Genomic DNA, 55,465 nt, shown 5'->3' with positions numbered 1-55,465 from the left:
CGCCATCCTGCTGGCCGTCCTGATGCTTGTATTGGGTTCGAAAAAAGCCACCCGCGAGGAGGCGCTGCATGCCACCGGCGCGGGCATCCTGATGCATGGCGTCTATCTCGGCGCTGTGTTCTGGGCCATCCACAGGGGCATGCCGGCCGGCTTTTCGGCCCTCATCGTCGGCCTGCAGCCGCTGATCACGGCGGTGCTGGCCGGCAAATTCCTCGGCGAGGCGATCCTGCCGCGTCACTGGCTTGGCCTTGGCATCGGCCTCATCGGTATCGTCATCGTGCTGTGGCCGAAGCTCGGCGCGCTCGGCGGCGGCGTGACCGCGGCGACATTGACCGCCTCGCTGGTTTCGGTGCTCGGCATGAGCGCCGGCACCATCTGGCAGAAGCGCTTTGCCTCCGGCGGCGACCTCGTCGCGGCGACCATGTGGCAATATGTCGGCGGTGGCTCGCTGATGCTCGTCGCCTCCCTCGCCTTCGAAACCCACACGGTCGTCATCAATGGCGAACTGATCTTCGCCATGGCCTGGCTGGTGCTGGTGCTGTCGCTCGGCGCCATCTTCCTGCTGATGGTGATGATCCGCGACGGCGAGATGTCGAAGGTGGCCTCGCTGTTCTACCTGGTGCCGGCGGTGACGGCGATCATCGCCTGGGCCCTGTTCGACGAGCAGCTCAACGCACTTCAGATTTCCGGCATGGCGATCACGACATTCGGCGTCGGCCTGGCAACGGCGCGGCAGGCCAAGGGAAGAACTGTGGAATTGAGGAATTGAGGAATTGAGGAATTGAGGAATTGAGGAATTGAGGAAGAAGCACAGACAGCGCCGGATATGGCCCCCTTTTTCTCCAATTCTTCAATTCCTCAATTCGACCTGTCATCCCACCCGCGCACGCGCCTCCAGGTAGCGGCTGATCGCGGCATTGAGCTCGCCGCCGAGGATGAAGATCGCAGACACCATGTAGAGGAAGACCACGGCGATCATGATCGAGGCCAGGCCGGCATAGGTCGTCACATAGGACGAGAAGTGGTCGAGATAGGTGGCGAAGATGGTCGAACCGATAAGCCATGCCGCCAGCGTGAAGACGATGCCCGGCACCAGCGACACGAAGCGGCGCTTGCCCGCCGGCAGCCAGAAATGGACGGCAAACAATCCGCCGACAATGACCGCCGAAGCGATGACGTAACGCCATAGCGTAATGGTGCCCATATAGGGCTTGATCCAGTCGATATGGGCTTCCGCGAGCCGCGCCAGCAGCGGCGCGAACACCAGGAGCACGCTGATCGCCAGGAAACCGGCCGTGGCGATGAGAACGAAGATGATGCTCTGCACCCGGCGGTAGATGATGCCGCGCGTTTCCGAGACGCGGTAGGCGCGGTTGAGCGACGTGCGCAGCGCCTCGATGCCGTTCGAGGCAAAATAGGCCGCAAGCACCACACCATAGGTCAAAAGGTCGGTGCGCCTGACGGTCAGCACATTGAGCACTTCGCGCGCGATCGGCTTGGCGATCTGTTCGGGCCAGGTGTCGAAGACCAGATGCACGGCCGTGTCGGAGAACGCCTGCGCGCCGAGGAAGCTCGCCAGCGTCGTCGCGAAGATCAGGAACGGGAACAGCGCCATCAGCGAGGTGATCGCCAGATGGCTGGCCATCGCCCAGCCGTCATCGGTGTTGAAATGGCCAAGTGCGTCGTAGAGGACCCGCTTGAGGGCTACGATCTTCCGCAACAAGAACCGCGCCCTCCAATTGTCTCCACGCCGGGAATATGGGAAGGGATTGCGGCAAATGGCAACCCTTGGCGAAACCACGAACAGTCCGGCGCAGAAGTTGCGCTCGATTATCATCACCGGTGCGTCTTCGGGAATAGGCGCGTACTGCGCCCGCGCGTTGAAGGCGGAGGGCTGGCGGGTGTTCGCAACGGCGCGCAAGCCGCAGGACATCGCCGCGCTCGAAGCCGATGGCATCGAGGCCTTCTATCTCGATTATTGCGAGCCGGACTCCATCGCCGCGCTGGTGACGGCGGTGCTCGACCGCACCGGCGGCCGGCTCGACGCCCTGTTCAACAACGGCGCGTATGCGCAGCCGGGCGCCGTCGAGGATCTGCCCGTTGCCGCGCTCAAGCAGCAATTCGAGGCGAATTTCTTCGGCTGGCATGATTTGACCCGCCGGCTGGTGCCGGTGATGCGCCGCCAGGGTCAGGGCCGCATCGTCCACTGTTCGTCGATCCTTGGCCTCGTGCCGGTGCGCTTTCGCGGCGCCTATTCGGCGTCGAAGCACGCACTGGAGGCCTTGATGCTCTGCCAGCGCCAGGAACTGGCGGGCAGCGGCGTCCACGTCTCGCTGATCGAGCCGGGGCCGGTGAAGTCGAAGATCGCCAGCAATGGCCTCATTTGGTTTCTCAGCAACATCGACCACGAGAATTCCGTGCACCGCGTGGACTATGCGGCGCAACTCGAACGACTGCGGGCCGGCGGCAGCCAATCGGCCTTGAAGCCAGGGCCGGAAGTGGTTCATGCGGCGCTGCGCCATGCACTTCTGTCGCGGCGCCCACGCCCGCACTATGTGGTAACAGTGCCCGCCAGGATCGGCGCGGTGCTCAGACGCATCCTGCCGGCATCGATGCTTTACCGCCTGATGGCCAAACGCGCCTGAACGCCAACCAACTGGAACGAAGCAATGGCAACCGTCTTCAACATTCTCGCCATTCTGGTCATGGTCGCCGTTGCGGTCGTGCTTGTTCGCGGCCTCATCAACATGATGCGCGGCGGCTCCGGCGTCACCTCGAACAAGCTGATGCAGGCACGAGTCATGCTGCAGGCCGTGGCGCTGGTGCTGATCCTGCTGGCGGTGTATTTCACCCGCAAGTGAGGATGCCGGCGGCCGGGGAGGCGAAATGGTCAAGCTCAACAAGATCTACACCCGCACCGGCGATGATGGCACCACAGGTCTCGGCACCGGCGAGAGGCGGCTGAAATCCGATCTGCGGGTAGAGGCCTACGGCACGGTCGACGAGGCCAATGCCTGCATCGGCATCGCCAGGGTCCACACGGCCGCGGCCCATCCCGCGATCGACGCCATGCTGTCCCGCATCCAGAACGATCTGTTCGATCTCGGCGCCGATCTCGCCGTACCCGACGACGGCAAGCCGCTCGGCTATGAGCCGCTTCGCATCGTCGCCGTGCAGACCGACCGGGTCGAAAAGGACATCGACCTTCTCAACAAGGAGCTTCAGCCGCTCAAATCCTTCGTGCTCAATGGCGGCACAGCGGCGGCGGCGGCACTTCACCTTGCCCGCACCGTGGCAAGGCGAGCCGAAAGGCTGATGGTCGCCCTGGCCCAGGACCCGAACGAGCACGTCAACCGTGACGGTCTGAAATACATCAACCGCGTCTCGGATTTCCTGTTTGTCGCCGCCCGGGCGGTCAATGACAACGGAAACGCCGACGTGCTATGGGTTCCCGGCAAGAACCGCTGATTGTCGAAAGCGGAAGAGGGCCTGGGGCATGTTCATCCCGCTTTACGACACCAACAGGCTGCGCCACATCCGCCTGCAATATGTGACCATCGGGCTGATCGTGGCCAACGCCCTGGTCTACCTCGTCACCGCGCTCGGCGGCGAGAGTTTCTCCAATGCCGCCGTGCTTGGTCTCGGCTTCATCCCGTCGGTCGTCCATGACACCGCAGAGCTCGATCCCCGTTTTATCGTCATCCCCGAAAGCCTGAGCTACCTCACCTATTCCTTCCTGCATGCCGACATCTTCCACCTCGGCGGCAACATGCTGTTCCTGTGGGTGTTCGGCGACAATGTCGAGGACGCGCTCGGTCACATCCGCTACCTCATCTTCTACCTGTTGTGCGCGATCGCCGGCGCCGCCTTCCAGGGCCTCGTCGCCTGGGACTCGCAGGTGCCGCTGATCGGTGCCTCGGGCGCCATCGCCGGCGTGGTCGTCGCCTATCTGATCCTTTATCCCAGGGTGAAGGTCTGGGTGTTGGCCTTCGCCCGCATCCCGCTGCGCATTCCGGCCTTCATCCCGCTCATCCTGTGGGTCCTTTTCCAGGTGGTGATGTTTGCCGCCGGCGGCGAGGATCAGATCTCCTGGGCCTGCCATATCGGCGGCATCATCGCCGGCGCCGTTCTGGTGCTTGTCTTGCGTAGCCGCGGCGTGCCGCTGTTTGCCGGCGCCGACGACGACGTCGCGCCCGCCGCTCCCGACCAGCCGCCGGTTGCCACGGAACCGCTGATCCCCGATCAACCCGCCGCGACACCGCGCTGGGGACGCGGAAACGCTTCCAGTTCGGACTGAACCGATTTGAGCCACTTGCAGCGTATTGACGTGCAGGGTTGCCGCAACTACGGAAACGTCTCCGCCGCAACCTAAGGCGGGCAAAGACCAGAATTTCCATCCGGCCAGAATTTCCACCTGGAATGTCGGCTTTCGACAACTCAGAACGGGCGCAGGCTGTTATAGCGCGCCCAATTAGCGTGAAGAGGTGACAGGCAAATGAAGATCCTTGTGCCCGTGAAGCGGGTTGTGGATGCGAACGTCAAGGTTCGCGTGAAGGCTGATGGTTCGGCGGTGGAGCTCGCCAACGTCAAGATGGCGATGAACCCGTTCGACGAGATCGCGGTTGAAGAAGCGATCCGGCTGAAGGAAGCTGGCAAGGCGGAAGAAATCATCGTCGTCTCGATCGGCCCGCAGCAGGCGCAGGAAACCCTGCGCACGGCGCTCGCCATGGGCGCCGACCGCGCCATCCTGGTCAAGACCGACGAACAGACCGAGCCGCTCGGCGTCGCCAAGGTGCTGAAGGGCGTCGTCGACGCCGAGCAGCCCGGCCTCGTCATCCTCGGCAAGCAGGCGATCGACGACGATTCCAACCAGACCGGCCAGATGCTGGCGGCACTGTTGGGCTGGGCGCAGGGCACCTTCGCCTCCAAGATCGTGCTCGACGGCGACAAGGCCAAGGTGACGCGCGAAGTCGATGGCGGCCTGCAGACGGTGGAACTGAAGATGCCGGTGATCGTTACCGCCGACCTTCGCCTCAACCAGCCGCGCTATGCCTCGCTGCCCAACATCATGAAGGCCAAGAAGAAGCAGCTCGACGAGAAGAGCCCGGCCGACTACGGCGCCGACGTCAAGCCGCGGCTGAAGGTCATCAAGACCGAAGAGCCGAGCGGCCGCAAGGCAGGCGTCAAGGTCAAGAGCGTCGCTGAGCTGGTCGACAAGCTGAAGAACGAAGCCGGCGTGCTGTAAGGAAATCCGATGAGGCCGGCCTGCAAACGGCTGGCTTCTCCGCTTCCGGTGCTCACGTACAGAAGTACGCTCCGCTCCGGTTCTCGAAACCAACCGTTTTCGATTCGGCCTGACCGGATTTCAGGGAGCCGCGAAGACGAAAGTCAGGAATATCATCAATGGCTATTCTTCTGATTGCAGAACACGACAACGCAACCCTTTCCGACCAGACCGCCAAGGCGCTGTCGGCCGCGCTGCAGATCGGCTCGGACGTGCATGTGCTGGTTGCCGGCAAGGGCGCCAAGCCGGCAGCCGACGCTGCCGCCAAGCTGAAGGGCGTGAGCAAGGTGCTGTTGGCCGAGGCCGACGAGCTTGCCGAGCGCCTGGCCGAACCGACGGCAGCGCTCATTGTGTCGCTGGCGGGCGCCTACGACACCATCATCGCGCCGGCGACCTCGTCGGGCAAGAATGTCGCGCCGCGCGTGGCTGCGCTCCTCGATGTCGCGCAGGTGTCCGAGATCATCGAAGTCGTATCGCCCGACACCTTCAAGCGGCCGATCTATGCCGGCAACGCCATCCAGACGGTGCAGTCGAGCGACGCCAAGAAGGTGATCACCGTGCGCACCGCCTCCTTCCAGGCAGCCCCCGAGGGCGGCTCGGCAGCCGTCGAGACCGTCAAGGCCGCGGCCAATCCGGGCCTCTCCACCTTCATCGAGAACAAGCTTTCCGAGACCGACCGTCCGGAGCTGACCTCGGCCAAGATCATCATCTCGGGCGGCCGCGCGCTGGGCTCCTCGGAGAAATTCCAGGAGGTCATCCTGCCGGTTGCCGACAAGCTCGGCGCCGCGGTCGGCGCTTCCCGCGCCGCCGTCGATGCCGGCTATGCGCCGAACGACTGGCAGGTCGGCCAGACCGGCAAGGTGGTTGCCCCCGATCTCTACATCGCGGTCGGCATCTCCGGCGCCATCCAGCACCTTGCCGGCATGAAGGATTCCAAGGTCATCGTCGCCATCAACAAGGACGAGGAGGCGCCGATTTTCCAGGTTGCCGACTACGGCCTTGTCGGCGACCTGTTCGTCATCCTGCCGGAACTGCAAAAGGCGCTTTGACGCTTTCTGCCAAAGCGTATTAAATGGTGAGGGTGGGGTAGACGAAGTCGCCCCGCCCTTTTAGTTTGCACCGCACAAAAAGCAGGCCGCAAAGGCTGAAAGCAATCCAGCAAAGTGCGCAGCGGTTTTGCGTCCGGGATTGCGGTAAAATAAAAGGTGGAGCGCTTTCGCAGTTCAAGCGGAAGGGTTCAGGACGGGATCGGTGTAATGAGCAAGATCGAGACGATCGGCATCATCGGCGCGGGCCAGATGGGTGGCGGCATCGCCCATGTCTCCGCGCTTTCAGGCTACAAGGTATTGATCTACGATATCTCGCCCGACCGCATCGAGAAGGGCATCGCCACGATCAGCGGCAACATGGCCCGCCAGGTGGGGTCCGGCAAGCTCGACGAGAAGGTGCGCAACGACGCGATGGGCCGCATTTCGGCCGCCCCCGCGATGGCCGATCTTGCGGGTGCTGACCTGGTGATCGAGGCGGCGACCGAGGACGAGACGGTCAAGCGCAAGATCTACGCCCAGCTTTGTCCGCAGCTCAATCCCGAAGCCATCCTGGCGACCAACACCTCGTCGATCTCGATCACGCGGCTTGCCGCGCAGACCGACCGGCCCGAGCGGTTCATCGGCATACATTTTATGAACCCGGTGCCGCTGATGAAGCTGGTCGAACTGGTGCGCGGCATCGCCACCGAGGACCAGACCTTCGAGGCAGCCAAGACCTATGTGAAGCAGCTCGACAAGACGATCACGGTCTCGGAGGATTTTCCTGCCTTCATCGTCAACCGCATCCTGCTGCCGATGATCAACGAGGCGATCTACACGCTCTATGAGGGTGTCGGCTCGGTCGACGCCATCGACACGGCCATGCGGCTCGGCGCCAACCATCCGATGGGGCCGCTGCAGCTGGCTGACTTCATCGGGCTCGATACCTGCCTGTCGATCATGCAGGTGCTGCATGACGGCCTGTCGGACTCCAAGTACCGCCCTTGCCCGCTACTGGTGAAATATGTCGAGGCCGGCTGGCTCGGCCGCAAGACCGGGCGCGGCTTCTACGACTATCGCGGCGAGCATCCCGTCCCGACGCGCTGAGCGGATCGTCGGCGCAAATCAGGGACAAGCCTTTCGGTTCAACGGCGACGGGTCTATCAGGAGGCCACCGCCAGTGGCTCTGTCCGGCCATCCACGATCTGTGCGTCGGGCGCCACGGAGACACAGCCACGGCCCGCCGCCTTGGCGGCATAGCAAGCCGCATCGGCCCTGGCGATGATCTCGTCGACCTCGCCACAATTGGCATTGATCGCAGCCAACCCGATGCTGGCGCCGATCACGTGAGGACGGCCGTCCCAGGTGAAGTCTAGCCCGCCGATCGCATCGATGATGGAGCGCGCCGCGATCTTGGCGCCGGCTGCCGAACCCGATTTCAAAATGACCGCGAATTCGTCGCCGCCGAGGCGAGCGACGATGTCGTCTGGACCAAGCACGCCGCGAATAGCCACGGCAACCCGCTTCAGCAGCGCGTCTCCCGCCGCGTGGCCACCCGTGTCGTTGACCAGTTTGAAGTGGTCGAGGTCGATGAACATGAACTGATGTCCGGCGCCTCCGACCGACCTTGTCGTGTCGCCGACCGACCTTGTCGTGTCGCCGACCGACCTTGTCGTGTCGGCGGTGCCGTCCTTGCGCGCCTGGCCGACGAGGTCCTCCATGGCGCGGATGAAGCTGGAGCGGTTGGCAAGGCCGGTCAGCGCATCGTGTGCCGCGGCGTGGGCGAGCTGGCGCTGCAGCGCGCGCGCATCGGTAAAGTCCTGGAAGACGATGACGAGCCCGCAGAATTCGTGGCGGTCGTTGACGATCGGCGACACCACCTGGCGGATGCTGCAGCGCGTGTCGTCGCGCCGGATGAGGACGGCGCGGCTGTTCTGGTCGGCGGGCGCATGAACGCCAACCGCGGGCCGGGTCACGCCGATCCTGTGCCCCGTCTCCTCGTCGACCGCCCAGTAGACATGGCCAAGCATCTTGCCGAGAGCCTCGCCGCCGGCAATCCCGGTCAGCTTTTCGGCGACCGGGTTCATGAAGGTGATCCGGTTTGCGGCATCGGTGCAGATCACGGCATCGCCGATCGATTGCAGCGTCACCCTCAGCCGCTCCTTTTCATCGGCAAGCATTGCCGCCGACACGGTGAGGCGCTCTTCGGCCTCCTTGCGGCGGGTGATGTCGGTCAAGCTGCCGATGGCCCTGATCAGCCGTCCATCCTCATCACGTTCGATGGCCTTGCCGCGGTCGAGGATCCACACCCAGTGGCCATCCTTGTGGCGCATCCTGAACTCGGCCTCAAAGAACGGTGTCTTGCCCTCGAGATGAGCGCGATCCGCTTCGGCGACAGTCTCGCGATCATCAGGATGGATCATCGTCAGCCAGCGGTCGGTGTCGCCATCGAGCTCGCCATCCGCATAGCCCAGCATCTTGACCCAGGTCGAGGAATAGGTCGTGCCGCCCTTGCGCATGTCGAGGTCCCAGACGCCCTGGCCGGCGCCGGCGAGCGCGAAATTCCAACGCGTTTCCGCTTCGGCAATGCGCGCCTCGGCCTGCTTGCGAGCGTCGATGTTCTCGATTTGCGAGACGAGATAGAGCGGGCGGCCGCTGGTCTCATCGCGAATGACCGAACCGGCAAGATGGGCCCAGACGGGCGTTCCGTCCTTGCGGAGATAGCGCTTCTCGAAATGGAAGGAATTGACCGTGCCCGCCTTCAGATCGTCCATCGTCTCCCGCCCGATCTGCTGGTCGTCGGGATGCGTGATCTGGAAGAAAGTCTGCGTCTCGATCTCTTCGCTTGTGTAGCCAAGCATGGCCGCGAAGGCCGGATTGGTCTGGCGGATGCGCCCATCGAGACCGACAACGACGATACCGATCGCTGAATCCTCCATGGCGCGGCGGAAGCGCAGCTCGCTCTCGGCGATCTGTTGGCGATCCATGCTGATCCTGCGGGTGGACAGGGCAGCGAGGAACAGCGCGCCCGCCGCCACTGCCATCGCGATCTGCAGGCAGAGTTTCAAGGCTTCGGTGCCCAGGTCCAGGTGCGACAGCAGGATCGAGGCCGCCAGCACGCCCAGGCCGGCGACGAGCAACGCCAGCCCTGCACGCCCAAGAGATTCTCGGCTGGTCAATCCTCGCCACATCACGATACGTGCCACCCCCGTGCGCAAACGCATGTTCTCGCCTCAACCTTGGCGGATCGATTTTAAGGAAAGGTTGCGTCAGGCATTCCGGTGCCATCGCTAACCGGCAAACAATTGCCGGCATGATTAAGGATCGGTATGCGCGAGCGGGCGAGCGTGGCGCAACGCTACCAGCGCACGAAAAACCGTCCGCCGAGCGCGCCAAGCAATGCGAGCGCTGCAATGGCTATCGTGTACCAGGTGGCGACGAAAAGCGGCGAATCGTCGAAGCAGTGGGCGGCATAGAAGGTTGCCGCCAGCCCGCCGGCGAGCAGGCCTGCCACCGCACCGGCAAGCACCGGCCGTGTCGGCGCCCCGTAGCGCAGCATCCACAGGAAGATGGCAAGCGGACCGAGGCCGATCAGCGGGATGAAAGCCATGCAGATCATCATGTTGGAGCCGACCATTTTGGTTCCCCACAGCGCCTCCGGCACCATGAAAAGCTCCAGAACCACCGCCACGGCTACCAGCACTGGCGCCGCAGCCATCCCAGCCATTGCCCGGCCCGTCGACGCACCCGGCGTCGACAAGGCACGGATCAGGGCGAAGGCGCCGACGGCAAGCACGATGGTGAAAACAAATTTGGAAAGGAAGCGCATCGTGTGCGCGGCCGCCATGAAATCCGGGCGTGGGCCGATGGTCAGCAGGAAAACGACGGCCGCGATCACCGCTGCCGCACCGGCGGCCAGCCACCAGGCCGATTGCAGCGGCATCGCCTTGCTGGTTGCATCGGCGTCCAGCGCCTTGATGAGATCGTCCGTTCTCATGTCATTCCCGCCCGAACCGCCCCTGCCCGAATCGCTTGGCTATCGCGGCAAGTCCGCGATGCAGCGACACCCGCACCGCCGTCTCACTGATGCCGAACTTTGCCGCCGTCTCGCCGATGGACCGCCCTTCCACCGACACGGCCGAGACCACGGAGCGCTGAGCCGGCGACAGACCGTCCAATGCACGGTTGATGTCGCGCTCGCTGACGGTCTCGGTTTCCGGCTCGGCGAACGTCTCGGCGATATCGTCGACGTCGATCTCGATGCGCCGTCCGCGCCGCCTGAACGCATCGATCAGCTTGAAGCGGGCAATCGCATAGACCCACGGCAACACCGGCGCATCCTGACGCCAGGTATGCCGTTTCACATGAATGGCCAGCAAGGTTTCCTGCACGACATCCTCGGGATCGACCCCGCCCTGCACGATCTTGCGCCTGGCAAAACCGCGAACCAGCGCGGCAATCCGGTGCAGAAAGTCGGCGTAAGCCCTTTCATCTCCCGCGATCGCGGCCCGCATCAGCCGGGAAAGTTCGGCCTCGTCCTTGCCGCTCACAAGAGTTCACTCCCCGATTTTCGCGTCTCGGCGCTGATTTGTTACGTGGCCGGCGAAATAATGTCCAAGCCAAACTGTCGGCAAATCACGAAAGTTTGCGGCACCGCCGAACCGTGAGCATCACGCGGAATTGTCCGTTCGGCACCCACCTTTGCACGTCAGCGACCGATTGAAGCACACCAACAATGTTGACTATAGCTGTCATGTATCGATAGGTGCAGCCGTGACAGACCTAGGACCCCCGAAATCGAGGACAATGCCATGAAATACGCTCTTTCCACCCTCGCCGGCGCCGCTGCGCTGGCAATCAGCCTCATCGCCGGTCCGGCAAAGGCGGAAGAGGATGGCATCATTGTCTACAACGCCCAGCACGAAAGCCTGACCAAGGCGTGGGCCGAAGGCTTCACCAAGGAAACAGGCATCAAGGTCACCGTGCGCAATGGCGGCGACAGCGATTTCTCCAACCAGATCGTCGCCGAGGGCGCTGCTTCGCCCGCAGACGTCTTCCTGACCGAAAACTCACCGGCCATGGCGCTGGTCGAAAGCGCCGGCCTGTTCGCGCCGGTCGACGCGGACACGCTGGCGCAGGTTCCCCAGGACTATCAGCCGGCCAGCGGCAAATGGGTCGGCGTTGCCGCGCGCAGCACGGTCTTTGCCTATAACAAGACCAAGCTGACTGCCGACCAGTTGCCCAAGTCGATGCTGGACCTCGCCGATCCGAGCTGGAAAGGCCGTTGGGCCGCCTCCCCCTCGGGCGCCGATTTCCAGGCCATCGTCAGCGCCCTGCTCCAGCTCAAAGGTGAAGCCGCTACCGCCGACTGGCTGAAGGCGATGAAAACCAATTTCACGGCCTACAAGGGCAACAGCACGGTGATGAAGGCGGTTAATGCCGGCGAGATCGAAGGCGGCGTGATCTACCACTATTACTATTTCGGCGATCAGGCCAAGACCGGCGAAAACAGCAAGAATGTCGCGCTGCACTATTTCAAGAACCAGGATCCGGGCGCCTTCGTCTCGATCTCCGGCGGCGGTGTGCTGGCTTCGAGCAAGCATCCGAAGGAAGCCCAGGCGTTCCTGAAATGGCTGACAGGCAAAGGCGGTCAGGACGTGCTGAAAACCGGCGATTCCTTCGAGTACGCGGTCGGCAAGGGTGCGGACTCCAACCCGAAGCTGGTGCCGCTCGCCGATCTGCAGGCGCCGAAGGTCGATGCCACGACGCTGAACTCCAAGAAGGTCACCGATCTGATGACGGCAGCCGGCTTGCTTTAGTTGCCATTCGTCCTAAAAGGACACCCGACCACGCTCCCGCGGGAATTCGCCTTCCGCGGGAGTGATTTTGTTTTTCGAGATGGCATTCGTCGATGACGACACGCTGTGTTCCCGACCGCGATCGCGGTCTTTCAATTGCTGCCGCTGGACGGCAACGGCACGGCGTCTGACCTGATGCAGTCCGCGGTCGATCTCGCGCATTCGGGCCTGCCTTCGGGCACAGGCCGAAGGGCTCGGCGACGCGCACCGCTTTGGCTGGTCCTCGCCGCCATCTTCGTTGCGCTGCTGGCGCTGGTGCCGCTTGCCTTCATCATCTGGATCGCGGTGCAGACCGGCTGGGAAACAGTCTCGGCACTGGTCTTCCGGCCGCGTGTCGGCGAGCTTCTGGTCAACACTGTCCTGCTGGTCGCGCTCTCGGTGCCGATCACCATCGTGCTGTCGGTTTCGCTGGCCTGGTTGACCGAGCGCAGCGACCTGCCGGGCGCCCGGCTCTGGGCCTGGTTGTGCGTGGCGCCGCTCGCCATCCCGGCTTTTGTGCACAGCTATGCCTGGGTCACCATCGTGCCGGGACTGCACGGCCTGTGGGCCGGCGTGCTGGTTTCCGTGATCGCCTATTTCCCGTTCCTGTATCTGCCGGTGTCGGCGGCGTTGCGCCGTCTCGATCCCGCCCTGGAAGACGCCGCCGCCGCACTCGGCCTTGGGCCCCGGCGCGTGTTCTGGCGGGTCGTGCTGCCGCAATTGCGGCTCGCCATCTGCGGCGGCTCGCTGCTGGTCGGCCTGCATCTGCTGGCCGAGTACGGCCTCTATGTCTTCATCCGCTTCGACACCTTCACCACGGCGATCGTCGACCAGTTCCAGTCGACCTTCAATGGACCGGCCGCCAACATGCTGGCCGGCGTGCTGGTCAGCTGCTGCTTCGTGCTGCTCGGCCTCGAAGTGCTGGTGCGCGGCGAGGAGCGCTATGCCCGTGTCGGCTCCGGCGCGGCGCGCCATCAGCAACGCACAAGCCTCGGACGCGCCACCCTGCCTAGCCTGCTCTTGCTAGTCGTCATCACGCTTTTGGCGCTCGGCGTGCCGTTCGTCACCATTGGCGGCTGGCTTGCCGCCGGCGGCTCCGCTGTCTGGCGCTTGGACGAGATCGGCCTGGCGCTTGGCCAGACGCTGTTCCTGGCGCTCGCCGGCGCGTTGCTCGCCACCGTCGCCGCCATGCCGATGGCCTGGATCTCGATCCGCGCGCCGGGGCCATTGCAGCGTCTTCTGGAGGGCTGCAACTACATCGTCGGCTCGCTGCCCGGGGTCGTCATCGCACTGGCGCTGGTCACTATCACCGTACGCATCGCGCTGCCGCTCTACCAGACCTTGTTCACCATCCTGGTTGCCTATGCGCTGATGTTCCTGCCGCGCGCGCTGGTCAGCCTGCGGGCATCGATCGCGCAGGCGCCGGTCGAGCTCGAACGCGCCGCTTCCAGCCTCGGCCGGCCGCCGCTGCAGGCGCTGTGGTCGACGACGATCCGCCTGTCGGCGCCGGGTGCCGCGGCCGGCATGGCCCTGGTGGCGCTCGGCATCATGAACGAACTGACCGCCACCCAGATGCTGGCACCGAACGGCACCCGCACGCTGGCGATGGCTTTCTGGTCCTACAGTGGCGAGATTGATTATGCCTCGGCGGCACCCTACGCCTTCATCATGGTGGCGATGTCGCTGCCCTTGACCTGGCTGCTCTATGTCCAGTCGAAACGGATGGCCGGACGATGAGCTTTCTCGAAATCAGCGGCCTGCACAAGCAATACGGTCCCGTGGCGGCCCTTGCCGGCGTCGACCTCAGCGTCGCCAGCGGCAGCCGCACGGCGATCGTCGGTCCTTCCGGTTGCGGCAAGACGACCCTGCTGCGGCTGATTGCCGGCTTCGAGGCTCCGGACCAGGGCCACATCACGCTCGACGGTGCCATATTGGCCAACGGCGGCGCTGCGGTGCCGGCATATCGCCGAGGCATCGGTGTGGTGGCGCAGGATGGTGCCCTGTTTCCGCATCTGACCATTGGCGACAATATCGGTTTCGGCATGGGCCGCGGCGAGGACAAGCGCGCTGAGCGCATCGTCGAGCTCGCCTATATCGTCGGGCTCGACAAGGCGATCCTCAAACGCCGCCCGCACGAGCTTTCCGGCGGCCAGCAGCAGCGTGTGGCGCTGGCCCGGGCCATGGCGATGAAGCCCAGGCTGATGCTTCTCGACGAGCCGTTCTCGGCGCTCGATACCGGCCTGCGCGCCTCGATGCGCAAGGCGGTGGCCGAACTTCTGGAGGCCGCCGGCATCACCACCATCCTGGTGACGCACGACCAGGCCGAAGCGCTGTCCTTCGCCAGCCAGGTCGCGGTGATGCGCGACGGCAAGTTCTCGCAAATCGGCACGCCGCGCGAGCTCTATCTCAAGCCGAAGGACAGGATGATCGCCGAATTCCTCGGCGACGCCATCATCCTGCCGGCCAAGATATCAAATGGCTTCGCCAACTCGCCGCTCGGCCGCATCGCGGTCGACACCCATGACAGCCGCGATATCGCCCGCATCATGCTTCGCCCGGAGCAGATCGCGCTGAAGAGAACGTCGCGCGAGGGTATGTCCGGCACCTCGGACATGCTGTTCGGCGAGGTGACGGAATCCGAATTCGCCGGCTCGATGTGCACGGTCGCGGTGCGGCTCTTGAACAATGCCGATCCGCCCGATGCGGCAGCGATCGGCAACACGCCGCTGGTCCTGCGCAAACCGGGCATGGACGCGCCGGCGGTCGGCGAGATCGTCCGGCTGACTGTATCGGGAAAGGCGCATGTCTTCGCCTGAACGCCGCGTGGGTGGAGCGTAGGCCTATCTTTCTGATTAGCCGACGCGCTTTCCGGCCTGATCGAACCAGTGCAGCTTTTCTGCCTTGGCAACCACGCGCAATTGGTTGCCAACCGTGGCGGTGGCGCGACCCGCGACCCGCACGACGATCCTGCTGCCACCTGCAGCACAGTGAAGGAAACTTTCGGCGCCTACCGGTTCGACTGCCTCGACCAGCGCCGGCAGAATGAGCGCGCCGGACGGTGCCTCGGCCCCGAAGGTGACGTCGGCATCCTCGGGGCGGAAGCCGAGCGTGACGGCGTTCGCAGGCGCAAATTCAATCGTCTTGCCATCAGCCAGCGCCGGACCAGCCGGGCCTTGCGAAAGGGGCAGGAGATTCATCGGCGGCGCGCCAATGAAGGAAGCGACGAAGGTCGAGGCCGGCCTTTCGTAGACGTCGAGCGGCGCCCCCATTTGCTCGACCAGTCCGGCATTCATGACGACGAGGATGTCGGCCAACGTCATCGCCTCGAGCTGGTCATGTGTGACATAGACCGACGTGACGCCAAGCGAGCGCTGCAGGTTCTTTATCTCGACGCGCATCTGGCCACGCAATTTGGCATCGAGATTGGAGAGCGGTTCGTCGAAAAGGAAAACCCTCGGATTGCGCACAATGGCACGACCCATGGCGACACGCTGGCGCTGGCCGCCGGAAAGCTCGCGCGGGCGGCGGTCGAGCAGCGCCGAAAGTTCCAGTATTTTCGCCGTCGCGCGGACCCGGCTGTCGATCTCATCTTTCGGCGTGCCGCGGTTGCGCAGCCCATAGGCCATGTTGTCGTAGACTTTCATATGCGGATAGAGCGCGTAGTTCTGGAACACCATGGCGATGTCACGCTCGGTCGGACCGGTTGAGTTTACGATCTTGCCGTCGATCGCAACTGTTCCCGAGGAGATGGTTTCAAGCCCGGCGATCATTCTGAGCAGCGTGGACTTACCGCAACCCGACGGGCCGACCAGCACGCAAAGCTCCTTGTCGGGAACTGCGATTGAAACGCCCTTCACGGCCTCGAAACCGCTGGGGTAGACCTTCTTCACATCCTTCAGATCGACGGTCGCCATTCAGCTTCTCACTTTTCGGAATCGACCAGGCCGCGAACGAACCAGCGTTGCATCAGCACCACGACCAGGATCGGCGGCACGATGGCCAGCATCGCTGTAACCATGACCAGGTGCCATTGCGTATCGGCATCGGCGAAGGAGACCATCTTTCTGAGCGCGATGACGATCGTGTTCATGTTGCTGCTGTTGGTGACGAGCAACGGCCACAGATACTGTGTCCAGCCATAAATGAAGAGGATGACGAACAGCGCCGCGATATTTGTCCGCGACAGCGGCAACAGGATATCGAAGAAGAAGCGCCACGGCCCCGCACCGTCGACCCGCGCCGCCTCAACCAATTCGCCAGGAATTGTCATGAAGAACTGGCGGAACAGCAGCGTGGCGGTGGCCGAGGCGATCAGCGGGATGATCAGGCCCGCATAAGTGTCGATCATGCCGAGATCGACCATCACCTTGTAGGTTGGCAGGATGCGCACCTCGACGGGGAGCATCAGGGTGATGAAGATCAGCCAGAAGAAGGTCATGCGCAGCGGAAAGCGGAAGAACACGATCGCATAGGCAGACAGGATCGAGATGAATATCTTTCCCACCGCGATGCCGAGCGCCATGATCGTCGTGTTGAGCAGCAGCCTGCCGACGCTGACGCCGCCGATGCGGCCGACACCGCCGAACAATGCCTCGCTGTAATTGTTCCAGAACTGATCGCCGGGCAGGAGCGGCAATGGCGGCCTGAGGATCGTTTGCAGCGTCTGCGTCGAGGCAACGAACGTGTAGTAGATCGGGAAGGCGACGATCAATATGCCGAGGATCAGCATGGCGTGGGCGATGACGGTGCGGAGCGGTGACTGGCCGATCATCGCTCGCCCTCAGCCGTAATGGACTTTGCGTTCCACATAGCGGAACTGGATGGCGGTGAGCGAGATGACGATGATCATCAGGATGACCGACTGCGCCGCCGAGTCACCGAGGATCAGATTGACGAAGCCGTCATTGTAGACCTTGTAGACCAGCGTCTCAGTCGTCTTGCCCGGACCGCCCCCGGTGACGGCATGGACGATGCCGAACGTGTCGAACAGGGCATAGACGGTGTTGACGACCAGCAGGAAGAAGGTCGTCGGCGCAAGCAGCGGGAAGACGATGGTCCAGAATCGCTTGGTCTCGCCGGCGCCGTCCATGGCCGCGGCCTCGATCAAGGCTTTCGGCACCGCCTGCAGGCCGGCGACGAAGAACAGGAAATTGTAGCTGATCTGCTTCCAGGCAGCGGCGGACACCAGCAGGATCATGGCGTGGGTGCCATTGAGCAGTGGATCCCAGGCGATGCCGAAACTCCTCAGCATGTAGGCCAGCGACCCGATCGAAGGGTTGAAGAGGAACAGCCACAGCATACCGGCAATCGCCGGCGCCACCGCGTAGGGCCAGATCAAGAGCGTGCGGTAGAGACCTTTGCCGCGCACCACCTTCTCTGCCATGACCGCCAGCAGGAGCGCCACGCACATGGCGACGATAGCGGTCGCAAGGGAAAACACCACCGTGACCTTGATCGAGTTCAGGTAGGCCGGATCGGCAAGCACTTTCCTGAAATTGGCGAACCAGACGAACTTGGTCCTCAGCCCGAACGGATCCTGCCTGAGCATGGATTGGTAGAACGCCTGACCGGCCGGCCAGTAGAAAAAAACGAGCGTGATGGCCAGTTGCGGCGCCACAAGCAGGTAGGGAAGGACCTTGTTGGGGAACACGACGCGAGGGGTCACGGAGCCACTCCGAGGTGATGAGGCGGGGGGCACCATGCGGCACCCCTCTCCGCCAAGATGGCTTTGATGAGCGTTTCGGACTGGGCATCATCGACCATTGGCGAAATCGCAAGGCACGGCAAAACTCCCCTCACCGAGGGGAGATGCCCGGCGGGACAGGTAGGTGCGCCGTAGAGCAAGGACCTGCGCTCGCTCTAATTCCCCAGCGCTTCCTTGATCGCGGCATTGCCACGCGTAACCGCATTGTCGAGCGCCTGCTGCGCGGTCTGCTGGCCGGCGAGCATCTTCTCGAACTCCTCGTTCTGGATATCGCGCACCTGCGGCAGATTCGGCAGACGTACGCCCTTGGAATTGTCGGTCGGCGTCTTACCCGTCATCTGCAGGATCGGGGTCTCGCGGCCGACATTCTTGTCATAGAAACCGGACTTCTTGGTCGCTTCATAAGCCGCCAGCGTTACCGGCAGATAACCCGACTTCTGGTGCAGGTATTCTTGCACCTCGGTCTTCGACAGGTAGGCGAAGAAGGCCGCGACGCCCTTGTATTCCTCATCGGATTTGTCCGCGAAAACCCACAAGCTGGCGCCACCCGGCGTCGTGTTCTGCGGCGCACCCTTGGCGTCGCTGTCATACGGCAATTGGCCAATGCCGTAATTCATGCCGGACTTGACGATATCGCCAAGCCCGCCGGACGATTCGGTCATGATCCCGCATTCGCCCGCAAGGAAGATCTGCTTGGCTTCGGAGGTGCGGCCGCCATATTTGAAGGTGCCGTCCTTGGCGAGGTCCGCCAGCGCCTGGAAATGGTTGACGAAAATCGGCGCGTTGATCTTGAGCTCGACATCGCCGCCGGCCAGACCGTTCTGCTGGGTGGCCCATGACACGTCATTCCAGGCCGCGAAATTCTCCAGATGTATCCAGGTCAGCCAGGTCGAGGTGTAGCCGCAGGCGGCCGCGCCGCTCGCCTTGATCTTCTTGGCGTCTTCCCACACTTCATTCCAGGTCTTGGGTGGGCTATCGACGTCGAGACCAGCCTTCTTGAAGATATCCTTGTTGTAATAAAGGATCGGCGAGGAGGAGTTGTAGGGGAAGGAGAGCATGGTGCCGTCCGGCTTCGAATAATAGCCGACTATGCCTGGCAGATACTGGCTCTTGTCGAAGGTCATTCCAGCGCTGGTCAACACATCGGCTGCGGGCTTGATGGCACCTTCGGCCGCCATCATCACGCCGGTGCCGACGTCGAACACCTGGATGATGTCTGGCGCCTGGCCCGCGCGGTAGGCGGCAATGCCGGCATTCAGCGTCTCGGGATACGTGCCTTTGAACACCGGAACGAGCTCATAGTCGCTCTGGCTGGCATTGAAATCTTTGGAGATCTTGTCGACGACTTCGGCATTGGCGCCAGTCATGGCGTGCCACCAACTGATCTGCGTGACGGCAAAAGCGGAGGTTGAGGAAAGCATCATAAAGGTAGCGGCAACACCGGCCGCGAAGCCGAAGGACTTCATGTTTCATCTCCCGTTTGTCATTGGCGAAAGGGGGCACTCCCGCGAAGGCAATATGTGTCGCTCATGACAATCAGACAACGGTTTTGTTGCAGATCGACGAACTTCACCCTTTACCTGACGCAACGCTCGCCTCCGCTTGGAGGCATGGAGAGCGATACGGTTAGCCGGCTTAGCGCGACGACAAGCGCGCCAGGAAGCACCGTCGGGACTGTCAAGCTGGCTTTCGGCGTGTCAGCCCTGATTGCAGCCGCAGCAACCCGAAGAGACACGCCAAGGTTGCAGCCGACTTTATCGATCCCTCAACGGCAACGCGCTACTCGATACTGCTGCCCTGTTTATTTCCAAAGCTCAGGTGAAATAAATGCTGACGGTCTACAATTGTATCGTCAACGAACACGATCTGAGACTGGTCGCACTCGCCGCGCTGATCTGCGGAATTTCCTGCTTCTCTGCTGTCAACCTGCTTCAGCACATAAGCCGTTCCACAGATCGGAACCGGCTTGCCTGGCTGATGATCGCGGCCACTTCGACCGGCTTTGGCATCTGGGCAACGCACTTCATCGCCATGCTCGCATTCACACCGGGCATACCCAGTGCTTATGATCCGGCACTCTCCGTGCTTTCGCTCGCTGCTTCGGTCACTTTGACGGCAGCCGGCATGTGGATCGCCACCTTGCGGGATGAGTTCGACTATCATCTCGTCGGCGGCGCCGTGCTGGGCGGCGGTATCGCAGCCATGCACTACATCGGCATGGCGGCGTTCGAGGTTCAGGGCCGTATCGAGTGGAACCTGTTGCTTGTCGCCGTTTCCCTGCTGGCCGGCGTAACGCTCGCGGCGCTGGCGCTGCGTGTCGTGCAGCGCCGCCCCTCCTTGAAGGCGACATCCGGCGGCGCGGTGCTGCTGACGCTGGCGATCTGCACTCTGCATTTCATCGGTATGGGTGCCGTCTCCATCTTCCCCGATCCCTCGATCGTCATATCCGAATACACGATCGAGCCGACCTCGCAGGCTTTCGCCGCCGCCGCCGCCACACTGGTGATCCTGGTTCTGTCGGCATCGGCGCTGTGGATCGATTTGCGCTTCCGTCGCCAGAAGCTCGAGGTCGACCGCATGCACGGCCTGGCCAATGCCGCCGTGGAGGGGCTGATCGTCTGCGACGGCAACCGCATCATCAGTGCCAATGACAGCATTGCGGCACTGACGGGCATCGCAACAGCGACGCTGAACGGAATGCAGCTTGGCGATCTCTTCGGATCCGATATGTCGGGCTTCGGCGAACAGCCGCAGGAGGCCGAATTGAGCGGTCGCGATGGCACGAGCATTCCTGTCGAGCTGATCGCCAGGAGCATCGACTACTGTGGCAAACCGCACAACGTGGTCGCGGTCCGCGATATTCGCGAGCGCAAGAAGGCGGAACAGGAGATCCTGCGGCTTGCCCATTTCGATCCCTTGACCGGACTGGCCAATCGCCGCAGCTTTTCCGGCCGGCTGGAGACGGAAATCGCTGCGATGGGCCGGACCAGGAAAGGCGGCCAGCTTGCGCTTCTGCTGCTTGATCTCGACCGGTTCAAGGAGGTCAACGACCTGTATGGGCACGGCGCGGGCGACGCCATGCTGCAGAAGGTTGCGCAGTGCGCGACCGGTATCCTTCGTCCAGGGCAGATGGTGGCGCGGCTGGGCGGCGATGAGTTCGCCATCATCGCGCCGAACCTGGCCGACCCGTTGGAGGCGGGCCGTATCGCCAACGCGGTGCTGACCGCCATGCGCGAGGAAAACCGGCTCTCGGTCGGCGGCGGCCTTGTGTCGGCAAGCATCGGCATTGCGGTGTATCCGTCGGATGCCGAAAACCAGGCCAGCCTGATAAGCCACGCCGATACGGCACTCTACCGGGCCAAGACCGAAGGCAAGGACACTTACCGTTATTTCGAAGCATCGATGGGGGCCGAGGCCCGCGACAAGCGCGTCATGGAGCACGAACTGCGCCAGGCGGTCGCACGCCAGGAGTTCTATCTCGTCTACCAGCCGCAGAAAGAGATCAGCAGCGGAAAGATGGTCGGCTTCGAAGCGTTGGTCCGCTGGCGGCATCCGACGCGCGGCGACGTGTCGCCGGCCATATTCATCCCGGTGGCCGAAGACAGCGGCGCCATTGGCCAGATTGGCGAATGGGTGCTGACGGCTGCCTGCGAGGAAGCCGCCCGCTGGGAAAATCCGCTGACAGTGGCCGTCAACGTTTCGGCGGTGCAGCTCCACAACACGAATTTCAGCCGCAAGGTCCACGAAACATTGCTGAATTCCGGCCTGGCGCCCGGCAGGCTCGAGCTTGAGATCACCGAGACGGCGCTTGTCAAGGACATGCCGCGGGCGCTGGCCACCTTGCGGCAGGTCAAGGCGCTGGGCGTGCGCGTGGCCATGGACGATTTTGGAACCGGCTATTCCTCGCTCTCCAACCTCCGCGCCTTCCCCTTCGACAAGATCAAGATCGATGGCTCCTTCATCAAGTCGGTCGACAAGAACGGCCAGGTCGCGGCGATCGTGCGCGCCGTCCTGGGACTTGGACGCGGTCTCGGCCTGCCGGTTCTGGCGGAGGGGGTCGAGACGCTCGGCGAACTGAAATTCCTGGACGCCGAAGCCTGCGAGATCGGCCAGGGCTATTATATCGGCAGGCCAGCTCTCATCGAAGAATTCGGCGATCTGACCAATGTCGTCGCACCCGCTGTCGGCAGCAAACCCGCTACCTTGCGCGACAGAAGCGTTCTGGCCTTCGCACCGGCACCTGCGCTAGCCACACGCTAGACTAGAGGCTCTCGGGCTTGAGTGCCGTCTCGACCAGCCGCCTGGCGTCCGGCCCCGACCATTCGGCCGGGCCGTTCATATGGGCGATCAGGCAGCCCTCGCCGTCGACCAGCATGGTGACAGGAAGGCCTAGCGCCAGGCCGCGCTTCTTGAGGTCGTTGAACAGCGCCATCGTCGAATCCCGGTAATAGCCAAGCGTCGCGACGCCGGTATCGCTGAGGAACTTCTTCGGCTTCACATCGTCGCCGGCATCGACATTGACGGCGATCACTTGAAAGGCGTCGCTGCCCTTTTCCTTCTGCAGCGCATCAAGCGCCGGCATTTCGGCACGGCACGGCGCGCACCATGTCGCCCACAGATTGAGCAGCACCGTCTTGCCGGCATGATCGGCAATCGTCATCGGCTTGCCGTCCGGACCGTTGAAGGCAAGGCTCTTCAGGGATTGTGGCGGATCGGCCGGCAAAAGTGCCGCGACCTCACCGGTGGCCGAAGCCGCGACCTTCTTGGCGCGGTCGCTCTTGGCCGCGCAGGCCACGTCGTCCTTGCTCTCACCCACGGCAGCTTGTGCCGGTGCATTGTTGCCAGACCGGCTCTCGCTGACATATACCGCGACCGCGCCCGCCAGCGCGCCCGCCACCAAGGCGGCGAGGATCAGGCGCGGGGCCGGGAAGAATCTACTACCGTCTGCCATTTTCTCAAAACTGCTCCGAAGCACGGGTTATAGCCATGAGCGACAAGAAAACCAGCAACCAGATGTGGGGCGGACGTTTTGCCTCGGGTCCGGCCGCCATCATGGAAGCGATCAACGCGTCTATCTCCTTCGACCGCAAACTCTATGCGCAGGACATCAAAGGCTCGATCGCCCATAGCGAGATGCTGGCGCAAACGGGCATTATTTCGGCGGCCGATCAAGAAAAAATCGCTGACGGGCTGAACACGATCCTGAGAGAGATCGAGGCGGGCAGCTTCGAGTTCTCGACGCGGCTCGAAGACATCCACATGAACATCGAGGCGCGCCTTGCCGATCTGATCGGTCCGGCGGCCGGCCGCCTGCACACCGCCCGCTCGCGCAACGATCAGGTCGCGGTCGATTTGCGGCTCTGGGTCAAGGAGGAGTGCTTTCGCGTCGCCGAGGCGTTGAAGGGGTTGATTGAGGCGTTGCTGGAGCGGGCCGAGGAGCATGCGGCGACCGTGATGCCGGGCTTCACCCATATGCAGGCGGCCCAGCCGGTGACCTTCGGCCATCACTGCATGGCCTATGTCGAGATGTTTTCGCGCGACCTGTCGCGCGTGCGCGATGCCATCGAACGGATGGATGAAAGCCCGCTCGGTGCCGCCGCACTTGCCGGCACAAGCTTCCCGATCGACCGCCACCGGACCGCCAAGGGGCTCGGCTTCCGCGAGCCGATGCGCAATTCGCTCGACAGCGTCTCGGATCGCGATTTCGCGCTCGAGTTCCTCGCTCTTGCCGCGATCTGCGCCACGCATCTGTCGCGGCTGGCCGAAGAGATCATCATCTGGTCGACGCCGCAATTCGGCTTCGTCAGGCTGTCGGACTCGTTTTCCACCGGCTCGTCGATCATGCCGCAGAAGAAGAATCCCGATGCCGCCGAACTGGTGCGCGGCAAGACCGGCCGCGTCACCGGCCATCTGGTCGGCCTGCTGACGGTGATGAAGGGCATGCCTTTGACCTATGGCAAGGACATGCAGGAAGACAAGGAATCGGTATTCGACGCCGCCGAGACGCTCGACCTGATGCTGGCGGCGATGACCGGCATGGTCTCGGACATGACGGTCAACGCAGCCGCGATGAAGAAGGCCGCCGGCTCCGGCCACGCGACAGCAACCGACCTTGCCGACTGGCTGGTGCGCACGCTCGGCCTGCCGTTCCGAGAGGCGCATCATGTCACCGGCCGGGCGGTGGCGCTGGCCGAAGACAAGAAGGTGGGGCTGGAGAAGCTTTCGCTGGAGGATCTGCAGTCGATCGATCCCGGCATCACGGCCGACATATTCTCAGTGCTGGCGGTGCAGAACTCGGTCAAGAGCCGCACCAGTTTCGGCGGCACCGCGCCGTCGGAAGTGAGGAAGCAGATCCGCGCCTGGAAAAAGCGACTGGCGAAAGCGTAATGCCGGATGTTGCGCCAGCAATATCCCGGACATGCGACCAGCAATATCCGGACGTTGCGCCAGATATTGCGACGAGCAATATCTCGGGGTGCAATGCGCCGAGAACTCGGCTAAAAGCGGCGGCTGACAAACGTTTCGGACGGATGGATCGATGACCGGAAGCAGGATTTTGGTGACGCTGACGCTGCTGGTGGCGATCGCGGCCGTTTCGGCCTGCGGCAGGAGGGGCGCTCTCGACACGCCCTATGAGGCGGCCGTGCAGGCGCGCAAGGATGCCTCGAAGGCCCACCAGCCCGTGCCGCCGGAGCCGGAAAAACCGGTCAAGGACAAGAAATTCATCCTCGACCCGCTGATCTAGAGCCGACGAGAGCCGGGCCTCCAAACCGATCTCATCGCGCCCCAACTTTCCGGAACCACTCCCGTGAACCATTTCGACTACCGCGATGGCGTGCTCCATGCCGAGGACGTGGCGATACCAGATATCGCCGCACAGGTCGGCACGCCATTCTACTGCTATTCGACGGCCACCCTGACCAGGCACTACCGGGTGTTTGCCCAGTCTTTCACCGGGCTCGACACGCTGGTCTGCTACGCCATGAAGGCCAATTCCAACCAGGCCGTCCTGCGGACGCTGGCGAAGCTCGGCGCCGGCGCCGACGTGGTTTCGGAAGGTGAATTGCGCCGGGCGCTGGCCGCCGGCATTCCGGCCGGCAAGATCCTGTTTTCGGGCGTCGGCAAGACCGCGCGCGAAATGGACTTTGCCCTTGCCGCCGGCATCCTCTGCTTCAACGTCGAGTCCGAGCCTGAACTCGAGCTGTTGTCGGCGCGAGCCGTTGCCCTCGGCAAGGTGGCGTCGATCTCGCTGCGCATCAATCCCGATGTCGACGCCAGGACCCACAAGAAGATCTCCACTGGCAAGGCCGAGAACAAGTTCGGCATCCCGTGGCAGCGGGCGCGGCAGGTCTATGCCCGCGCGGCAAAGCTTCCCGGCATCAGGATCACCGGCATCGACACCCATATCGGCAGCCAGATCACCGAGCTGCAGCCCTTCGACGACGCCTTCGCCCTGCTTGTCGATCTGGTCGGCGCGCTGCGGGCGGACGGCCATGCCATCGAGCATATCGACCTCGGCGGCGGCCTCGGCATCCCCTATCGCGTCGACAACAACCCGCCGCCGCTGCCCGATGCCTATGCCCAGATCGTCAGGAAGCATGTCACCAAGCTCGGGCTGAAGGTAATGTTCGAGCCGGGCCGGCTGATCGTAGGCAATGCCGGTATCCTCGTCTCGGAAGTGATCTTCGTAAAAGAAGGCGACGCCAAGAACTTCCTCGTCGTCGACGCCGCCATGAACGATCTCATCCGGCCGACGCTCTACGATGCCTTCCACGATATCCGTCCAGTCGTGCAGCCGCCGGCGGACACGCCGCGCATGATGGTCGACGTCGTCGGCCCGGTCTGCGAGACCGGCGATTATATCGGCCTGGACCGCGATCTGCCCAGGCTGAAGGCCGGCGACCTGATTGCCGTCTCCACCGCGGGCGCCTATGGCGCGGTGCAGGCCGGTACCTACAACACCCGCTTGCTGGTTCCGGAAGTGCTGGTCGACGGCGACCGGTTCCACGTCGTGCGCCCACGCCTGACCTATGACGACCTGATCAGGCTGGATTCCGTGCCCGACTGGCTTGCATAGAAGCGCCGGAAACACACCGACCCGTCAAAGGGAGCAATCATGACGAACGGCATCACCGTCACACGCGAGCGCATTGCCGCGATGGAACCGCGCATCCGCCCCTATATCAGGCACACGCCGGTGCTGCGCGTCGACATGGCCGACTTCGATCGGCCGCCGCTGGCCGTCGACCTGAAGCTCGAATGCCTGCAGCATTCCGGCTCGTTCAAGGCGCGCGGCGCCTTCACCAACCTGCTGGAGCGTGCGGTCCCAAAGGCCGGTGTCGTCGCAGCATCGGGCGGCAACCATGGCGCGGCCGTCGCCTATGCCGCCATGCGGCTTGGCCACAAGGCGACCATCTTCGTTCCCGAAGTGAGCCCGGCAGCCAAGCTGGAACGGATCCGCTCCTATGGCGCCGAGCTGATCGTCGGCGGCGCCCGCTATGCCGAAGCGCTGGCCGCCAGCGAACGGTTCGCCGAGGAGACCGGCGCCTTGCAGATCCATGCCTTCAACCAGGAGGAAACGCTCGTCGGCCAAGGCACGCTCGGGCTCGAAATCGAGGCCGATTTGCCTCGGATCGACACGCTGCTGGTCGCTGTCGGCGGCGGCGGTCTGATCGGCGGCATCGCTGCCTGGTTCGCGGGCCGCATCCGCATCATCGCCGTCGAGCCGGAAGGAGCGCCGACGCTGCATCGCGCCTTCGAGGCCGGACACCCCGTCGATGCGCCGGCCGAGGGCATCGCCGCCGATTCACTGGCGCCAAAGCGCGTCGGCGAAATGATGTTCCCGATCGCCGAGGCCTATGTCGAACGCTCGATCCTGGTCGGCGACGACGACATCGTCGCCGCGCAGAAGGCGCTGTGGAACCGAACCCGCATCATCTCCGAGCCGGGAGGTGCGGCCGCCTTTGCCGCGATCCTGTCGGGCCGCTATGCGCCGGCACAGGGCGAACGGGTCGCCGTGCTGGTCTGCGGGGCGAATGCGGATCCCACTACCTTCTAAAGGGCCTGCTGCCTTCTAAAGCGATGCAGGATGGAACTATAACGGTCCACTTCACGTTTTTTCGAACCGCCTCGCCTTTGCCGTGTTTGCTGGTATTCTTTGAGTCGTGAGGCGTCGGGCTATCTGCCCGCTCCACAGCATGATCCCGAAACATGGAATCCCTTTCGGAACAGATCATGCTCAAAGGGATAGGGCCGCATCCCGGTTTCGGGATGCCATAGGCTCAAGGAAGGGCCGATGACGCAACGACCCACCTTCAGCAGCGATCGCGGCCTCGCCGGGCGGCTGGCTTTGAGCAGGCTGGCCACGCGGGTCTCGATGGTGGTCGAGCGCGGCTGGCCGTTGCTGCTTCCCCTCGTCATCGTTGCCAGCCTGTTCCTCAGCATCTCCTGGCTCGGGCTATTCTCCCGGCTGCCGGATATGGCGCGCATCGGCCTGGTCGCTGCCTTTGCCGTAGCAGCACTGGCCGCGCTTTATCCCCTGCGTTTCTTCCGCCTGCCGGGCGCCGGCGAAATCGACCGCCGCATCGAGGCAGCCAATCAACTGTTGCACAGCCCGGTGCTGGTGCAGACCGACCGGCCAAGCGGCCGGGAAAGCAGCTTCTCGCAGGCGCTATGGCGCGAACACCAGAAGCGCATGGCCGGAAAGCTCGACAACCTCGGCGCCGACCTGCCGCGCACGCGCGTGCCGGAGCGCGACCCTTGGGCCCTGCGCGCGGTAGCGGCCCTTTTGCTCGTTACCGCCTTCGCCTTCTCCTTCGGGCCGACGGGCGGCAGGATCAGCGACGGGTTCAATGCCCATGGCGCGCGCGATATCGTGCCGCCGCGCATCGACGCCTGGGTGACGCCGCCGTCCTACACCGGCAAGCCGCCGATCTTCCTGACCGCCGACGCCAACCAGGCCATCCCGACCTTTACGGTTCCCGAAGGCAGTGACGTTTCGCTGCGCGTGACGGGCGGCTCAGGCGAGGAAACGCTCGGCTACGCCGACAAGAATGGCAATTCCCGCGCCATCGACCCGGCTGCACCGCAGGCCGCCGCCAAGCCGGCTGCAAGCCCGGCGACGCCGTCCAAGGTGCGCCAGTTCACCAGCAAGCTGACCGGCGACGGCACGCTGACGCTGACGTCGGGCGAGGACCAGCTCGGCCGCTGGGCCTTCGCGGTCGTACCGGACAAGCCGCCGCAGATCCGCTTCGTCGGCGAGCCCAAGCGCGCCGCCAACGGCGCCTTCGAGCTCAACTACCAGATCGACGACGACTATGGCGCCGCCACCGCCAAGGCGGTGTTCGCGCTTGCCGATCCGCAGGCGCCGAATGCGCGTCCACTGTACGGTGCACCTGAAATGCCGCTGACGCTGCCGCGTCGCGGCGGCAAGTCGAACGCCGCCAGGACCTCCAAGGACCTGACCGAGCATGTCTGGGCCGGCAGCAGCATCAAGCTGACGCTGGTCGCTACCGACGATGCCGGGCACACCGCATCGAGCGAAACCAAGACGCTGCTGATGCCGGAGCGGCCTTTCGCCAATCCGCTGGCACGCGCCGTGATCGAACAGCGCCGCCTGCTGGCGCTCGACGCCAACGCCAAGCCGCGCGTGCTCGACCTGATGGACGCCATCACGCTGCGGCCGGAAGACACCTTCGACAACATGTCCCACTACCTCGCCATCATGAGCGCCCGCACCCGGCTGAAGATGGCCGACAGCGACGATCAATTGCGCAGCGAGGTCTCCTATCTCTGGGAAATCGCGCTCGGCATCGAGGAAGGCAATCTTTCGGCCGCCGAAAAGCGGCTGCGCCAGGCGCAACAGGCGCTGCAGGACGCCATCAAGAATGGCGCCAGCGACGCTGAAATCGAAAAGGCGATGAAGGAACTGCGCGAGGCGATGAACCAGTTCCTGCAGGAATTCGCGGAGCGCGCCAAGCAAAATCCCAACGCCCCGCAGATGCAGCAGAATGGCCAGGAACTGCGCCAGAGCGACATCGATCGCATGATGGACCAGATCGAGAACCTGGCGAAGTCCGGTGATCGCGACAAGGCCCAGCAATTGCTGTCGCAACTGCAGGACATGATGAACAATCTGCAGGCCGGCCGGCAGCAGCAAGGCGGCCAGCAGGACAGCGAGATGCGCCAGCAGATGGACAAGCTGGGCGAGATCCTGCGCCGTCAGCAGGAGATGATGAACGACACCTTCCGCATGGATCAGATGCAGCGCGGCGAGCGCCAGCGCGGGCAGAACCGTGACGAGCAGCTCGGCGAAGGCGGCCAGGATGAGGACAGACCCGGCGTCGGCGAAGACCGCGATCCGCTCGCCCGGCAAAAGCCGATGACGCCCCAGGAATTCGCCGATGCGCTGAAACAGCTGCAGCAGGGCCAGGGCCAGTTGCAGAGCGACCTCGAACAGCTGAAGAAGGGCCTCGAAGGCATGGGTATGGAGCCCAATGAAGGATTTGGCGAGGCCGGCAAGTCCATGGGCAATGCCGAACAGGCACTCGGCGAGGGCGAAGGCGATGCGGCCGTCGGCCATCAGGGCCGGGCGCTGGAAGCGCTGCGCAAGGGCGCCAAGGACATGATGAAGCAGATGCAGGCCATGCAGGGCGACCAGGGTGGCGGCGAGGAAGGCGGCCGCCAGCAGAACGCCGATCGCGATCCGCTCGGCCGGCCGCGCGCCAGCCAGGGTCCCGATTTCGGCGATTCGGTGAAGGTGCCCGACGAGATCGACGTCCAGCGCGCCCGCCAGATTCTGGAAGCGATCCGCAAGCGGCTCGGCAATGCGCTCAGCCCTGACATCGAACGCAGCTATCTGGAACGGCTGCTCGAGCTGAAATAGAGCAATTCCAGGAAATGTGTGAAGCGGTTTTCCGTCCGGAATTGCGAAAAAACAAGGGGATTGCCGCCCCCGTCCATCCCACCTGAAAACCCTCTCGCACGGTTGCACCACCATGCCCAGACTTGGCGCCGTCACACCCATCCTGCGCATCTTCGACATTGCCAAGGCGCGTGAATTCTATGTCGGCTTCCTCGACTTCAAGGTGCAGTGGGAACATCGCTTCGCCGACGACGCGCCGCTCTACATGGCGATCGGCCGCGACGGCTGCGTCCTGCATCTCAGCGAACATCATGGCGACGGTGCACCCGGCATCGCCCTGCGCATCGAGGTCGAGGACATCACGGCTCTTCATGGCGAGCTGACCGGCAAAAACTACCGCTTCGCCAGGCCAGGCGTGGAAGAGACGCCTTGGAAGACCCGCGAGGTATCGGTCGCCGATCCGTTCGGCAACAGGCTGCATTTCTACGAGGATGCCGCCGGCTGACTGAGCCTGTTGACGAAGGCTTCGCGGATCGCATCCTGCATGCCGTCGATCGCCTCGCCTGACGCGTTCGGGTTGCGGTGCATCACCACGTTCGAGGAATCGATGGCGCCGAATCCGTCCGCCGTGGTCAGTTCACGACAGCCGTCCGGAATGTTGCTGCGCGAGATCGGCGCGATCGCCAGTCCGGAGGTGACGGCGAGCTTGAGGCCGCCGGTGGTGTCGCTGGTATAGGCGACACGATAGGCAAGATCGCGCTGCTCCAACGATTTGATGGCGAAGTCCTTGCACCAGCCGGCCCGGTTGTAGAGCGCGATCGGCACCGGCTGTTCCTCATGCATGTGATGCAGGGACGATGTCACCCACACGGTCGGGTCGTGCATCAGCACTTCGCCGCCGGCGGGATCCTGCCATTCGAACACCACGCACAGATCGAGCTCGCCGGCAGCGAGCGCCGCCATCTGTGCCCCGGAATGGGCATAGCGCACGGTGACCTCGACCTGCGTATGACGCTTCGAGAAAGCGCCGAGCGCGCGCGACAGGATGGCGTGGCCATATTCCTCCGGAATGCCGATGCGCACCGGCCCGCCAAGCGGCGCTGCCGCCATCGATGCCGACGTCTCGTCGAGCAGCGAGACGATGCGGCGGGCGTTGACGATGAGTTCGCCGCCGCGCCGCGTCAACGCGACGCCGCGCGAACCGCGCTCGAACAGGCTGGCGCCGATCAGATCTTCGAGCTTCTTCATCTGCATCGACACCGCGGATTGGGTGCGGCCGGCCTGCTCCGCCGCCTTGGTGAAATTGCCGGTCTCGGCAATCGCCACGAAGGTGCGCAGGAGGTCGCTGTCGAGGGTCGGCCGCATGAAATCCGCCATAAGAGAATTTGATTGCTGGCATCATTCCAATTCGTTTGCAACATGTCAAACGGCGGATGATAGTCGCCTCACCCATTGGATATGCGGCTGCGAAATCAGCCGCGGACCAATCAAGAGTCCTCACTCGTGCCCGCTGCCCGAAACGGTGGCGGGTTCTTTTTACCCCGCAGGCGGCAGCTTCGGATCGTACGCGCAGGAGCCTGGATGCAGATGCAAAATCGGATGGTGGGCGGCATCCTGAGCCTGTGCCTCGGCGTGCTGGTCTTTTCGCTGCAGGATCCGCTCGTCAAAGCCGTGTCGAGCGGTTATCCAGTGACCGAGGTGATGGCGATCCGCTCGATCGTCGCTCTGCCAATCCTGATCGTTCTGGTGCATGCCGACGTCGGCTTGCGGGCGATCCTGTCGAAGCGATTCGGCATGCTGACGGTGCGCGCCTTCATCCAGTTCACCTCCTATACGATGTACTACCTGGCCATCGCCGCCTTGCCGCTTGCCGATGCGGTGGCGCTTTATTTCATGGCGCCGCTGTTCATCATGGTGCTGGCCGGGCCCTACCTTGGCGAGCGCGTCTCCTGGCAGACACTGGCAACCGTGCTGATCGGCTTGTTCGGCGTCCTCGTGATGCTGCGCCCCGGCGCAGGGCTGTTCGACTGGGCAGCGCTGCTGTCGCTGGGCTCGGCGGCGCTCTATGGTTTTTCGCAGCTGATGGCCCGCAAGATCGGCGACACCGAATCGTCCACCGTGATGGCCTTCTATCAGAACGGCGCCTATCTGGTTGGCGCCGCCGTGGTTGCCGGCGCGTTTCACCTTGCCGGCATAACCCACGCCGTCCACCCCAGCCTCGAATTCCTGGTAAGGCCATGGCTTTGGCCGACGCTGCCGGATTTTCTCAAGATGGCCGCCTGCGGCTTCGTCGCCTCCGCCGGCATGATCCTGCTGTCGCAGGCTTACCGGATGGCGCCGGCCAACCGCGTTGCCACTTTCGAATATACCGGCATCCTGTGGTCGCCGCTGTGGGGTTTCCTGTTCTTCGCCGAGGTGCCGCGGTCGACGACCGTGATCGGTGCCGCCTTGATCATCGGCGCCGGCCTGCTGGCGCTCAACACCGAACGGCGCAAGAATGTTCCACCCGTGCTCGCTGCCGCCGACCCAGCCTGATCAGGCGAAGCAGATCAGCGCCCGTTCGACACGCGAGCGGATTTCAGCCAGCGTGAAGGGCTTCTGCACGACATCGAGGATGATGCCGTTCAATTCCTCGGCGCGCTCGCGCTGGTCGGCATAGCCGGTCATCAGCACGATCTTGATGGCGGGAAACAATGCTGCCGCCGCTATCGCCATCTCGATGCCGTCCATCTCCGGCATGCGGATATCGGAGACGACGAGATCATAGCCGCCACGCGCGGCCTGGATCAGCGCAAGCCCCTGCGCGCCATCCGCAGCGATATCGATTGTGTGCCCGGCGCGTTCAAGCGCGCGGGCGGCCAGGGTGCGGACGGACTCATCGTCCTCGACGATCAGAAGCTTTGCCATGGCCGGCATATTTGGCCGCCAAAAGTTGACTTTTCCTGAAAGCGCTGAGGATCAGCAAACCTTTTTGCTGCCGCTCAGGCATCCCCTTTGACGACACCGACAAAGGGCAACTCGCGAAAGGCATGGGCTACATCCATGCCGTAGCCGACGACGAAATAGTCGGGGCAGTCGAAGCCGACATAATCGGCATTGAGTTCGGTCTGGCGGCGCATGCGCTTGTCGAGCAGCACGGCGATCGAACAGCTCTTGGCGCCCCGCGACAGCATCAGCTCCCGGGTGAAGCTCAGCGTCTTGCCCGATTCGAGAATGTCGTCGATCAGCAGCACGTCGCGGCCAGCGACCTCATTGTCGATGTCGCGCAGCACCCTCACCTCGCCGCTGCTGGTGCCGGCGCCATAGCTGGAGATGAAGATGAATTCGACCTCCGGCGACAGGCCGACATCGTGCATGGCGCGGATGAGATCTGCGGCGAAGATGAACGACCCCTTCAGCACCGAGATCACCAGGAGGTCATGGTAGTCGTGTCCGGCAATCTCCTTGGCGAGTTCGAGATTGCGCCGCGCGATCGCCGATGCAGAAAACAGGACTTCGATGTTCTTGCCGCGTACAATTGGCATTTTTCGCCCCGCTGATTTTCTTGCCTAAACGCGTTCACGCCCAGCATGTGTTGAGATTCAGGTCAGGCTGAGTCGAAAACGGTGGTTTCCGAGAACCGGAGCGGAGCGTACTGAAGTACGTGAGCACCGGAAGCGCACGAAACCGCCGTTTGCGGCCAGTCTCACCTGAATATCAGCACACGCTATTCGGCGAAGGTGACCGATACAGTTCTTACACCGTTTCTAGGCACGTCGAGCCGGCTGGCAAAGCCGAATCTTTCGCCAGAGGCCAGCGAACGGCCGGATGTCCCCAACGTATAGCGGGTGATGTGCCCGTCATTGCCGGTCACCCGGATTTCAAGCGGCGGCAGCTGCGCCGGTTTGGCGCCGTCATTGGCGGCCTCGCCATCGACGAACAGCGCAGGGTTCGGTCCGGAAGCATCGACGCGTGACGTGACGCCCGAAATGCTGAGCGCCGACGCTTGCGCGCTGGACAGGAACGGCACCTGGCGCACCAGCGCGTGCCCGCCGGAAACCCAGAAGGCGGCCAAGGCAGCGCCGATGCCGGCGATCCAGAAGATCGGCCCGCCGCGCGAGGCTGGTAGCCGCTCCGGCGGGGCTTCGGGCTTGCGCAGCATGTCCATGCCTTCGATGGGTGGCATGACGATCGCACGCGGCAGCGGCGAAACGCTTTCCACGGCAGGTGCAAGGCGCGGCATCACCACGTAATCGGCATCGACGATGTCGGCGGCCGAACCGCGCATGAACCGGTCCGTCGCGGCAATTGCCGCCGGATCGGTCATGATTTCGCCGGAAACCGGGCGCGCGGTTCGATCGTCAGCCATCATGGCCCCAGCATTGCAGCACGTGTTCGCTTTTCGTTTCTTTTGCGTAAACACAAATGGTTAACGCTTCCCCACCGGAGCCCTCGTGACGAGTCGAAAGAGCCTAGGAATTAACCGCCGGTTAACCATGCCGGCCGATGGTCTTTACCCAGAACAGGCCGGCTCACTGCCGTGCCGAATTTCAGGTCGTCGAAATTGATTCGCTTCGAAAATGTCGGCCTCCGCTATGGCATGGGTCCGGAAATCCTCCGCGACATCTCCCTGCACATTCCGGAGCGCTCCTTCCAGTTCCTCAGCGGGCCTTCGGGCGCCGGCAAGACGACCTTGCTGCGCCTGCTGTTCATGTCGCTGAAGCCGACGCGCGGGCTGATCACCATCTTCGGCAAGGATCGCTCCCGCATTTCCCGCACCGAGCTGCCGCATCTCAGACGCCGGATCGGCGTGGTGTTCCAGGATTTTCGGCTGCTCGACCACATGACCACCTATGAGAACGTCGCGCTGCCGCTGCGCGTGCGCGGGCGCGAGGAGGCGAGCTACCGCACCGATGTCACCGAGCTGTTGAAGTGGGTCGGGCTGGGCGAACGCATGCATGTGCTGCCGCCGGTTCTGTCCGGTGGCGAGAAGCAGCGCGCCGCGATCGCGCGGGCGCTGATCGAGCAGCCGGAAATCCTGCTCGCCGACGAACCGACCGGCAATGTCGATCCGCCGCTGGCGCGACGCCTGCTGCGGCTGTTCATCGAACTCAACCGTCTCGGCACCGCCGTGGTGATCGCCACCCACGACCTCGGCTTGATGGAGCAGGTCGACGCGCGCCGCATGATCCTGGCCGGGGGAAGGCTGGACATCTATGACTGAACTGTCCGCCGAACATTTTGTGGAAAGGGAGCAGGACGCCGAGGCGACCGAAGCAAAGCCGCGCGCCCAGCGCAGGATGGCGCCGATCGTGCCGGCGCAGAACATCGCCGGCCGGGCGCTGGTGCTGGTCATCGCCATCATGACCTTCCTGTCCTGCCTGACTTTCGGCGCGGTGACGCTGGTGCGCGACACAGCGTCCGTCTGGGAGAACCAGATTTCACGTGAGGCAACGATCCAGATCAAGCCGGTCGACGGCCTCGACATGGAAGCAGCCCTTACCCAGGCCTCGCAGATCGCCGGCGAATTCCCCGGCGTCAAGGCGACCCGGATCATCGACCGCGAGGCGACCGCGCGGCTCCTTGAGCCCTGGCTGGGCTCGGGCCTCAACATCGACGAATTGCCGGTGCCGCGACTGATCATCGTCACCATCGACGAGAACAGCCCGCCCGATTTCGCCGCCATACGCGCCGCGATCACCCCGAAACTGCCGAGCGCATCGCTCGACGATCACCGCACCTGGGTCGACCGGCTGGTGGCGATGGCCCGCACCACGGTGACCATCGGCATCGCCGTGCTGGCGCTGATGCTGTCGGCGACGGTGCTGACGGTGGTGTTCGCGACGCGCGGCGCCATGGCCGGCAACGGTCACATCATCGAGGTGCTGCATTTCGTCGGCGCCGAGGCACGCTTTATCGCGCGCGAATTCCGCCGGCATTTCCTGGTCACCGGCATGAAGGGAGCGGCGGCCGGCGGTGCTGCGGCAGTGCTCGTGTTCATCGTCTTTTCCTGGTGGTCGTCGCGCAATATGGCGACGCCGCAGGCCGACCAGGCGACCGCCCTGTTCGGCAATTTCGCCATCGGTTCGGCAGGCTATCTCGGTGTCGTCTTGATGGTGCTGGTGATCGGCGGACTGACGGCGGCAACCTCGCACGCCACCGTCGTTGCCTATCTCAGCGACATCGATGTCCGCCAACCGGATGCAGGCTAATTCATGTCCCCCAAAAGTGGGAACGGGTTTTGGGATAACGACATGGATAAAACACGGTGATCACGAATAGAGAATTCGCGTAACGCAAAGTGCGTCTTTTACCTACCCAAGGCCGCATTTCAGGATTAACCATATGGCGATGGACGCGCGGGATTCGACCGGTACGGCTGGGCAGATGCCAGTGGTGGTTGCACGTTCGCATGACCGCCGCGCTGTGAGCCGTCTAAGAGCCACGCTGCGCCTGTCCGCCCTCTCCGTCCTCATCCTTGCAACTTTGTTTGCCGGCGGTTTCGGTTGGTTCGCCAACAAGGTCAGTCACCTGACGACGCCCGCCAATCCGGCCAGGGCAGACGCGATCATCGTCTTGACCGGCGGCCAGTCCCGCCTCGATGCCGCGATGGATCTGCTGGCGTCCGGCAAGGGCGAACGGCTGCTGATCAGCGGCGTGCATCCTTCGGCCAGCCGTCGCCAGCTGCAGGCGGCAACCGGCGGCGACAAGAATCTGTTCTCCTGTTGCGTCGACATCGACCGCGCCGCGCTCGACACGATCGGCAATGCCGAGGAAAGCGCCAAATGGGTCGAGAGCCACGCCTATGGCACGGTGATCCTCGTCACCAACAATTATCATATGCCGCGCAGCCTGCTGGAAATGGGCAGGCTGCTGCATGGCGCCAAGCTCGAGCCCTATCCGGTGGTCAATTCCAACCTCGACAATGGCGGCTGGCTGACCAAGCCGCGGGCATTGCGCGTGCTGTTCACCGAATACAACAAATATCTGCTTGCGCTGGCGCGCGGCATCGTGCCTGTCAAGCCGACGCCCAACGGCATCGCGCTGGCCGAAACCGCGGCCGGCGGCTGATTATTCCCCTGCGGCCGCGCCCGAATTTCCCCTGAGCCGTGCGATCTCCTGCTCAAGGCGTTCGATACGCTTGTCCCGCTCGCCGAGTGCCGCCGCGACGTCGGCTGCCTCGAACCGTTGCGGGATGTGCTGCGGGCAGTTGGCATCCCAGGCCGAGACCGTGAACAGGACGACCTGCTCGGGGCGCGCTCCGTAGCCTTGCGGCATCAGCTTCGCCATCAGTTCGGCATCGTTCTCGACGACGCGCGCGGTGCCCCAGAGCTTGATGCGCTGGCGGTGCATATAGTCGATCAGGAACAGGAACGCCCTTGGATTGTCGGCCAGATTGCCCTGCGTGATGAACTGCCGGTTGCCGGAAAAATCCGCGAAGCCGATCGTATGTTCATCCAGCACCTTGAGGAAGCCGGCCGGCCCGCCGCGATGCTGGACATAGGGCTGCCCCTCGCGGTTGGCGGTCGACAGGAAGACGCTGGTCTGCATTTCGATGAAGGCGGCAAGATCCGGGGTGATGCCGGCCTGCCAGCCGCCACGCTCCTCGACGCGGGCATAGGACTGACGTGAGCCCTTGCGGGCCTGGATCGCCTTGACGGTCGGCGTGAAGGCGACGTCGCAGGTGACAGCATGCGCGTTCATGGAAAGCTTCCTTGCGGCAAGATGCTAAAGTCCGAGCTCCGACAGTGTCGGGTGGTCGTCCGGCCGCCGGCCGAGCGGCCAGTGATACTTACGATCGGCCTCGCCGATCGGCAGGTCGTTGATGCTGGCGATGCGCAGACGCATCAGCCCGTGTTCGTCGAATTCCCAGTTCTCGTTGCCGTAGCTGCGGAACCATGAACCGCTGTCGTCGCGCCATTCGTAGGCGAAACGCACGGCGATGCGGTTGCCGTGGAAGGCCCAGACCTCCTTGATCAGCCGGTAGTCGAGCTCGCGGCTCCATTTGCGCGTCAGGAAGGCCTGGATGGCGTCGCGGCCTTGCAGGAATTCGGCGCGGTTGCGCCAGCGGCTGTCCTTTGTATAGGCGAGCGCGACCCGCGCTGGATCGCGTGAATTCCAGGCATCCTCGGCCATGCGCGCCTTCTGCGCTGCGGTCTCGGCGGTAAACGGCGGCAGCGGCGGGCGGGCTTCGGACATGGCAACTCCTGTGCGAGGCCATGCTGCAGGCAGGGCCGACAGACTGGAATATAAGCCTTCCATCATTCAAAGGCAGATGGCATATTCGTAACTTGTCCTTCCATTTTTCGGAAGAACCTATGGATCGTCTCGAGGCCATGTCGCTCTTTGTCGCCGCGGTGGAGGCCGGCAGCCTTTCCGCGGCCAGCCGCCGTTTCGGCATTCCGCTGGCGACGGTCAGCCGCAAGATTTCCGATCTCGAGCGCCATCTGAACACACGCCTCCTGAATCGTTCGACGCGACGGCTGACACCGACCGATGCCGGCCAGGCCTATCTTGCCGCCTGCCGCCGCATCCTGGACGACGTCGGCGAGGCCGAACGCACGGCCGCCGGCGAATACAGTGTTCCGACCGGCGAACTGGCCATCACCGCGCCGGTCGTCTTTGGCCGCCTGCACGTGCTGCCGGTCGTCACCGGCTTTCTCGCCGCCTATCCCGACGTGGACATCCGCCTGACATTGGCCGATCGCATAACCCAGCTGGTCGAGGACCATTTCGATCTCGCCATCCGCATCGGCCGATTGCCCGATTCGAGCCTGGTCGCCATCGGCGTCGGCGCGATCCGCCGCGTCGTCTGCGCCAGCCCGGCCTATCTGGCCGAACACGGCACGCCAACGACCCCGGAGGATCTGGAAACACACGATTGCATCACCTTCGAGGGGCTCGCCTCCGCCGCCAGTTGGAGCTTCATCAAGGGCAAGGCCGAAATCCCGGTTCGGGTCCGCTCGCGGCTTCAGGTCAACACCGCCGAAGCGGCCATCGATGCCGCGATTGCCGGCGTCGGGCTGACGCGTGTGCTTTCCTACCAGATCGAAGCCGCGCTGCGGTCCGGCGCGCTGCGCGTCCTGCTGCAGGAATTCGAGCCGGCGCCATGGCCGGTAAGCCTGGTGCATGCGGGCCACGGCCTGCTGCCGGTCAAGCTGCGCGCCTTCCTCGATTTTGCCGCTCCGCGCCTGAAGGCGCGGCTGGCGCGGCTGATGTAGCGGAACCAGGCCAACCCATCGGTGGCCGTTCTTCGTCGCCACCCAAAGCGCCCTGCGGCCATTTCCTTTTTTCCCGCGCTTGGTGTAACCAACGCTCACCTCCTCACCGGGCTCCCCCAATGCTCTACATCAGATCGCTGACGTTCAATTTCGTCTTTTACGTCAACCTGATCGTCCAGATGATCCTCTGGACCCCCTACTATTTCCTGTCGCCCCGGCACCGCGCCTGGTTCGTGCCGAAATTCTGGTCGCGCACCTCGATGTGGCTTTACGAGAAGATCGCCGGAACGAAGAACGAGATCACCGGCCGGGAAAACCTGCCCGAAGGCTCCTTCATCCTGGCACCAAAGCACCAGTCGTTCTGGGACGCGATCGCCTTCTTCCCCTTCCTTCAGGACCCGCTCTACATCCTCAAGCGCGAGCTGACCTGGATCCCGTTCTTCGGCTGGTACATCATGAAGATGCGCATGATCCCGGTTCATCGCGGCAGCCGTTCGAAAGCACTGAAGGCCGTGGTCGCCGCGACCAAGGAAGAGATGGCGCGCAACCCTCGCCAGCTCATCATCTACCCCGAAGGGACAAGACGCGCGCCGGGCGACGAACCGGCCTACAAATACGGCATCGTCGAAATCTACACGCAGCTTGGTGTTCCGGTGGTGCCGGTTGCCCATGTCGCCGGCCTCTATTGGCCGCGCCGCAAATTCCTGCGCTATCCCGGCACCATCAAGGCGCGTTTCCTGCCGCCGATTCCACCGGGACTGAGCAAGGACGAATTCATGGCCCGGCTGATCGGCGAGACCGAAGCTGCCTGCGACCAGTTCCTGATTGATGCGGCGCGCGGCCCGAACCCGCCTGCCTTGCCGCCGACAGCGGCGAAAAGGCTGCAAGAGCTGGACAACGCCGCAAGAACCAAAGTCTGAACCGGAAGTCTCCGGCCGGCAGTTCTCAGCCGAACACCGCCAGCGCGGTGGTCAACACCAGCGTCACGGCAAAGATCAGGTTGATGATCCGCGAGGCCGCCGGCCGGCGCAGGAAGCGCGCGAACCCAGCCCCCGCGACAAGCCACAGAGCGTGGATGGCAACGATCATCGGGGCGAGAACCGCCAGCTTCAGCCATAGACCAGGCTCAGTGGCGCCCTGTTTGGACGAAGCACCGGCGAACACGGCGGCGATCGCCACATAGGCCTTTGGATTGGCGACCGCGAGAAGAAATCCAGCCAGCCATGTGGGACGCGAAGTCTCGGCGGCGCGGGCGGCCAGCGGCGGCGCCGTAGCGATCTTGAAGGCGAGATAGAGGATGTAGGCCGCGGAGGCCAAAGCCAGCAACGGCGCCAGCTTCGGCATCGAGGTGAGCACTGCCATGACCCCGGTCGCGACAACCAAAAGCACGGCGATCGTGCCCAGGATGATTCCCCAGGCATAGCCCAGGGAATGGCGCAAACCGAAGGCGGCACCAACGGCGGTGACGCTTATCGTTGCCGGCCCCGGGCTGCCCATGACGACGGCGGAGGCAAGCACGAGCGCGCACAACTGGCGCCAAAGATCCGGCTGCAAAAGAAGCGGCTCAGTCATCTCACCCTCTGTCTTGCCCCGTGCGAAGGAGGCTATGGCAAGACAAGAGGGTCGTCTTGGACGTTCGTGCGAGGAGCGGCCGCCGAAACTTCAGTCGCTCGCTTTGTCGAGTTCGGCCATGTCGGCGGCGCTCAGCTTCAGCGACGCCGCCTTGATCAGGCTGTCCATCTGCTCGGGCTTGGTGGCGCTGGCGATCGGCGCGGTGACGCCCGGCCGAGCGATCACCCAGGCAAGCGCGACTTCCGCCTGCTTGGCCGAATGCCTTGATGACACCGCGTCGAGTGCCGCAAGGATGCGCATGCCGCGCCCATTGAGATAGTCCTTCACGCCGCCGCCACGCGGGCTTTGGCCGAGATCGGCCTCGCTGCGGTATTTGCCGCTGAGGAAACCTTTGGCCAGGCTGAAATAGGTGATGACGCCGATGTCCTCGGCCACGCACAGATCGCGCAACGGCCCGTCAAAGGATGAGCGATCGTAGAGATTGTATTCCGGCTGCAGCACCTCGTAGCGCGGCAGACTGCGCAGGCTCGCCACATCGAGTGCCGCACGCAACTGGCCGGCGTCGAGGTTAGAGCACCCGGCATAGCGAATCTTGCCCTTGGCGAGCAGCTTCTCGTAGGCGCCAAGCGTTTCCTCATAGGGCGTCGCAGGATCCGGCCAATGCGACAGATAGAGATCGATGAATTCGGTCTGCAGCCGCTTCAACGATGCGTCGACGGCCTTTTCGATGTAGGCGGCGGACAGGTCCTTGTGCCCCTGTCCCATATCCGAACCGACCTTGGTGATCACCACGACCTTGTCGCGATTGCCACGGTCTTTCATCCATTTACCGATGATGGTTTCCGATTCGCCGCCCTTGTGGCCTGGAACCCAGCGCGAATAGGCGTCCGCCGTATCGATGGCGTTGAGGCCGGCGCCGACGAAGCGGTCGAGCAGGTCGAACGAGGTTTTCTCGTCGGCAGTCCAGCCGAAGACGTTGCCGCCCAGAACCAGCGGCGCGATGGACAAGTCGGTGCGACCGAGACGACGTTTCTGCAAGGCGTATCTCCGGGATGATTGGGCGGGCAAATGGCGCCCGCGGGCTGAGGGTTGGAGCCTAACCTAGGTCTTGCCTGAACGAGGTCAAAGGCCTGGTGGCCTTTTTCCGCAGAGCCAGCTTCACAAAGGCGCGACCTGCCGCGCCACCTCTTCCAGCCAATGGTCGCGAATGCCCAGCGCCTCGAGATGCTCCAGGGTGCTCAGCACATAGTCCTCGTTGTTGCCGGACTGGCCGACCGCACCGCGCACCACGGCCGCCGCATCTGCAGCGTCGAGCGCTCCGGCATATTGCTCGTGCTGGCGGTCGACAATGTAAACCACCGCGTCGACCGTACCGCCGCCGTCGAGGCGAACCTTGAGCAGACGCTCCAGATAGACATTGGTGACCAGCTCGCGCTCGCGCAGATAGGCCATAACCTCGTCGCGCAAGTCGCCGGGGACGCGGAATGCGAGGCCGACGCAGGACCCGCCACGATCGAGGCCGAGCACCAGCCCCGGCCGCTCGCGCGTGCCGCGATGCACGAAGGAATAGACGCATAGCGAGCGCCGGTAGCCATGCAGGCGGGCACGCTGTGTTTCGACATGCGCGAATCCCGGCCGCCAGATCAGCGAGCCATAGCCAAACACCCAAAAATCGCCCATATCGCCGCGCCTGATTGCAAAAGATGCCAACACCGCACCCGGACCGGTGTTTTTTCCGCCCGTCCCGTCTAACTATTCGTCTGTCCACCTGGCGGAATCGACTACCCGTCCGCAATACCCATGCGTTAACGAGAGCCAAAGCATGACGTCAAGTGACGAACGCCAGCCGAACAAACGTCGCCGCCTGATCTGGCTTGCAGCATTCATCGTCGTGCTGTTCGCCCTCTACAGCGGCGGCTGGTTCTATCTGGCTGACCGCGTCAGGAGCGAGGCCGACAAGGCGGTTGCCACGCTCAACAAGAATGGCGTCGAGGCCGGCTGCGCCAATCTCCAGGTCAGCGGCTATCCCTTGAGCTTTACCGTCTCCTGCGACAACCTCGCCTATGAGGACGATGCCAAGAACATTGCGGCCTCGGCCGGCAGTTTCAACGCAGCCGCCCAGATCATCCAGCCTCTGTCGCCGGTTGCCAATCTGCGCGGCCCGCTCAGGACCTCCGTTCCCGACATGGTGCCGCTGTGGATCGACTGGGACAATCTGCAGGCCAATTTCAAATTGTGGTGGCCGCTGCCGCGGCGGATTTCGCTGGAGGCAGAGGGCCTTTCCGGCCAGACCGATCCGGCCGACGATACCGATCCGGTGCAACTGTTCAGTGCCGGCAAGGCATCAGGTCAGTTGCAGCCCAACGGCGAGGATATCGACTATCTCGGCAGTTTCGGCGATCTCGAGGTCGACCCCGACGCAATTGGAGGGCGCGTGCTTCCGGCGCTCGATGCCAGCGGCGACGTGACATTGAAGAACGGCGTCGCACTGATCGGCACGCAGGTGAAGAGCCTTCGTGGCCAGGCGATCGAAATCCGCAACCTTGACCTGTCGTCGGGGACGGCGCGCATCACCGTTTCGGGACCGCTCTCGGTCGATGCCGAGGGCCTGGTCAACGCCGACCTGATGATCAGGTTGAAGGACCCGAAGGCGGTGGCGGCCATCCTCGGCACCGCCATACCCGAGCAGAAAAGCCAGATCGAGCAGGGTTTTTCTGCCCTGGCGGTGCTCGGCAACGAACCGTCCATGCCGCTGAAGGTGGTCAGGGGCAAGGCCTCGCTCGGCTTCATTCCGCTGGGCAAGATCAAGCCGGTCGAATAGCTCAGCCATGGCAAAACCGGTGAAGCTGCTGAGCGTTGGCGCATTGACGCTGGACACCATCCTGCGCGTCGAGACGCTGCCCATACATCAGGGCAAGTTCATGGCCTCCGACGGCGTCCAGATCGCCTCGGGCATGGCCACCAGCGCCGCCTGCGCTGCCCATCGCCTGGGCGCCGAAGTATCGCTGTGGGCGAGTGCCGGCGACGATGCCGTCGCCGACCAGCTCATCGCCGGCATAGAGGCCGAAGGCGTCGATTGCACCTTCGTGCGGCGCGTCAGAGGTGCCCGCTCGGCGCTGGCCTCGATCCTGGTCGACGCGCATGGCGAGCGCATCATCGTGCCGTTCTATGACAGGCTTGCCCAGGCCGATCCCGATGTCCTGCCGGTCGCCGACCTCATGGCATTCGATGCCGTTCTGGTAGATGTCCGCTGGCCGGGTGCGGCGGCACTCGCCCTGAAGGCGGCGCGCGCCATCAGCCGTCCGGCGATCCTCGATGCCGACACCGCGCCGCTGGAGGTCCTTGAGCAGTTGTTGCCGCTCGCTACGCACATCATCGCTTCGGAGCCGGCAGCGCGCATCGTCTGCGGCCAGGCGCTCGATCCGGAAACGGCTTGCGCCGATCTCGCCAGCCGCACCGACGCTTTTGTCGCAGTGACAGGCGGCGCGGCGGGCAGTTGGTGGCACGACCGTCGCGCTGGCTGCGTGCGCCATGTCGCGGCGCCGAAAATCAAGGCGGTCGACACGCTCGCCGCCGGCGATGTCTTTCACGGCGCCTTCGCCGTCGGGCTGGCGGAAGCCATGCCGGTCGAGCAGGCTTTGCGGTTTGCCAGTGCGGCCGCGGCGCTCAAATGCCTGCGCTTCGGCGGCAGGCTTGGGGCGCCGAACCGAGCCGAGACGCTGGCCATGGTTGCGCAGACCTGGCCTGCCTGAGACAGACCTAGCCCTTCGCGGGGTGCTCGACCGCCTGACGGCCGAAATCGGGAACGTCGATGTCCTGGCCGGCTTCGATGATCGAGCGGCGCACGGCGCGGGTGCGGGTGAACAGGTCGAAGAGTTTTTCGCCGTCGCCCCAGCGGATTGCGCGCTGCAGCGACGCCAGATCTTCCGAGAACCGCGCCAGCATTTCGAGGATGGCGTCCTTGTTGTGCAGACAGACATCCCGCCACATGGTCGGGTCGGAGGCGGCAAGGCGGGTGAAGTCGCGGAAGCCGGAAGCCGAATATTTGATCACTTCGGATTTGGTCACTGACTGCAGATCATCGGCGGTGCCGACGATGTTGTAGGCGATGATGTGCGGCAGATGCGAGACGATGGCCAGCGTCATATCGTGATGCTGGGGATCCATCGTGTCGATGTTGGCGCCGCAGCGCCGCCAGAACTCCGACAGCCTCTCCAACGCGTCCGGGTCGGTGTCGGGCAGCGGCGTGAAGATGCACCAGCGATTGTCGAACAGGTCGGCGAAACCGGCGTCGGGGCCGGATTTTTCTGTGCCCGCCAGCGGGTGGCCGGGAATGAAATGGACACCTTCAGGCACATAAGGCTGCACTTGCGCAATGACAGACGCCTTGGTCGAGCCGACATCGGTGAGGATCGCGCCCGGCTTCAGCGCCGGCGCGATTTCCTCGGCAACCGCGCCGGACGATCCAACCGGCACCGAAATGATGACCAGGTCGGCATCGCGGACAGCTTCTCTCGCATCGGTGCTATAGCTATCGCCCAGCCCAAGCTCCTCGGCCCGTGCCAGCGTCGCCGCACTGCGGGTCGAGATGGATACGTGGCGGGCGAGGCCCTCGCGGCGGATGACGCGGGCCAGCGACGAGCCGATCAGGCCGATGCCGACCAGCGCGATCTTTTCAAACATCGGTGATGTCATGGTTTCTAGCTTTTCAGGAATGTCGTGAGAGCGGCGACAACGCCGCGATTGGCCTCTTCGGTGCCGACGGTCATGCGCAGCGCATTGGGAAAGCCATAGCCCGAAACGCGCCGCAATATATAGCCGCGCGCCGTCAGATAGTCGTCCGCCGCCGCCGCCGAATGTTTCTGGTCCTCGGGAAAATGAATGAGGATGAAATTGCCGACGCTGGGCGTCACCCGCAACCCAAGCTTTGTGAATTCCTCACTCAGCCAGGCCAGCCAGGTCTCGTTGTGCGCCACGCTGCGCTCGACATGGGCGCGATCGCGAATGGCGGCGATGCCGGCCTCGATCGCCGTCGCATTGACGTTGAAGGGGCCGCGCACGCGGTTGATGGCGTCGACGATGTGCATCGGCGCATACATCCAGCCGATCCGCGCCCCGCCAAGGCCGATCTTGGAGAAGGTCCGGGTCATCACCACGTTCTCTGCGCTGCCGACCAGTTCGATGCCGGCCTCATAGTCGTTGCGGCGAACATATTCGGCATAGGCCGCGTCGAGCACCAGAAGCACGTTCTTCGGCAGTGCGGCATGCAGACGCCGCACCTCCTGGAATGGCACATAGGTGCCGGTCGGATTGTTGGGATTGGCGAGGAACACGATCTTGGTGAGCGGCGTGACGGCGGCCAGGATGGCGTCGATATCGGCGCGCTCGTCTGTTTCCTTGATCGTCACCGGAACGGCGCCCGCCGACTGGATGTAGATCTTGTAGACCATGAAGGCGTGCTCGGTGATGACGGCCTCGTCGCCGGGCGCCAGATAGGTCTGCGCCAGCAGGCCGAGGATTTCGTCGGAGCCGTTGGAGCAGATGATGTTCTGCGGGTTGAGGCCATGCACCTCGGCGATCGCTTCGCGCAGCCGCCTGGCGGTGCCATCTGGATAGACGTCAAGCTTTCCGGCAATCTCGCGCGCGGCTTCGATCGCCTTCGGCGAGGGCCCGAGCGGGTTCTCGTTGGAGGACAGCTTGTGGACCTTGGCGACGCCGGCAGGCGCCGTGCTCTTGCCCGGCACATAGGCGTCTATGTCCATGATGCCCGCGCGCGGGGTTGGACGTGCCTGGTCCGGTGTCTGGCTCATGTCGCAAAATCCGTCGAGAACGCTTCCTGAGGGAAGCCGCAGCGGAAATACAAGCCGTGGCCTGCAATGTCGAGAGGCGACAGCCTCCCGCCCAAGGCAGGCCGTTGACGCCGGCGCGCCACAGCCCTAGAAGGGGAGCGAACTTCCGTGGTGATTTGGCCGGTCGGCTTGCAGCCACGTTAAACAACTTGCTAAAGGGCCGTTTGCATCCTGTAACCGGCTTTGCGACCGCAATGCCGGTTTTTTGTTGTCCGCGCCGGCCGGACACCCGTATCGGCATCGACTTTCGACGAGTGCGATGCGTGGGCTCAAAGTGTGAGATGGATGTCATGGCCGTTCTGCGTGCCCGCAAAACCAACAACGAGGTCGACCAACCGTCGAGCCCGGTTTTGCGTTTTGGATCCGACAAGCCGCTCAAGCTGGACGCCGGTACGCTGCTGTCACCGTTCCAGATCGCCTACCAGACCTACGGCACGCTGAACGATGCCCGCTCCAACGCCATCCTCGTCTGCCATGCGCTGACCGGAGACCAGCACGTCGCCAGCACCAATCCGGTGACCGGCAAGCCAGGCTGGTGGGAAGTGCTGATCGGGCCCGGCAAGATCATCGACACCAATCGTTTCTTCGTCATCTGCTCCAACGTCATCGGCGGTTGCCTTGGGTCCACCGGCCCGGCCTCGACCAATCCCGCCACCGGCAAGCCCTATGGGCTTGACCTGCCGATCATCACCATCCGCGACATGGTGCGGGCGCAGCAGATGCTGATCGACCATTTCGGCATCGAGAAACTGTTTTGCGTGCTCGGCGGCTCGATGGGCGGCATGCAGGTGCTGGAATGGGCGTCGAGCTATCCGGAGCGCGTCTTCTCGGCACTGCCGATCGCCACCGGCGCGCGCCATTCCTCGCAGAACATCGCCTTTCATGAGGTTGGCCGGCAGGCTGTCATGGCCGATCCGGACTGGCATGGCGGCAAATATTTCGAGCACGGCAAACGCCCGGAAAAGGGCCTGGCGGTAGCGCGCATGGCCGCCCACATCACTTACCTGTCGGAAGCCGCCCTGCACCGCAAGTTCGGCCGCAATCTGCAGGATCGCGAAGCGCTGACCTTCGGCTTCGACGCCGACTTCCAGATCGAAAGCTATCTTCGGCACCAGGGCATGACCTTCGTCGATCGCTTCGACGCCAATTCCTACCTCTACATGACGCGGTCGATGGACTATTTCGACCTCGCCGCAGACCATGGCGGCCGGTTGGCCGATGCCTTCGCCGGCACGAAAACCCGCTTCTGCTTGGTGTCGTTCACCTCGGATTGGCTGTTCCCGACCGAGGAGAGCCGCTCGATCGTGCATGCGCTCAACGCCGCCGGCGCATCGGTATCCTTCGTCGAGATCGAGACCGACCGTGGCCACGACGCATTCCTGCTCGACGAGCCGGAACTGTTTGCCGCCATTAACGGCTTCATCGGCTCGGCCGCCCGGGCGAGAGGGCTCAGCGCATGACCCGGAAAAATTGCAGGCTTTTCGGATCGGGATCATGCGCCAGGCGGGAGGCGAAGCCATGAGCGTCAACCGCGACCAGCGCGTCGACCTCGAAGTCGTCGCCAACCTCATCCCGCCACAGTCGCGCGTGCTCGATGTCGGCTCGGGCGACGGCTCGCTGCTCGAACTGCTGCAGGACACCAAGCAGGTCGACGGCCGCGGACTCGAGCTGTCGCAGCGCGGCGTCAACGAATGTGTGGCGCGCGGCCTCTCGGTCATCCAGGGCGATGCCGACAAGGATCTCGAATTCTATCCCGACAAGGGCTTTGACTTCGTCGTCCTGTCGCAGACGCTGCAGGCCACCCGCAACCCCAAGCTGGTGCTCGACGAACTGCTCAGGATCGGCAACCGCGCCATCGTCTCCTTCCCCAATTTCGGCCATTGGCGTGTGCGCCTGTCGCTGTTCCTCAACGGCCGCATGCCGGTGACCAAGGACCTGCCCTATTCCTGGTACGACACGCCCAACATCCACTTCTGCACCATCCGCGATTTCGTCAATCTGTGCGACGAACTCGGCGCGACAGTCGAGAAGGCAACCGCCCTCGACGCCGCCGGCCAGAAGATCGGCCTGTCGATGCCGTGGTGGTTCTGGAATTTCTTCGGCCAGCAGGCAGTGTTCTTGCTGAAACGGTAATTTCCGCACCGATCAAAGACCCGACTCGCCAAGCAACAGTGTGTTTGCCGCCGAGCAAAGTCGCCCTGTATGACGATCGCGAACCAGTGTAAATGGCGTCGACTGTTTGACAGCGGGCTAGTGCGGCTATAGCCACACTGACGGCTCGGGGGGGCAAAAATGGTCGAAGAACGCGCAACTTATTCACTCGTCGTCGAAATGGAGAATGCAAAGTCGATCGACTGGGACGAGATCGGCGTTGGGATGAAGGCCTTGGCTCGGGAAATCTCATCGGTTTCAGCAACCGGTTCAGCGCATACCTTTCATACGACGACTTCTTTTCAAGAACCTTTGCGTTGATCTGGTTTTTCCCGATGGCCCGTGGAGACGGTCGATTTGCCTCGAAGCGAGCGATCAACGCCAACAATGTAGCGTTTCGACGCGAGTGGATCCTCAGCCACCCTTTTCCAAAACATAACGGCTTCAAGGTTTCCTGCACTTTGCTGATGCGCGAACTGCTGCGGGAAGGCCACAAAATTCATAATGTCAACGCACGCGTTTATCACTATTCGCCGCGGGGCTGGCGGTTCTTTTACTGGCGCGCCCTGGTTACAGGTCGCGACGCCGACCGGAAGTTCGTTGCGCTCAATTCGCCGAGCCGCACGCGACGGATAGTCAAGTCCTTCAGCCGGTGGCTCACCATGTCATGGCGCACGACACGACGGATCGTAGGCCATGCCCGGGAAACCGGGATGCCGCTTTGGCAGGTTCCCTTTTCTCTGATTGTCGGTCAGGCATTTTATGGTTTGGCGTTTTGGGGCCAGTTCAGTTTCGCAACTGGCATGGTTCGCGACAAAATCGAAACGGTGCCAGACTATGTTGGGCATAGCTAGACGCTGTACCGCCATTCCTTGAACCGCAGTTCAGCGTCCAATTGATCCTTGATCCGGCGATTGCTCCAGAACATCCGTGGCCTTGTGCGGATGTTCGACGCCGTCGACGAACACCACATCGGCCTCCGAATTGTCCGTGCGCAGCGCCAGTATCGCTTGGTAGGCCGGCGAATTGTACCAGCCATGCACATGCTGCCTGTCGGGAAATTCTATGATGATCAGATGGCCAGGCCAGTCGTTCTCGATCACCTCCACATCGCCGCCATGGACCAGAAAACGGCCGCCGAAAGGTTCCAGCGTGGCATCTATCCTATGCAGATATTCGACGATCTGCGGACCCATTGTGGCTTGGCGCATATGGGCGACGGCGTAAGCGGCCATGACTGAACTCCCTTGTCATCGAAGCCGAGTTGCCGGCCTCTGCATGGGCAATCTGACCAAAGGCCGAGCGCTAAGCGATTACGTCTGAGGTAATGGGATGTATGCTATCTGTCATGATGGGTTGCTTCCACGGTGATTCGTAATGCTATGTGCGGCGGTGCTGTTGCAATTGGAACGCTAAGAGCGGGGATTCGTTGTCTCGCCTGGATTGAGTACCGGCACGGTGGGTGACAGGGGCAGTCGTTTTTTATAGCGTCGCGCCGACTGTGATGTGGTGTAGAGAAAGGGAAGTCCAATCCATTCGACCGTTCTGAAAATCGAAAAGTCCTGGACAGACGCGCAACCCTGCGCAGGAAACAGCTGACAGACATGGCCGGGATCGATCCAGTACCTCTCATCACGGTCATTACGCCGACCCACAACCGACGCGAAACAGTGTTGCGCGCCGTGGAAAGCGTATTCTCCCAGAGCATGTCGAGGTTTGAGCACATTGTCGTCGACGATGGTTCGACCGATGGGACCGAAGCGGCGCTGGCCCGCATCCAGGACCCGCGGCTGATCTATGTCGGGGCGAAATGGCGAGGCGCCAACGCCGCCAGGAATGCCGGCATCGAGCGGGCGCGGGCACCGTTGGTGACGTTCCTCGATTCCGACGACATCTACTTGCCGCACCGGCTTGAACGAACCCTGACCTGGTTCGATGAAAATCCTGCACTGCAAGTGCTGATCAGTTCGTTCGTGTCCCTGAAGGGCAATCGCATCACAAACTGCGCCAACCCAGAGGCATTCGTGAGCCCCGCAATGCTTGAGCGGACGCTGGTTGGGCAGACCATCTTCATCGCCGGCTCCGCGATCACTGCTCGCCGTGAAGCCTTGCTGGCCATCGGCGGCTACGACAGCGACATCACCCGCATGCAGGATCGCGAATTGCTGCTGCGCCTTGCCCGGCGCTTCGGTGCGCAACTGTCCGAGGACCTCGACTGGACGAAATACAATTCGGAGAACTCGATTTCCGGCCGCCGTGACGGCTATGTCGAGGCCTATGCGAACCTGATGGGCAAACATCCTCATATTGCCCACGCCTACCCGCACATTCCGCCTTACATGATCTCGCGGCAGCTCATCGCCGATATCCTGCGAGGCAGGATACCGGAGGCATTCCAGGGCTATATGGCCAACCGATCGTCGAAAGCGCTTGGCTACTCGCTGCCGGAATTGATGCAAGGCTATGTCCATGGCCGACGCTGGCGCCGCGATCTCTCCAACGAGTTTCGCAACCAATGTGGCGCCCGGCTCGCCTGAACCCAGAGCAACTCCAGGAAAATCGTGGAACGGTTTTCCCTCCGGATTGCGTGAACCGCACTATCGAGAGCTCAGCGGTCAAGTTCGGGAAAATACGGATCCGATAAAAACCGCCTGTCCCGTTCGCCCTGCAGGCAGTCTATCGGCTTGGCCGCGTCGACGGGGGTGATTCTCGCCTTGTCCCGAATGCCGCTCACTTCGAGGATCAGCTTGCGCCGGATGGCTGTCGAAAACTCCGCGGCGGCATAGATGGGCAGCACGAAGGAACCGGGCCCGCCGGTCACGCACTGCGCGTAATACTGGTCGAGATGGCTGAAGGTGGGCGACGGGCTGATCAGGATCGGCAGGCCGTTGACGACGATGCCTTTGGCAGTCGCCGCATCACGCGTCGCGGTGACTGGCGGCCCGATATTGTTCGGTCCGTCGCCCGAAATGTCGATGACGCTACGTTCGCCCTGGAAAGACGTGCGGTCGAAAAGCTCGGCACCGAAGGCCAGCGCGCCGGAAATCGAAGTGCCGCGAAAGCTGCGGAACGGGCGCGCCGCGACCTCGTCGGCAAAGCTGTTGGCGCTCTCGGCACTATCGATGATCTGCCAGCCGATGACCGCGTCGTCGCGCACCGTGCCGGCCCACTCGAAATAGGTCAGCGCTATGCGGCCCGTGGCGCCGGCGCGAACAGCCTTGATGAAGTCGGGATGCCGCAGCGCCTCGACATAACCGGCGCGCTGCAGCGCGAACTCCTTCTCGTCCATCGACAGCGAGATGTCGACTGCCAGCACCAGCTCGACGTCGACGGCGAGCGCATCCCGCGGCGAGGCGGCGGGAGCAGCCTGGGCGCAGGCAAGACAGGCAAGCAGGCGCAGAGCATCAAGCATGGCCGTCACCAGGTTGTTCTCCCGAAGAGCTTCCCTCGCGATCACGGCAAAATAAAGCTTTGCTTCCCCGTCCGGATATCAGCTCATTTCTTGCGGCGGGCGGCGACTGGCGGCGGTTCGATCGCGCCGGCTCTGACGCGGGCGGGCTTCAGCGCTGGCGCACCGGAATCCTTGACGATCGTCAACGCGCGCGGGAAGAAGTGGTTGTTGTGCTGGCCGCGCCCGATGTTGAGGATCGCTGTCGCCGGCAAACGCTTCTCGAGCATCGACAGCACGCGTCTTAGCGATGGGCCGTCGAATGCATCCAGCGCCTCGTCGATGATCACCCATTTCGGCTGCCGCAACGCGAGCCTGGCGAAGGCCAGCGAGCGCTGTTCGTCATCGCCCAACTCATGGTCCCAACGCCCGGCGCGGTCGAGCGATGAGGATAGCCGTCCCAGACCGACCTCGGCCAGCACCGCCGAAATGTCGGCATCGTCCGCCGGCGCGGGGCCGTTCGGGTGATCGAGGACTTCGCGCAATGTGCCGACCGGAAAATAAGGCACGCGCGGCACGAATATGGGGGTTTCTCCCGCCGGCAGGCCGATCCGGCCGCTTCCCCATGGCCACAGGCCGGCAATGGCACGAAAGAACAGCGTCTTGCCCGCACCGGGATCGCCGGTGATCATGACGCGCTCGCCGGGGCGGATTTCGACATGCGGGTCGGCGAGCCTGGTGCAGCCCTCCGGCGAGGCCACTTCGAGCTTCTCGAAAGTCAGGCTGCCACTGACGTTTTGGCCGAAGGCGATGCGCTTTTCGGTGTCGTGCAGCGCATCGGTTTCATCGAGCGCGATGCGGAAATCGGCCACGCGCATCAGCGTGGCGCGCCAATCGGCAATGCTGCCGATGTTGTTGATGAACCAGCGCAAGGAGGAGTGGACCTGGTTGAATGCGCCGACCGCCATCATCAGCCCGCCAAAGCTGATATCACCTGAGAAATAGACGGGCGAAGCAACCAGTATGGGCGCCACGACGGTGATCCAGCCATAGGTGTCGGTCACCCAGGACAGGTTGATCTGGGCGGTGTAGATGCGCCGCATGGCGCCGAGCACCGTGCCGAGATCGAGTTCGAGCCGCCGCCTGGCGTCGGCCTCGCCATGATACAACGCAATGGCATCGACATTCTCGTTGACGCGCACCATCGAGGAGCGCAGCTCGGCTTCGCGTGTATAGCGGTCGCTGTTCAGGCGGATGAGCGGCCGCCCGACCAGCCAACTCAGCCAGGAGGCGATGCCGGCGTAAAGGATGGCGGCCCAGACCATATAGCCAGGTATGGCCAGCGAGGTCCCGCCGATGTGGAACACGAAGCCCGAGGACAGCTCCCACAGCACGCCGACGAAGGACACGAGCAGGATGCACGACTGCAGCAGGCCGACGCCGAGATCGGTTGACAGATCGGACAGATGCGCGGCGTCCTGCTGCATGCGCTGGTCGGGATTGACGCCGATGGCGCCGGCATTGGCCAGCCGGAAGGCGCGCGCCGGCCGCATCCATTGATCGATCAGATCCAGCGTCAGCGCCTCGCGCAGCTTGAGCCTGATCATCTGGTTGAGCCAGGTCTGGCCGATATTGAGCACCAGAAGTCCCCCGGCTATGGCCGCGAAGACGAGGAGCTGGTGCAAAAAGGCCGCCATGTCGCGGCGGGCAAGCGCATCGTAGAAAGGCTGGTTCCAGCGGTTGAGCAGAACCTGGCCGATCGACGTTGCGATGATCACGGCCATGATGCCGACCGATGTCCACAGCAACCATCTGCGAACCGGCGATCCCGCAAGCGCCCGCCGGATCGTCATCACCTGATCGTGCAGGCTGCTGGCCTCGACCGCCACGGCAACCGGCTGAACGGCGGCGGCATTGTCCGGTTGATCAGCCATGGCCGAGGTCCTTGCGTCAGTGCTGCAACCGGATGGAGAAACTTGACAGGCGTTCGTATGGGCTGCCGGATGGGCTGTCGGTCTGCTTGCGACAGATAGGCAGGGAAACGACGTCAGGCACGCTTGCCGCGATCACGAAGCCGTCACCCGCGCAGCCAAGGGCTTGGCATCCGCTTTGTGACGGCCAAGCCGGGTGGCGCCATGCGGCGACAGCACCGGCACGAAGACGCGGCGCGATGCGCGCTGCGCCACCGGCACGCCTTGATAGAGCCGCTTCTGCGCCTCGACCACGATGACCCCGGAAAAGATCGGCCACAGCCGCCGGCCGGCGCGCTCCAGTACATTGTGGAAGCGCATCATGAAACGGCGCCGCGATGGCGGAAAGAACAGCGCATCGGACCAGGCTGCGGGCGTGAAATTGGCCTCGCGCAGCAATTCCGTAAGCTGGCCGCGCGAAAAAGGCCGGCCGTTGCCGAATGGGGTGTGCTCGAAGCGCGCCCAGACACCACGCCGGTTGGGCACGACGATGACCACCCGGCCGGCCGGCGACAGCACGCGCCAGATCTCGTTCAGCGTCTCACGCGGGTTCTCGACATGTTCGAGCGAATGGACGAGCAGCATGCGGTCGATGCAGGAATCGACCAGCGGCAGTTCCTCGTCGAAGACCAGTGCCGTCGCCGTCGGCCCCGTCGCCGGCCACACCACCGCGCCTTGCGTTGCCGGCATGAAGGCGAAGACCCGCTCGGCGTCGCTGCCGAACCGCTCCAGCCACGGCAAGGTGTAGCCCAGACCAACCAGCCGCTCGTTGGGAACGGCCGCCCATATCGACGACAACGCCATGGTGATCGAACGCTCGGCGAACCGGCCGAGCGTTGTCGAATAGAACGAGCGAAGATCGACGATGTCGGAATGCATGGCAGGGATGTAGCCGTGATGTCGCCAGGTTTCAACAAAAGGCCGCGACGACCCGACATTCCGGGAATGTCATTCGACATCCGGGATGACATCGACCCGCAAGCGCCCTATGTCTGCGGCCATAACGGAGAGATATGATGCCGGTCGAAATCGAACAGTTCATGTGCCGCAGCGACAATTTCGGCGTGCTGGTGCATGACCCCAAAAGCGGCCAGACCGCGATCATCGATGCGCCCGAGGAAGCGCCAATCTTGGCCGCGATAAAGCGCACCGGCTGGACGCCGACGATGATCCTGACCACACATCATCACATGGATCACGTTGAGGCCAATCTGGCGCTGAAGGAGCGCTTCAAGCTGCGTATCGTCGGCCCGGAGGCCGAAAAGGCCAAGATCCCCGGCATCGACGAGACCGTCGAAGACGGCTCGGTTCTCCATCTTGGCGATGAAAGGATCGAAGTCATCGCCACCCCCGGCCACACTGCCGGCCACGTTTCCTATTATTTGCCGGCCTCGAGCGTGGCGTTCACCGCCGACACGCTGTTTGCGCTGGGTTGTGGGCGGCTGTTCGAATGCAAGCCGCCGGTAATGTATGATTCGCTGAAGAAGCTGGCTGCACTTCCAGCTGAAACGGCCATCTATTGCGGCCACGAATACACGCTCTCCAACGCCCGTTTCGCGCTGACCGTCGACCCGTCCAATTCAGCATTGAAGGAACGCGCCGCCAGGATCGAAAAGCTG

Annotated in this window: 56 protein-coding genes and 1 riboswitch (1 of these 57 cut by a window edge); of the genes, 32 read left to right on the top strand and 24 right to left on the bottom strand. The window is 63.4% G+C overall.

The window, feature by feature from the left end:
* Nucleotides 1-769 carry the 3' portion of a DMT family transporter gene (locus tag EN990_RS10625; protein WP_013529431.1) on the top strand. 128 nt of this gene lie to the left of the window's left edge, so 769 of the gene's 897 nt are visible here — the last part of the coding sequence; the start codon falls outside the window, past its left edge; the stop codon is at nucleotides 767-769.
* A gap of 102 nt (nucleotides 770-871) precedes the next feature.
* Here the strand turns inward: EN990_RS10625 and EN990_RS10620 are convergent, their stop codons facing one another.
* Entirely contained in the window at nucleotides 872-1,723 is an 852-nt protein-coding gene (locus EN990_RS10620; RefSeq protein ID WP_013529430.1) for a YihY/virulence factor BrkB family protein, read from the bottom strand.
* Between the two features lie 55 nt (nucleotides 1,724-1,778).
* On the opposite strand from EN990_RS10620, the gene EN990_RS10615 reads away from it, so the two are divergent.
* The 7 genes from EN990_RS10615 (at nucleotide 1,779) to EN990_RS10585 (ending at nucleotide 7,419) form a co-directional block, all read left to right on the top strand.
* Nucleotides 1,779-2,645 carry an SDR family oxidoreductase gene (locus EN990_RS10615; RefSeq protein WP_013529429.1) on the top strand — a complete coding sequence of 289 codons (867 nt, stop codon included), beginning with the start codon at nucleotides 1,779-1,781 and terminating at the stop codon, nucleotides 2,643-2,645.
* Between the two features lie 24 nt (nucleotides 2,646-2,669).
* Complete coding sequence (locus EN990_RS10610; protein WP_013529428.1) at nucleotides 2,670-2,861, top strand: twin transmembrane helix small protein; 192 nt, start codon at nucleotides 2,670-2,672, stop codon at nucleotides 2,859-2,861.
* Nucleotides 2,862-2,886: 25 nt separating this feature from the next.
* Nucleotides 2,887-3,468 (top strand): cob(I)yrinic acid a,c-diamide adenosyltransferase, encoded by a 582-nt coding sequence (locus EN990_RS10605; protein WP_013529427.1) that lies wholly within the window; start codon nucleotides 2,887-2,889, stop codon nucleotides 3,466-3,468.
* A 28-nt stretch (nucleotides 3,469-3,496) separates the two neighbouring features.
* Nucleotides 3,497-4,297 (top strand): rhomboid family intramembrane serine protease, encoded by an 801-nt coding sequence (locus tag EN990_RS10600; RefSeq protein ID WP_013529426.1) that lies wholly within the window; start codon nucleotides 3,497-3,499, stop codon nucleotides 4,295-4,297.
* A 198-nt stretch (nucleotides 4,298-4,495) separates the two neighbouring features.
* Complete coding sequence (locus tag EN990_RS10595) at nucleotides 4,496-5,245, top strand: electron transfer flavoprotein subunit beta/FixA family protein (RefSeq protein ID WP_013529425.1); 750 nt, start codon at nucleotides 4,496-4,498, stop codon at nucleotides 5,243-5,245.
* A gap of 158 nt (nucleotides 5,246-5,403) precedes the next feature.
* Nucleotides 5,404-6,333: an electron transfer flavoprotein subunit alpha/FixB family protein gene (locus EN990_RS10590; RefSeq protein ID WP_024503779.1), complete on the top strand. Its 930-nt coding sequence runs from the start codon at nucleotides 5,404-5,406 to the stop codon at nucleotides 6,331-6,333.
* A gap of 207 nt (nucleotides 6,334-6,540) precedes the next feature.
* On the top strand, nucleotides 6,541-7,419 hold the full coding sequence (locus EN990_RS10585) for a 3-hydroxybutyryl-CoA dehydrogenase (RefSeq protein WP_013529423.1): 879 nt from the start codon (nucleotides 6,541-6,543) through the stop codon (nucleotides 7,417-7,419).
* Between the two features lie 56 nt (nucleotides 7,420-7,475).
* On the opposite strand, the gene EN990_RS10580 is transcribed toward EN990_RS10585, so the two are convergent.
* From EN990_RS10580 to EN990_RS10570, 3 genes are all read right to left on the bottom strand, one after another.
* Nucleotides 7,476-9,536, bottom strand: a complete 2,061-nt coding sequence (locus EN990_RS10580; protein WP_127369112.1) for a PAS domain S-box protein — start codon at nucleotides 9,534-9,536, stop codon at nucleotides 7,476-7,478.
* 134 nt (nucleotides 9,537-9,670) lie between these two features.
* Complete coding sequence (locus EN990_RS10575) at nucleotides 9,671-10,309, bottom strand: NrsF family protein (protein ID WP_127385512.1); 639 nt, start codon at nucleotides 10,307-10,309, stop codon at nucleotides 9,671-9,673.
* A 1-nt stretch (nucleotide 10,310) separates the two neighbouring features.
* Entirely contained in the window at nucleotides 10,311-10,862 is a 552-nt protein-coding gene (locus tag EN990_RS10570; RefSeq protein WP_013529420.1) for a sigma-70 family RNA polymerase sigma factor, read from the bottom strand.
* Between the two features lie 261 nt (nucleotides 10,863-11,123).
* Here EN990_RS10570 and EN990_RS10565 point away from each other — a divergent pair, with 261 nt between their 5' ends.
* The 3 genes from EN990_RS10565 to EN990_RS10555 all read left to right on the top strand — a co-directional run bounded on the left by EN990_RS10565 (nucleotide 11,124) and on the right by EN990_RS10555 (nucleotide 14,965).
* Nucleotides 11,124-12,131 carry an iron ABC transporter substrate-binding protein gene (locus tag EN990_RS10565; protein ID WP_013529419.1) on the top strand — a complete coding sequence of 336 codons (1,008 nt, stop codon included), beginning with the start codon at nucleotides 11,124-11,126 and terminating at the stop codon, nucleotides 12,129-12,131.
* 174 nt (nucleotides 12,132-12,305) lie between these two features.
* Entirely contained in the window at nucleotides 12,306-13,886 is a 1,581-nt protein-coding gene (locus EN990_RS10560; protein WP_164753882.1) for an iron ABC transporter permease, read from the top strand.
* The gene (locus EN990_RS10555; RefSeq protein ID WP_013529417.1) at nucleotides 13,883-14,965 is read left to right on the top strand and encodes an ABC transporter ATP-binding protein; all 1,083 of its coding nucleotides are present in this window, start codon (nucleotides 13,883-13,885) and stop codon (nucleotides 14,963-14,965) included. The genes EN990_RS10560 and EN990_RS10555 overlap by 4 nt, the downstream gene beginning before the upstream one ends.
* Nucleotides 14,966-15,001: 36 nt before the next feature.
* Here the strand turns inward: EN990_RS10555 and EN990_RS10550 are convergent, their stop codons facing one another.
* The 4 genes from EN990_RS10550 to ugpB all read right to left on the bottom strand — a co-directional run bounded on the left by EN990_RS10550 (nucleotide 15,002) and on the right by ugpB (nucleotide 19,319).
* Entirely contained in the window at nucleotides 15,002-16,063 is a 1,062-nt protein-coding gene (locus tag EN990_RS10550) for a sn-glycerol-3-phosphate import ATP-binding protein UgpC (protein WP_013529416.1), read from the bottom strand.
* Between the two features lie 8 nt (nucleotides 16,064-16,071).
* A complete protein-coding gene (gene ugpE / locus EN990_RS10545; RefSeq protein ID WP_013529415.1) occupies nucleotides 16,072-16,920 on the bottom strand; it encodes a sn-glycerol-3-phosphate ABC transporter permease UgpE in 849 nt (282 codons plus the stop codon).
* A 9-nt stretch (nucleotides 16,921-16,929) separates the two neighbouring features.
* The gene (ugpA, locus tag EN990_RS10540; protein WP_050580468.1) at nucleotides 16,930-17,850 is read right to left on the bottom strand and encodes a sn-glycerol-3-phosphate ABC transporter permease UgpA; all 921 of its coding nucleotides are present in this window, start codon (nucleotides 17,848-17,850) and stop codon (nucleotides 16,930-16,932) included.
* 158 nt (nucleotides 17,851-18,008) lie between these two features.
* Entirely contained in the window at nucleotides 18,009-19,319 is a 1,311-nt protein-coding gene (gene ugpB, locus EN990_RS10535; protein ID WP_127368709.1) for a sn-glycerol-3-phosphate ABC transporter substrate-binding protein UgpB, read from the bottom strand.
* Nucleotides 19,320-19,680: 361 nt separating this feature from the next.
* Between ugpB and EN990_RS10530 the strand changes: the two genes are divergently transcribed.
* Nucleotides 19,681-22,113 carry an EAL domain-containing protein gene (locus EN990_RS10530; protein ID WP_127388294.1) on the top strand — a complete coding sequence of 811 codons (2,433 nt, stop codon included), beginning with the start codon at nucleotides 19,681-19,683 and terminating at the stop codon, nucleotides 22,111-22,113.
* A gap of 1 nt (nucleotide 22,114) precedes the next feature.
* Here the strand turns inward: EN990_RS10530 and EN990_RS10525 are convergent, their stop codons facing one another.
* Entirely contained in the window at nucleotides 22,115-22,804 is a 690-nt protein-coding gene (locus EN990_RS10525) for a TlpA disulfide reductase family protein (protein WP_063169085.1), read from the bottom strand.
* A gap of 35 nt (nucleotides 22,805-22,839) precedes the next feature.
* Between EN990_RS10525 and argH the strand changes: the two genes are divergently transcribed.
* The 6 genes from argH to EN990_RS10495 all read left to right on the top strand — a co-directional run bounded on the left by argH (nucleotide 22,840) and on the right by EN990_RS10495 (nucleotide 30,221).
* Complete coding sequence (gene argH, locus EN990_RS10520) at nucleotides 22,840-24,240, top strand: argininosuccinate lyase (protein ID WP_127388293.1); 1,401 nt, start codon at nucleotides 22,840-22,842, stop codon at nucleotides 24,238-24,240.
* A 151-nt stretch (nucleotides 24,241-24,391) separates the two neighbouring features.
* Nucleotides 24,392-24,598 (top strand): lipoprotein, encoded by a 207-nt coding sequence (locus EN990_RS10515; protein WP_023811112.1) that lies wholly within the window; start codon nucleotides 24,392-24,394, stop codon nucleotides 24,596-24,598.
* 63 nt (nucleotides 24,599-24,661) lie between these two features.
* Nucleotides 24,662-25,930, top strand: coding sequence for a diaminopimelate decarboxylase (gene lysA, locus EN990_RS10510; RefSeq protein ID WP_127385275.1), 1,269 nt, complete (start codon nucleotides 24,662-24,664; stop codon nucleotides 25,928-25,930).
* Between the two features lie 39 nt (nucleotides 25,931-25,969).
* Nucleotides 25,970-26,911: a threonine/serine dehydratase gene (locus EN990_RS10505; RefSeq protein WP_127369895.1), complete on the top strand. Its 942-nt coding sequence runs from the start codon at nucleotides 25,970-25,972 to the stop codon at nucleotides 26,909-26,911.
* A 237-nt stretch (nucleotides 26,912-27,148) separates the two neighbouring features.
* On the top strand, nucleotides 27,149-29,737 hold the full coding sequence (locus EN990_RS10500; RefSeq protein ID WP_127385274.1) for a TIGR02302 family protein: 2,589 nt from the start codon (nucleotides 27,149-27,151) through the stop codon (nucleotides 29,735-29,737).
* Nucleotides 29,738-29,849: 112 nt separating this feature from the next.
* Nucleotides 29,850-30,221 carry a glyoxalase superfamily protein gene (locus EN990_RS10495; RefSeq protein WP_063169090.1) on the top strand — a complete coding sequence of 124 codons (372 nt, stop codon included), beginning with the start codon at nucleotides 29,850-29,852 and terminating at the stop codon, nucleotides 30,219-30,221.
* Here the strand turns inward: EN990_RS10495 and EN990_RS10490 are convergent.
* Nucleotides 30,200-31,081: a LysR family transcriptional regulator gene (locus EN990_RS10490; RefSeq protein ID WP_024503767.1), complete on the bottom strand. Its 882-nt coding sequence runs from the start codon at nucleotides 31,079-31,081 to the stop codon at nucleotides 30,200-30,202. The two genes, EN990_RS10495 and EN990_RS10490, sit on opposite strands and share 22 nt — an antisense overlap.
* Nucleotides 31,082-31,303: 222 nt before the next feature.
* Here EN990_RS10490 and EN990_RS10485 point away from each other — a divergent pair, with 222 nt between their 5' ends.
* Nucleotides 31,304-32,251: a DMT family transporter gene (locus EN990_RS10485; RefSeq protein WP_164753801.1), complete on the top strand. Its 948-nt coding sequence runs from the start codon at nucleotides 31,304-31,306 to the stop codon at nucleotides 32,249-32,251.
* Here the strand turns inward: EN990_RS10485 and EN990_RS10480 are convergent, their stop codons facing one another.
* The 3 genes from EN990_RS10480 to EN990_RS10470 form a co-directional block, all read right to left on the bottom strand.
* Nucleotides 32,252-32,623, bottom strand: coding sequence for a response regulator (locus tag EN990_RS10480; protein WP_024503765.1), 372 nt, complete (start codon nucleotides 32,621-32,623; stop codon nucleotides 32,252-32,254).
* A 74-nt stretch (nucleotides 32,624-32,697) separates the two neighbouring features.
* Nucleotides 32,698-33,240, bottom strand: coding sequence for a hypoxanthine phosphoribosyltransferase (hpt, locus tag EN990_RS10475; RefSeq protein ID WP_027162903.1), 543 nt, complete (start codon nucleotides 33,238-33,240; stop codon nucleotides 32,698-32,700).
* Between the two features lie 182 nt (nucleotides 33,241-33,422).
* Nucleotides 33,423-34,067 carry a hypothetical protein gene (locus tag EN990_RS10470; protein WP_127369225.1) on the bottom strand — a complete coding sequence of 215 codons (645 nt, stop codon included), beginning with the start codon at nucleotides 34,065-34,067 and terminating at the stop codon, nucleotides 33,423-33,425.
* 192 nt (nucleotides 34,068-34,259) lie between these two features.
* On the opposite strand from EN990_RS10470, the gene ftsE reads away from it, so the two are divergent.
* The 3 genes from ftsE to EN990_RS10455 all read left to right on the top strand — a co-directional run bounded on the left by ftsE (nucleotide 34,260) and on the right by EN990_RS10455 (nucleotide 36,766).
* A complete protein-coding gene (gene ftsE / locus EN990_RS10465; RefSeq protein WP_010911739.1) occupies nucleotides 34,260-34,919 on the top strand; it encodes a cell division ATP-binding protein FtsE in 660 nt (219 codons plus the stop codon).
* Nucleotides 34,912-35,907 (top strand): ABC transporter permease, encoded by a 996-nt coding sequence (locus EN990_RS10460; protein ID WP_013529399.1) that lies wholly within the window; start codon nucleotides 34,912-34,914, stop codon nucleotides 35,905-35,907. The genes ftsE and EN990_RS10460 overlap by 8 nt, the downstream gene beginning before the upstream one ends.
* Nucleotides 35,908-36,040: 133 nt before the next feature.
* Nucleotides 36,041-36,766 (top strand): YdcF family protein, encoded by a 726-nt coding sequence (locus EN990_RS10455; protein WP_024503762.1) that lies wholly within the window; start codon nucleotides 36,041-36,043, stop codon nucleotides 36,764-36,766.
* On the opposite strand, the gene EN990_RS10450 is transcribed toward EN990_RS10455, so the two are convergent.
* On the bottom strand, nucleotides 36,767-37,399 hold the full coding sequence (locus EN990_RS10450) for a pyridoxamine 5'-phosphate oxidase family protein (RefSeq protein ID WP_127370361.1): 633 nt from the start codon (nucleotides 37,397-37,399) through the stop codon (nucleotides 36,767-36,769).
* A 24-nt stretch (nucleotides 37,400-37,423) separates the two neighbouring features.
* A complete protein-coding gene (locus EN990_RS10445; protein WP_013529396.1) occupies nucleotides 37,424-37,894 on the bottom strand; it encodes a DUF1348 family protein in 471 nt (156 codons plus the stop codon).
* 119 nt (nucleotides 37,895-38,013) lie between these two features.
* On the opposite strand from EN990_RS10445, the gene EN990_RS10440 reads away from it, so the two are divergent.
* Together EN990_RS10440 and EN990_RS10435 are read left to right on the top strand one after the other, a co-directional pair.
* Nucleotides 38,014-38,916: a LysR family transcriptional regulator gene (locus EN990_RS10440; protein WP_013529395.1), complete on the top strand. Its 903-nt coding sequence runs from the start codon at nucleotides 38,014-38,016 to the stop codon at nucleotides 38,914-38,916.
* Between the two features lie 119 nt (nucleotides 38,917-39,035).
* Entirely contained in the window at nucleotides 39,036-39,836 is an 801-nt protein-coding gene (locus EN990_RS10435; RefSeq protein ID WP_024503759.1) for a 1-acyl-sn-glycerol-3-phosphate acyltransferase, read from the top strand.
* A 25-nt stretch (nucleotides 39,837-39,861) separates the two neighbouring features.
* Here the strand turns inward: EN990_RS10435 and EN990_RS10430 are convergent, their stop codons facing one another.
* The 3 genes from EN990_RS10430 to EN990_RS10420 all read right to left on the bottom strand — a co-directional run bounded on the left by EN990_RS10430 (nucleotide 39,862) and on the right by EN990_RS10420 (nucleotide 42,168).
* Complete coding sequence (locus EN990_RS10430; RefSeq protein WP_127370221.1) at nucleotides 39,862-40,488, bottom strand: LysE family translocator; 627 nt, start codon at nucleotides 40,486-40,488, stop codon at nucleotides 39,862-39,864.
* A gap of 90 nt (nucleotides 40,489-40,578) precedes the next feature.
* Complete coding sequence (locus tag EN990_RS10425) at nucleotides 40,579-41,526, bottom strand: aldo/keto reductase (protein WP_127385273.1); 948 nt, start codon at nucleotides 41,524-41,526, stop codon at nucleotides 40,579-40,581.
* A 120-nt stretch (nucleotides 41,527-41,646) separates the two neighbouring features.
* Nucleotides 41,647-42,168, bottom strand: a complete 522-nt coding sequence (locus tag EN990_RS10420) for a gamma-glutamylcyclotransferase (protein WP_024503756.1) — start codon at nucleotides 42,166-42,168, stop codon at nucleotides 41,647-41,649.
* Nucleotides 42,169-42,310: 142 nt separating this feature from the next.
* Here EN990_RS10420 and EN990_RS10415 point away from each other — a divergent pair, with 142 nt between their 5' ends.
* Nucleotides 42,311-43,309 (top strand): DUF2125 domain-containing protein, encoded by a 999-nt coding sequence (locus EN990_RS10415; RefSeq protein ID WP_127369426.1) that lies wholly within the window; start codon nucleotides 42,311-42,313, stop codon nucleotides 43,307-43,309.
* 7 nt (nucleotides 43,310-43,316) lie between these two features.
* Nucleotides 43,317-44,240 carry a sugar kinase gene (locus tag EN990_RS10410; RefSeq protein ID WP_024503754.1) on the top strand — a complete coding sequence of 308 codons (924 nt, stop codon included), beginning with the start codon at nucleotides 43,317-43,319 and terminating at the stop codon, nucleotides 44,238-44,240.
* Between the two features lie 7 nt (nucleotides 44,241-44,247).
* Here the strand turns inward: EN990_RS10410 and EN990_RS10405 are convergent, their stop codons facing one another.
* On the bottom strand, nucleotides 44,248-45,183 hold the full coding sequence (locus EN990_RS10405; protein ID WP_206519224.1) for a prephenate/arogenate dehydrogenase family protein: 936 nt from the start codon (nucleotides 45,181-45,183) through the stop codon (nucleotides 44,248-44,250).
* A 5-nt stretch (nucleotides 45,184-45,188) separates the two neighbouring features.
* The gene (gene hisC, locus EN990_RS10400; protein ID WP_127369429.1) at nucleotides 45,189-46,298 is read right to left on the bottom strand and encodes a histidinol-phosphate transaminase; all 1,110 of its coding nucleotides are present in this window, start codon (nucleotides 46,296-46,298) and stop codon (nucleotides 45,189-45,191) included.
* Between the two features lie 137 nt (nucleotides 46,299-46,435).
* A riboswitch (SAM riboswitch) is annotated at nucleotides 46,436-46,513 on the top strand.
* A gap of 114 nt (nucleotides 46,514-46,627) precedes the next feature.
* Here hisC and EN990_RS10395 point away from each other — a divergent pair.
* From EN990_RS10395 to EN990_RS10385, 4 genes are all read left to right on the top strand, one after another.
* Nucleotides 46,628-47,797, top strand: coding sequence for a homoserine O-acetyltransferase (locus tag EN990_RS10395; protein ID WP_013529386.1), 1,170 nt, complete (start codon nucleotides 46,628-46,630; stop codon nucleotides 47,795-47,797).
* A 58-nt stretch (nucleotides 47,798-47,855) separates the two neighbouring features.
* Entirely contained in the window at nucleotides 47,856-48,470 is a 615-nt protein-coding gene (gene metW, locus EN990_RS10390) for a methionine biosynthesis protein MetW (protein WP_013529385.1), read from the top strand.
* A gap of 159 nt (nucleotides 48,471-48,629) precedes the next feature.
* Entirely contained in the window at nucleotides 48,630-48,809 is a 180-nt protein-coding gene (locus EN990_RS36085; RefSeq protein ID WP_245461067.1) for a hypothetical protein, read from the top strand.
* Nucleotides 48,806-49,342: a hypothetical protein gene (locus tag EN990_RS10385; RefSeq protein ID WP_245461066.1), complete on the top strand. Its 537-nt coding sequence runs from the start codon at nucleotides 48,806-48,808 to the stop codon at nucleotides 49,340-49,342. The genes EN990_RS36085 and EN990_RS10385 overlap by 4 nt, the downstream gene beginning before the upstream one ends.
* Nucleotides 49,343-49,372: 30 nt before the next feature.
* Here the strand turns inward: EN990_RS10385 and EN990_RS10380 are convergent, their stop codons facing one another.
* Nucleotides 49,373-49,723 carry a DUF1330 domain-containing protein gene (locus EN990_RS10380; protein WP_013529383.1) on the bottom strand — a complete coding sequence of 117 codons (351 nt, stop codon included), beginning with the start codon at nucleotides 49,721-49,723 and terminating at the stop codon, nucleotides 49,373-49,375.
* A 369-nt stretch (nucleotides 49,724-50,092) separates the two neighbouring features.
* Here EN990_RS10380 and EN990_RS10375 point away from each other — a divergent pair, with 369 nt between their 5' ends.
* On the top strand, nucleotides 50,093-51,025 hold the full coding sequence (locus EN990_RS10375; RefSeq protein ID WP_013529382.1) for a glycosyltransferase family 2 protein: 933 nt from the start codon (nucleotides 50,093-50,095) through the stop codon (nucleotides 51,023-51,025).
* Between the two features lie 71 nt (nucleotides 51,026-51,096).
* Here the strand turns inward: EN990_RS10375 and EN990_RS10370 are convergent, their stop codons facing one another.
* From EN990_RS10370 to EN990_RS10360, 3 genes are all read right to left on the bottom strand, one after another.
* On the bottom strand, nucleotides 51,097-51,900 hold the full coding sequence (locus tag EN990_RS10370) for a DUF1194 domain-containing protein (RefSeq protein ID WP_063169101.1): 804 nt from the start codon (nucleotides 51,898-51,900) through the stop codon (nucleotides 51,097-51,099).
* Between the two features lie 83 nt (nucleotides 51,901-51,983).
* Nucleotides 51,984-53,810 (bottom strand): ABC transporter ATP-binding protein/permease, encoded by a 1,827-nt coding sequence (locus tag EN990_RS10365; protein ID WP_024503747.1) that lies wholly within the window; start codon nucleotides 53,808-53,810, stop codon nucleotides 51,984-51,986.
* Nucleotides 53,811-53,942: 132 nt separating this feature from the next.
* Entirely contained in the window at nucleotides 53,943-54,725 is a 783-nt protein-coding gene (locus tag EN990_RS10360; protein ID WP_013529379.1) for a methyltransferase domain-containing protein, read from the bottom strand.
* A 137-nt stretch (nucleotides 54,726-54,862) separates the two neighbouring features.
* Here EN990_RS10360 and gloB point away from each other — a divergent pair.
* On the top strand, nucleotides 54,863-55,465 hold a 603-nt coding region (gloB, locus tag EN990_RS10355), incomplete at its 3' end, for a hydroxyacylglutathione hydrolase (protein WP_127388296.1).

This window comes from Mesorhizobium sp. M7A.F.Ca.US.005.03.1.1, assembly GCF_003997975.1.
Classification (GTDB): Bacteria; Pseudomonadota; Alphaproteobacteria; order Rhizobiales; family Rhizobiaceae; genus Mesorhizobium; species Mesorhizobium ciceri.
Note: the sequence above shows the minus strand (reverse complement) of the source record. Positions and strands in the feature narration are given on the sequence as shown.

Coding starts and splice junctions, on each gene's coding strand:
- EN990_RS10615 (WP_013529429.1), top strand. CDS start 1,779: ATGGCAACCCTTGGCGAAACCACGAACAGTCCGGCGCAGAAGTTGCGC.
- EN990_RS10610 (WP_013529428.1), top strand. CDS start 2,670: ATGGCAACCGTCTTCAACATTCTCGCCATTCTGGTCATGGTCGCCGTT.
- EN990_RS10605 (WP_013529427.1), top strand. CDS start 2,887: ATGGTCAAGCTCAACAAGATCTACACCCGCACCGGCGATGATGGCACC.
- EN990_RS10600 (WP_013529426.1), top strand. CDS start 3,497: ATGTTCATCCCGCTTTACGACACCAACAGGCTGCGCCACATCCGCCTG.
- EN990_RS10595 (WP_013529425.1), top strand. CDS start 4,496: ATGAAGATCCTTGTGCCCGTGAAGCGGGTTGTGGATGCGAACGTCAAG.
- EN990_RS10590 (WP_024503779.1), top strand. CDS start 5,404: ATGGCTATTCTTCTGATTGCAGAACACGACAACGCAACCCTTTCCGAC.
- EN990_RS10585 (WP_013529423.1), top strand. CDS start 6,541: ATGAGCAAGATCGAGACGATCGGCATCATCGGCGCGGGCCAGATGGGT.
- EN990_RS10580 (WP_127369112.1), bottom strand. CDS start 9,536: ATGCGTTTGCGCACGGGGGTGGCACGTATCGTGATGTGGCGAGGATTG.
- EN990_RS10575 (WP_127385512.1), bottom strand. CDS start 10,309: ATGAGAACGGACGATCTCATCAAGGCGCTGGACGCCGATGCAACCAGC.
- EN990_RS10565 (WP_013529419.1), top strand. CDS start 11,124: ATGAAATACGCTCTTTCCACCCTCGCCGGCGCCGCTGCGCTGGCAATC.
- EN990_RS10560 (WP_164753882.1), top strand. CDS start 12,306: ATGCAGTCCGCGGTCGATCTCGCGCATTCGGGCCTGCCTTCGGGCACA.
- EN990_RS10555 (WP_013529417.1), top strand. CDS start 13,883: ATGAGCTTTCTCGAAATCAGCGGCCTGCACAAGCAATACGGTCCCGTG.
- EN990_RS10550 (WP_013529416.1), bottom strand. CDS start 16,063: ATGGCGACCGTCGATCTGAAGGATGTGAAGAAGGTCTACCCCAGCGGT.
- ugpE (WP_013529415.1), bottom strand. CDS start 16,920: ATGATCGGCCAGTCACCGCTCCGCACCGTCATCGCCCACGCCATGCTG.
- ugpA (WP_050580468.1), bottom strand. CDS start 17,850: ATGGTGCCCCCCGCCTCATCACCTCGGAGTGGCTCCGTGACCCCTCGC.
- ugpB (WP_127368709.1), bottom strand. CDS start 19,319: ATGAAGTCCTTCGGCTTCGCGGCCGGTGTTGCCGCTACCTTTATGATG.
- EN990_RS10530 (WP_127388294.1), top strand. CDS start 19,681: ATGCTGACGGTCTACAATTGTATCGTCAACGAACACGATCTGAGACTG.
- EN990_RS10525 (WP_063169085.1), bottom strand. CDS start 22,804: ATGGCAGACGGTAGTAGATTCTTCCCGGCCCCGCGCCTGATCCTCGCC.
- argH (WP_127388293.1), top strand. CDS start 22,840: ATGAGCGACAAGAAAACCAGCAACCAGATGTGGGGCGGACGTTTTGCC.
- EN990_RS10515 (WP_023811112.1), top strand. CDS start 24,392: ATGACCGGAAGCAGGATTTTGGTGACGCTGACGCTGCTGGTGGCGATC.
- EN990_RS10505 (WP_127369895.1), top strand. CDS start 25,970: ATGACGAACGGCATCACCGTCACACGCGAGCGCATTGCCGCGATGGAA.
- EN990_RS10500 (WP_127385274.1), top strand. CDS start 27,149: ATGACGCAACGACCCACCTTCAGCAGCGATCGCGGCCTCGCCGGGCGG.
- EN990_RS10495 (WP_063169090.1), top strand. CDS start 29,850: ATGCCCAGACTTGGCGCCGTCACACCCATCCTGCGCATCTTCGACATT.
- EN990_RS10490 (WP_024503767.1), bottom strand. CDS start 31,081: ATGCGGCCGACCCTCGACAGCGACCTCCTGCGCACCTTCGTGGCGATT.
- EN990_RS10485 (WP_164753801.1), top strand. CDS start 31,304: ATGCAAAATCGGATGGTGGGCGGCATCCTGAGCCTGTGCCTCGGCGTG.
- EN990_RS10480 (WP_024503765.1), bottom strand. CDS start 32,623: ATGGCAAAGCTTCTGATCGTCGAGGACGATGAGTCCGTCCGCACCCTG.
- hpt (WP_027162903.1), bottom strand. CDS start 33,240: ATGCCAATTGTACGCGGCAAGAACATCGAAGTCCTGTTTTCTGCATCG.
- EN990_RS10470 (WP_127369225.1), bottom strand. CDS start 34,067: ATGATGGCTGACGATCGAACCGCGCGCCCGGTTTCCGGCGAAATCATG.
- EN990_RS10460 (WP_013529399.1), top strand. CDS start 34,912: ATGACTGAACTGTCCGCCGAACATTTTGTGGAAAGGGAGCAGGACGCC.
- EN990_RS10455 (WP_024503762.1), top strand. CDS start 36,041: ATGGCGATGGACGCGCGGGATTCGACCGGTACGGCTGGGCAGATGCCA.
- EN990_RS10450 (WP_127370361.1), bottom strand. CDS start 37,399: ATGAACGCGCATGCTGTCACCTGCGACGTCGCCTTCACGCCGACCGTC.
- EN990_RS10445 (WP_013529396.1), bottom strand. CDS start 37,894: ATGTCCGAAGCCCGCCCGCCGCTGCCGCCGTTTACCGCCGAGACCGCA.
- EN990_RS10440 (WP_013529395.1), top strand. CDS start 38,014: ATGGATCGTCTCGAGGCCATGTCGCTCTTTGTCGCCGCGGTGGAGGCC.
- EN990_RS10435 (WP_024503759.1), top strand. CDS start 39,036: ATGCTCTACATCAGATCGCTGACGTTCAATTTCGTCTTTTACGTCAAC.
- EN990_RS10430 (WP_127370221.1), bottom strand. CDS start 40,488: ATGACTGAGCCGCTTCTTTTGCAGCCGGATCTTTGGCGCCAGTTGTGC.
- EN990_RS10420 (WP_024503756.1), bottom strand. CDS start 42,168: ATGGGCGATTTTTGGGTGTTTGGCTATGGCTCGCTGATCTGGCGGCCG.
- EN990_RS10415 (WP_127369426.1), top strand. CDS start 42,311: ATGACGTCAAGTGACGAACGCCAGCCGAACAAACGTCGCCGCCTGATC.
- EN990_RS10410 (WP_024503754.1), top strand. CDS start 43,317: ATGGCAAAACCGGTGAAGCTGCTGAGCGTTGGCGCATTGACGCTGGAC.
- EN990_RS10405 (WP_206519224.1), bottom strand. CDS start 45,183: ATGACATCACCGATGTTTGAAAAGATCGCGCTGGTCGGCATCGGCCTG.
- hisC (WP_127369429.1), bottom strand. CDS start 46,298: ATGAGCCAGACACCGGACCAGGCACGTCCAACCCCGCGCGCGGGCATC.
- EN990_RS10395 (WP_013529386.1), top strand. CDS start 46,628: ATGGCCGTTCTGCGTGCCCGCAAAACCAACAACGAGGTCGACCAACCG.
- metW (WP_013529385.1), top strand. CDS start 47,856: ATGAGCGTCAACCGCGACCAGCGCGTCGACCTCGAAGTCGTCGCCAAC.
- EN990_RS36085 (WP_245461067.1), top strand. CDS start 48,630: ATGGTCGAAGAACGCGCAACTTATTCACTCGTCGTCGAAATGGAGAAT.
- EN990_RS10380 (WP_013529383.1), bottom strand. CDS start 49,723: ATGGCCGCTTACGCCGTCGCCCATATGCGCCAAGCCACAATGGGTCCG.
- EN990_RS10375 (WP_013529382.1), top strand. CDS start 50,093: ATGGCCGGGATCGATCCAGTACCTCTCATCACGGTCATTACGCCGACC.
- EN990_RS10370 (WP_063169101.1), bottom strand. CDS start 51,900: ATGCTTGATGCTCTGCGCCTGCTTGCCTGTCTTGCCTGCGCCCAGGCT.
- EN990_RS10365 (WP_024503747.1), bottom strand. CDS start 53,810: ATGGCTGATCAACCGGACAATGCCGCCGCCGTTCAGCCGGTTGCCGTG.
- EN990_RS10360 (WP_013529379.1), bottom strand. CDS start 54,725: ATGCATTCCGACATCGTCGATCTTCGCTCGTTCTATTCGACAACGCTC.